Source organism: Methylomagnum ishizawai (genome assembly GCF_900155475.1).
Lineage (GTDB): Bacteria > Pseudomonadota > Gammaproteobacteria > Methylococcales > Methylococcaceae > Methylomagnum > Methylomagnum ishizawai_A.
Window position 1 is genome coordinate 411261 of the sequence record NZ_FXAM01000001.1, and the last position, 56151, is coordinate 467411.

The window sequence follows — 56151 nt, forward strand, 5'->3', positions numbered from 1 at the left end:
GTTTCGAGAACATCGCTGCCGGGGGCCGCACCCATCTGCTGGACCGCTTGCAAGGCTGTTTCGTGCTGTCCAATATCAACGAGCGCGGCTTGGTGATTGGGGTCAAGAATGAGGAAATCCACAACCTCATCGCCCAACTGGCGTTCCAGCGCATCTTCCTGATCGACAGCGCCGATGCCGGCCAATACCGCCCCCTGCGCGATGCCATCACCCTGGAAAACACCATCATCGACGACGAGGGCCAGACCACTGATCCCACCCAGAAGGTCCGCAGCACCCGCTTCCTGAGCTTCGGACTCAAGCGGCTGCTGGTGCCGGAGGAAGAAATCCGCGAGCATTTCGCCGCCAGTTTCGCCTCGCAGGCCGCTTTGCAGATGCTCTACAACCATTGGCCCGCCGAAACCGCCACCGCCTTCGTGGACGAGAAGAAAAAGATCGCCTTCAAACTGGACGTGCAGAAACAGGACAAACTGGCGGGCTGGAAACTCAGCGACGAGCAAATCACCCTGAGCAAAGGCATCCTCGCCACGGAAATTGCCAACCAGCGCTGGAAACCGATCCAGGAGACCTGGAACGATATCGCCCCCCATCTCAAGACCGATGCCTGGGAGGGTGGCAGTGGCAATGGTATCGATCCCCGCCTCGGCAAATTGGAGATCGCGTTCCAGGAATATTACAACGATAGTTTCCGGGGCATCGGGGTGGATAAGCTGTACGAGGCAGTGAGCCGCGATGTGGGCTTGCCCGACCGCCATGTCGCCGAAATCTGCGATACCGTCGAGCAATGGATGTTCGACCAATGGCAGGATGGCACCTATTCGGTGACGGAACTGGAGACCTTCCTCGATGATTTGATCGAGGATTTGGAGCGCCGCCTAGGGGCCATCCCCGCCCGCTTGGAAGCCATCAAGAAGAGCCTTTCCACCCTCAACGAGCGTATGGATGAGAATAGCTCCCGCTTCGCCAAGGTGGGGCTGCTGGGCAAGGCGATGGGACGGCCCGGCGATATCTTCAACGCCCAGGCCGATTTGCTGACCGAAGTCTATGAAAAGCGCACCTTGATCCAGGCCTGGACCTTCGCCGAGAAGTTGCTGCGCCGGGTTGTCGCCGAATTGCGCGACCGTTTGCGTCCCGGTTTGGCCGAATTCCGGGTCGGCTTGTCCCAGGTCAATGACTTTTTCCAACGCCGCCTCGGCCAGACTTGTCAGGATGATGCCGCCAGCAACGTCGAAACTGCCAATGTTGTGAAATTCTACGAACCCGCCGGGGTCCGGCGCTTCTGCCGCAGCTTGCTGGAACTGGAGCAGATGCAACGCAGTTGGGCTGGCGTCCTGCGGCGCAAGGCGGTCGATACCGCCGCCGAGAACAAGCAGCGCAAGAGCGGTCGGGAAAAAGGCTTCGCCATGATGGTCCAGCATTTCATCAAGGAAGCCGACGCCATGCGGGTGTTCGAGGACGTGGCGCGGCAGAACGCCGAACAGGCCCATGACGAGCGTACCGGACCCAACAACCGCCATTTCGGTGTCAACATCGTCACCAAGCTGGCCGAGCAATTCGCCGACCGGGAAAAGCTGCGCGATTACATCAAGACCTTGGTGCGTAGCTCCCTGACCTTCATGCAATGGCGTGGCGTGGAATTCGGCGGCGGGGTCGGTCCCAACTCCATGCTGGCGGTCAGCCTGCCGCGTTGCGACGAACGGGCATCGTTCCGCGAGGAACTCAAAGCCCTGTTCCGCGATAGTTTCGAGGGCAAGGTGGAAATCATCGACAGCGGTCGCCGCGGCAACGAAATCTGCCTGATCGCCTTCAAGTACGTGTTCCCCCTGCGCTATCTGGAGCCGGTGTGGCAGCTCAAAGAGCGCTATGACTACCGGCTTAATGTCGGTTCCCGCGAGCGGGCGCTGTTGGAAGTGCATATCGAGGACCATCAGCCCGCCTTGCCCGGTTTGTTCCGGCCCGCGCCGGGCGAGGCGGGTAAACGGGTGTTGCCCGCTTTGCAAATCGCCGCCGCGCTTGGGGTGTTTGAGCAAGCCTACAACGACGCCACCGGCCAGCAGGAACGCAAGCTCAAGCTGTTGGATGCCGATGGCCGTCCGCGCTTCTTCTATTACCCCGATGCCTTGCTGGGCTTGTTCGACGCGCCACCACGTCCCGCCACCGAAACCGCCGTCCTCAGCGCCTTGATCGAGCAACTGACCCAGGAGCAATCCGAGGCGGTGGAAAAACGGGTGAGGGATGCCTTGGCGGCGGAGCAATACCGCATCGCCACCGCCCGCGAGGAACTCAAGCAAAAGCTGCTGGCGCAATTGGAGAATGTCCAGCACAACCGCAACCACAATGAGCGCGACCCAATCTACCTCAAGATGGACGAAGCCTGCGGGGCGGCGATCCAGCGGGTGATGGCGCTGCGTTGAGCGGGGTGGGGCCATGGCGCTGAGGCAAGGCAGGTGCAGGAATTACGGGGTCTGCCATTTCGCCGACGACCGGCTGTTGCAGGCGGTGGAAGCGGGGGCCGAGTTCGTGTGCGGCAATCCCGAGTGCCGGTCGCCCCTGGCCGAAAGCACCGGCCAGGGTGGGCCACCGGACGGTGTCGTCCGGCGCAGACTGGTCCTGGGTGCGGGGCTGGTCTTGTTGGCCGGGCTGGGTAGCGGGTTGGGGTATTACCTGTCGCGTCCGGCGGCGGAGGGGATGGCCGCCGCCGGAGTATCCGGGTTCGCGGGTGGCGGCGGTACCGCGATGCGTAAGCCCATGGAGCAATGGATGAACGAATTCGCCGCCCCGCCCGCCCAAGCCCCCGAAACCCTGCCACCCGGCAAGCTGCGGCTGGCCTGGGGCGCGGTGGGCCGGATCAAGGCGCGGTCGCTCGATATTGATGCGCTCAAACAGGCCGGCCAGTTGGTTGGCAGCGAGTCCGGCCTGCTGAATCCCGTGGAGGGGGCCCGGCTGACTCCGGAGCAGCGGAGCTTGGTCGGCCAGGAAAACCAGGACCGGCGGACCTTGTTCGCTTTCGTGGCCGAGTATTCCAATCCCGCCACCGAGTACGAGCGGGTGGCGAACGAGTATGCGCGGAATCGCTGGCGGGAGTGGTCGCCGAAATAGCGGCGGATGCCGGTGTCCGCGTATATCGCATCTAATAACCGATAGCTCGGGGGAGTTATGGCTAAGAAGGCGGGGCGCTGTAAAAACTATGATGGCTGCGCCAAGGCCAAGCAACACACGGTCATCGACGCCGACGAATTCAATTTCGTCTGCCCGGAGTGCGGCTCTGGCCTATCAGATTATGTGCGTCCCAAATCTGCGGGACCGAACTGGCCGCTGCTGGGTTTGCTCGGGTTGGTTGCGGCCGGGGCGATCGGCGGTACGGGGTATTGGCTGCTGTCCGGCAAAGATAAGCCAGAAGCCGCGCCGGTGCCGACACCGATCATCGCCAAGCCCCCGCCTATAGCTCCCGCCCGTTGCGTGCCGCAACCCTTGCTCCTGCCCGGCAAGCGCAGCCTGTACGAGCGCATCCTGACCCGACCCGGCGCGGTCCTGACCACGCAACCGGGGAACGGGCAGGGCGAGGCCCAAGCGCCGCTGACCCGCTTCTATGTCTATCAACGGCAGTCGCTCGGCGGCGAGGAATGGTTGCAAGTCGGCGGTAGCGCCGAATGCAAGCCGGAGGGTTGGCTGCGCGGTGCTTCCGCCGTAGCTTGGAAGCAACAAATCACCGTGGTGTTCGACAACCCGGCGGGCCGCGAGCGGGTCTGGCTGTTCAAAGACGATACCGCTTTGGAAAGTATCGCCAAATCCACCGATCCGGCGGCGGACGTGGGTCAGCTACGGGTCGGCGACTCCCGGATCGTTTCCGCCGAACCCGAGAATTACATCGACTTTAATCAGAAGTTCTACCTGCTGCCGATCACCGATTCCAGGGAAATCCGCAACGGTGGCGGGAGGCCGATGCACTTGCTCAAAGTCCATGCTGTCACCCAGGCCGAGGGCGACGAAACACCTCCGCCACTGCCGGAAAAACCCAAGGCGGCGGTGGTGTTCGTGATCGATTCCACGATTTCGATGAAGCCCTACATCGACCGCACCAAGCAGGCGGTGAGGCAGATTTTCGACCAATTGCGCCATTCCCCCATGGGAGGCGAAATTCATTTCGGCTTGGTGGCGTTCCGTTCCAGCGTCAAGGCCGCGCCGGGTCTGGAATATGTCGATAAATTGGTGGTCGATCCCAACGCGCCCGATAACATCCGCACTTTCGAGGCCGGGATCGACAGCGTCGAAGAGGCCCACGTGTCCAGCGCGAAATTCGACGAGGACGCCTATGCCGGTATCGACCGGGCGCTCAAGTCCATCGATTGGCAGCCCTATCTCGCCAAATACGCCGTACTTATCACCGATGCCGGTGCCTTGGGTCCGGGCGACCGCGACGACAAGGGCCGACCCCTTTCGGCTACCGGCAAGACCGCCGAGGAAATCCGCGATAGCGCTTTGGACGACCGTGGCGTCACGCTCTACGCCATCCATCTCAAAACCTCACAGGGCAAGGAATATAACGACCACGCCAAGGCCGCCAACCAATACCGGCAATTGACCCGCAATGTGCAAACCGGGGAATCGCTGTACTACCCGGTCGAGAACGCCGGGGATATCGCCGATTTCGGGGCGTATATCGACTGTGTGGCGCGGTCGATGACTCACAATATCGATGCCGCCAGCCGACCAGGGCAGGGTGGGAAAGTCGATTGGGCCAAACTGTGCCCGCCGCTCCAAACCGGCAACACGGCTAGCAATCAACAACTCGACCGGATGCGCCGCCATGCCGAAGTGCTGGGCCATGCCTTGCGCCTGGAATATCTTGGCAAAGTAACCGCCGGAGGCGTGCCCGCCGACTTCGCCGGCTGGATGAACGACCGCGACCTCGTCGATCCGGTGCGGCCCAATGTCGAGGTCAAGGTCTTGTTGTCCCGCAACGAACTCAGCAACCTGGCCGATACCGTCAAGGCCATCCTCGACGCCGCCCGCGCCGGGCAGAAATCCTCCGGCGAGTTCTACAACAGCCTGCGTTCCTATATCGCCGCCCTGGGCCGCGATCCCACCCAGGCCCGCCACCAGGAAAAACTCAGCCTCGCCGAAATGGGCCTGTTGGGCGAATACCTGGATGGGCTTCCCTACCAGAGCCATGTGATGGGCATGACGCCGGAGCGCTGGGCCGGTCTCGGGCCGACTGAACAGGACGATTTCATCCGCGAGGTCGAGAACAAACTGGAGCGCTACCGCGAGTACGAGAGCGATAACCGTCGCTGGATTGCCTTGGGCGGGCCGGACTCTGCGGTGGAGGACGGCGATAAGGTCTATCCCGTGCCCTTGGACGCCTTGCCCTGAACCATGGTCATGGTCGCCGCGCCCCGCCTTGAATTCGAGTTGCGGCGCACCAGGGGCGTCGGCGACGAGGATTTCAGGGTAGGGACCGCCCGCGCCACGCTGGGCGCGGGGGAAATCCTGGCCCTGACCGGCCCCAGCGGCTGCGGCAAAAGCACGCTGTTGGAAATGCTCGGACTGGTGCTGGAACCCGGTCCCGGCAGCCATCTGGCATGGCGGGTGGACGCGGAACAGCCGCCGCTCGACATCCCCGCTTTATGGCGGCATGGGCGCGAAGACGCGCTCTGTGGGCTACGCGCCCACCGGCTCGGCTTCATCCTGCAAAGCGGCGGTTTGGTGCCATTCCTGGACGTGCGCGGCAATATCGGCCTGCCCCGGCGCTTGGTCGGCCTGTCGGAAGGTGGCCCGGAGGTGGACCGCCTGGTCGATACCCTCGATATCCGCCATCTACTGGCGAAGAAACCGGGCCAGCTTTCGGTGGGCGAACGCCAGCGGGTCGCCATCGCCCGCGCCCTGGCCCATGCTCCGCCCTTGCTGCTGGCTGACGAACCCACGGCCGCGCTGGACCCGGCCCGCGCCGAAGCCGTCCTGGGTTTGTTGGTGGGTTTGGTACGTGACGGGCGTGGCATGGCGGTCATCGTCACCCACGACCGCGATTTGATCCAGCGCTTGGGCCTGCGGGAAATGCGGGCCTGGGTCGATGCCGGAGGCCGGTTGGCGAGGTTCGACCATGCGGTCTGAGAGCGCCCCGGTCCATCCGAATCCCGCGCCGCAGTCGCGCAGGGGTTTGGCTTTGCGCTTGGGGTTCCAGGATTTGCGCCACGATTGGCGGGTGTCGGCGGCCCTGGCCTTGTCCATCGTCAGCGTGCTGGCCCCGCTGTTGTTGTTGCTGGGACTCAAGGCCGGGGTGCTGTACACCTTGCGCGAAATCCTGCTCAAAGACCCGCGCAACCTCGAAGTCCTGATTTTCGAGAACACCCGTTTATCCCCGGCTTGGTTCGAGCAACTCCGCGCCGATACCGAACAGGTCCGCTTCGTCATTCCCGGCACCCGTACCCTGAGCGCCGTGGTCGATCTGGAAAACCAGGACGGCCTGCAACTCCGGCAGGTGGATATCGTGCCCACGGCGGTGGGCGATCCCTTGTTGCCGCCGGGACTGGTCCCGCCCGACCGGATCGATTCCGTCCTGCTGACCCATCCCGCCGCCGCCCAACTGGCCGTGTCGCCCGGCGAGCGCATCAAAGTTTGGATCACGCGCACCCTGGACGGCATCGACCAGCGCGAAGCCCTGGCATTGACGGTCGCGGGCATCGTGCCGGAAGCATCGTTGGCCCGGCCCGCGTTGTTCACCCGCTTGGAATTCCTGGAAGCCGTCGAGGATTACAAGGAGGGCTATGCCGCGCCCGCCTTGCTATTCGGGCGGGAAGCGCTTCCCGAGGCGGGAGCGCCACCGTCCGCCGTTTGCGGCAGTGCTTGGGGCGGACCGCTACCGTCCTGGCTGCTCTGGCCCGATGCGCCCGATGACCTGTTCCCGACGGGTGCGGAGTTCACGCTGTTTCCTTTGGTCCAGCCCGCCACCGCTGCTCCGGCCCGCACCGCTTCTTCCTTGCTGGCGGGCAAACACCGTGCCGGCCCGCGCACCACCTATGCCAAGGCCCGGCTTTATGCCCACCGGCCCGAGGATGTGATTCCGCTGGCCGACCGCCTCCGGGCTTCCGGGCTGGAAACCCGCACCCGCATGGACGACCTCACCCGTCTGCAAGCCACCGACCGGCTGCTGGGCTGGGTCTTGGCCTGGATCGGCACGATAGCCTTGGTGGGGGGGGGCTGCGCCTTCGGCGGCGCCAGTTGGATCACCCTCGAACGCAAGCGCGGCAGTTTGGCTTTGCTGCGCTTGATGGGTCTCGCGGGCTGCGAAATCCTGGCTTTCTGCCTGTATCAAGCTTTGCTCCTGGGTGGCGCGGCCTTCGTCATCGCCGGGGCGCTGTACGCGGCGGGAGCCATGGCGCTCAACCACTACGGTGCGGGGGTGTTCGCCGAATTATTGGGTTACGGCGGCGTGGCCGGGGCGCTTTGCCGCCTGGAAGTCGGGGACGCGCTGACCGCCGCCGCCGGCACCTTGGGTTTTACCTTGTTGGCTTCGTTACTGGGGGTTTTCCATGCGCAATCGATCCAGCCGGCGGAATGCCTGCGTGAGAATGGCTGATTGGGGACTGGGCTTGCTGTTGTGGCTGGCCGGGGGGCTGGCGTTGGGGGCCGATGGGCTGGACGCCTTGAACGATCCGGCTAAACCCTTGCCGGACGATGTGGCCTTGCCCATGCCTTGCGGCGGCAAGATGGTGTTCCGACGGGTCGAAACCGCGGGCGGCGGTGCCTTGGGCGAGCAAAAGCTGCGGTTGGGCGAGGAAAACCCCGGCGCGGTACTCGGTCCCAAGGAAGGCGCGGTGGATGCCTATTTGGCGGGGGCCTTCCCCATCGCGGGCAATGCGGCCCGGCGCTATTTCCTATTGGGCAAATACGAGGTGACCCAGCGCCAATACGAGGCGGTCCGGCGCTCCCTCGCCCATAAGGACGGGCCGCTGGATTGCCAAGGCTTGCCCGAGGAGAACTTTCCCAAGGCCGGTCTGAGCTGGTTCGACGCGGTGGCTTTCGCCGATGGTTATACCCAATGGCTGCTGGCCAACGCCCAGGACCAAGTGCCCAAGGATGGCAAATCGCTGGGTTTCGTCCGCTTGCCGACCGAGGTGGAATGGGAATTCGCGGCGCGGGGTGGCAATGCCGTGAACGAGGCCGATTTCCGCGGTCCCAATTTCATCAAGGATGGCGAGTTATACCGCTATGTCCAGCACCAGGGCACGGAATCCGCCAATGGCAAGGTCCAGTACATCGGACTGCTGGGTCCGAATCCGTTGGGGCTGTACGATATTCTGGGCAATGTCGATGAAATGGCCTTCGACCTGTTTCATCTGACCAAGCATTCCCATTGGCATGGGCGGGCCGGGGGTTTCGTGGTGCGCGGCGGCAATTTCGACACCGCCGCCGGGGATATCCGTTCCTCCCTGCGCCGCGAAGAACCTTACTACACCGACAAGCAACCGCGCCGGGCCGAGACCACCGGCTTCCGCGTCGCCGTGGCCGGGCCGGTCATCAGCGAACAGAACCTCCGCGCCATCGAGGCCGAGTGGGCGAACCTCAAGGACGAAGCGGCTCCGTCGCGGGCGGCACAGCCGCAGCCACAACCGGCACCGCCAACCCCCACCCCGGACCCGCGTCTCGCCCAGCGGCTCGGGCAAGCGGAAGCGGCGCTCCAGCACTGCCAGGCGGCCCAGGCTGCGGTGGTGCCGATTGGTCCGGCTCCGGTCCAGTCTGGCGCGGTGGTGAGTGCTTGTCCCGATCCTCTGGGCAAGCTGTCTAATGAATCACGCAGCGACCTGCTGGCCGATATCAGCGATTTGGCGAGCCAAGCTAACCATCCGCTACTGCGTAGGCGTTTGAACCATGTTTGGGGTGAAACCGCCCGTGTGATCGAATTCCAAAACGAAGACCGCAGGCGTGCCGCCAGGGAAGCGCTACGCACTGCCGCGATGATCTGTCAAAAACTCCGCGACGATGAGTACAATGTCATCGAACCTTGGGAAAATCGGAAGAAAGCCCATTGCCTAAGGGATACCAAAGGGCAGGATTGCCTTAACGATGAAACAAGAATTCTCAAGCTCAAGGATCGGGTCGCCAATAATCTCGGCTTCTACGCCGATGCGGTGTTGGAACTGGCCCGGAGCTACCCCATGGACATCCTGACCGCCGAGAAAGACCTGCTCCTGACCCGGATCGAGCAGCGCAGATACCAGGATTTCATGCCCTTCGTGAAGCTGCTGTACGGACACGCCCAGCGCTACGCCGCCGATGGCAAGCAAAACCGGGAGGCTTGGTATCGGGATTGCGCGGCGGTCCGTTTGGAATGAACTACCTAAAAAGGGGGAAAACGATGAATCAACCCAGATCGACCATCAACACCCTGGCCGTCGCCCTGGCGACCTTGGCCCTGTCCGCCTGCGCCTCCGTGCCGCGTAGCCCATCCGAACAGCGCTTGGAGACGCAAAGCGAATGGTTCAGCAGTTCCCACCTCCAGGGCTGCCTGCTGGGTGCGGCGTTGGGGGGTGGCATCTGCGCCGCCGCTGGGGGCAGCACCGGAACCTGCGTGGCCTCGGCCCTGGCCGGGTGCGGCCTCGGCTTGACCGCCGCGGAATACATGGCCCAGAAGCGCCAGCAATACGCCAACCAAGAGCAATTCCTGCAATCGGTTATCACCGATGTACGCCAAGACAATCAGCGGGTATCTTCCTATGTCGCTACTCAACAGCAGGTCGTCAATGAAAACTTGGCGAAGCTCGCCCAGCTTGAACAGGACTACGCCCAGCACAAAATCAGCCTAGACGAAGCCAAGAAGCGCAAAGCCGCTCTGCGCAAAACCCAGGCGTTGCTGGAGAAGAAGCTGGACGATTTGCGGCATGTCGATAAGCAATGGCAGGACCGTTATGCCGTGGCGACCGACCCGCGCATCGGCCAGGAGGTGCAATCCCTGCAACAACAGGTGAACGCGGCGGATCAAGAGGTCCGGGGGTTCACGCAAAAACTCGATGTGTCCACCGTCAGTGGTTAAACCCATGCATTACCAATATTTAGCGGGCTTGATATTGGTGGCGGGCCTGTCCGGTTGCGCCACCACCCGTGATTGCGATCCGCGTTACGATCCTGGATTTTTCGGCAGTGTCAACTGCCATGCCAGCGATGCCTATCAAGGCCGGATCGACGAAGGCAAGAAAATATTGGCGAACGAGCAGGAGCTTAAACAACAATTGGCCCAACAATCCGCCGAGGTGGAACAGGCCAAGCAGGATACCGAAACCGCTCTGGCGCAAGCACAGGCCGATTTAGATGGCATGGAAAAGGAATTGGGTGATATCGGTGGGGCCTTGAAACAAGCAGGTAAGGCCAATGCCCGCCTAAACCGGCGAATAGGTCAATACCAAACAGATATTAAAGCGATGAAAGCCAAGGTTAAAAAAGGTAATCCGCAAATCGCCGAACGGGATAGGTTGAAGCGCGAGCTAGCGGCATTGCAGGCGGCGATACCCCGATAAATCGGAGTAGTAAGCTAAGCCCGGTCTGGCGGGGTTATGTCGAAAATTGCGAAAGGTGGGCTTATGACGCAGAAAACAGGGCGGTGCAAAAACTACGGCGTCTGCGCCAACGCGGATAGCCGCAAATTATTGCAGGCCGATGATACCAATTTCATCTGCCCGGAATGCGGAAAAACATTGGTGTTGGTCGCCGATCCCGGCAAAGCCGGGGACGGGCAGGGGTATTGGATCATCGGCGGCGTGGCGGTGGCGGTTTTGGCCATCGCCGTGGGTGTGGGGTATTTATTACTTTCTCCCGGTAGGCAAGAGCCGATTGTGCCGGCTCCGGTATCTACGCCAACGCCGGAAAAGCGGGTGGTGGAAGTGCGACCCGAGTCATCGCCGCGATTGGAACCGGACGCAAAGTTAGAGCCAGCTTCGGAGCGAGGCAATTCTATTTGGGAACCTAAGCCTGAGTCCGAGTGGAGGGAAGATTTTCCATCCGTTAAGCGCCGTTAAGGCTCATTGAAATAAATCTAGCTTGGAGATAGGCCATGCTGCGTTCGGTAATTTTCTTTGTTAGACCCATATCGCAATTCTTGGTATTCACTTTGTTGATTTTTCAGTACGCGGTTGTGGACTCTGCTTACGCTGTGGTGATACCTACCGATCCTGAAATTGCCAAGTTTAAGGCTGCATATGGGCGGCTAACTAAACCTGAGCATGTTTCTAGAATTAAAGCGCTGATTGAGTCTGGTGGCGTTCAATATGAGGGATATAGGCTTATTAGTAAATTGAAAGGTACTGATCAAAGTGAGGTGATTAAACAGGAAAATGAAGATATATTAGAATATATAGAATTTATAGCGAAGTATTCTAATCCACCCAGTGATGTGGCTGATGTAGCTAGGAATGTAATAAAGGCATGGGGGATGGAGGAACCATCCGGGACTGTGAAGAATCCAGATTTATTTGCTGTTATTGAAGTAGGTGGTAAAGGAGTCAAGGGGTTGCTTGTCAATTTCAATGAAATAGATAAGAGTGAGCAATGCCAGAGAAGTGAAGTCGATATGGTAGGCTGCTTGTTCAATCGGGATACTATGATAGAACCGTACAATGTCAATGCGATTGATAAGACAGCCTTCGATGAAGTCGCGCGGAGCGTCCGTGAAATGATCGAAGCCATGATTAGCGCTAAGGCGCGAGCGGTAGATATTAATAATATTTATATCGTGGGCAGCAGCAGTGTTGGAAAAATGCCTGAAGAAGATAAGGCTGATTTGAAAAAAAGAATAGAAAAAGAAATAGGTTGGGCAAGAAAAATGGAATTTATAAAATCTAATGATGAGGCTAGATTAAATGCTGAGGGTATATTGAATATTATTATACCAAATGGTGTTGGTGGTAGAAATAGGGCGGACAAAAAGAAAAAAGTGATAGTTCTGGATGTTGGCAGCGGAGGCATCGTTGGGTCTTATTACCTAGCTAGCGAACAGGATAGGATCGAGACATTTTCATATCCTTTGGGCGTTAAGCGATACGCTGAGTTCGTTGAAAACAGCCTTCAGCAAAGCAATGGTGATCCTAATGGCGGTTCGATGAAAAACGACGCTGATTTTCAGGTAAGATCAAATCAAATTATGGAGACGAAGCTGGAGCCGGAGTTTGCTGAGATTGCGGAGCGGAAGCCGGGAATGAAAAGCCGTAGTAGAGTTTATCTGATTGGGGGGATCAATTGGGCGCTCACGAATTTCATGCATTCGGGGGATAGGCGTCGATTCCCTGAGATAAATCCTATAAATATCAAGAAGCTAAGGAAGCTGGCTGTGGATGGTGAGATGGATATTATATGTAGAGACACCAGCAATCTCGAGATAAAAAAGAGTTGCGATACTTTCACAACAAGGCAAGTTATTGCAGGAATGGATATATTAAGGGCCTTTGCCAAGGTGATGGATTTTGAAAAGAAGGATAAAATATTTTTTATTCGGGATGCCTTATTGGTTTGGTCTTTAGGGTATCTTAAAGAAAAATGTATGATGGATGATAAGTGTTAGTTTGGTTTTTTATCTTATTAATTAGCATGATAAAACTAGGGGAGTTATGAAATGAAAAGGTTGGAATATAATAGATATTTATTAAGGCTGGCCTGCTTGTCATTATTTTTCACCAACGCCGGATGCAGTGGAATCGGACCTCAAACCGCCTCCGTGCAATCCAGCCAATGGATCGCCTGCTTCTCCACCGAAAAATTAAAAATCGAAAAACCACCGACCTGTGAACTATCAGCGGTGGCGAAAGCCGAAAAAACCCTGGTTTTTGCCAATGATAAAGCCATCCCCGACGGTTCGCCGGTATTCGCTATAGGATGGACCGATGGGAGCAGGATGGATAGTTCGCCGGATTACTTCAAAATCCCGGATGCCTATATCAAGTCCAGCAAATACGAAGGCATGGCCACCACCCCCGACAGGGCATGGGTGATCGCCACCACGGCTTTCGACCGTTTTGATCCAAACAAGCCGGACTGGAACGCTTATAACCGGATTTTGGCTTGGCCCTCGGATCATCACGATCAACCCCAAGTGCTGATTGGGAAGACGGAACAGGATATCGACCAATTCCGCGAGCAAATCGAAAAAACGGTGGCAGAGGACGGCAAGAAGCCGGGGTATTTCAAGATCGAAGGGATTGCCGCCATCCCGGCCAAGTCACCTCAGGATAATACCGGTCGCTTGTTATTCGGGATTCGCGAGTTGGGCGAGAGCTACGATAAATTTAACTATGCCAGAAAATTGGTGGAGGTGGGATATACCATCGCCAACAATCAGATAAGCTTGGGGAGCGACTATAAACTCAAATATCAATTCGATGTGTCGCCGGAAGATCAAGCAGCGGGTGTGCCGCAAGCGGTTGGACTTTCCAGCGTCGAGTACGACCCGGCCAATAAAAGACTTTATTTGTTGACTAGTTTCGAGCAAGGCGAAGAACCTTCCAAGAAACTGGGCGCTTACCTCTGGGTTTTGGATGAAAAAGCTTTGGAAAGCGAACCGGGGCAGCAGGCCCATCCAGTTTTGATTAAAGACGCGATTACCGGCAAACCGGTAAAGTTCGCCCATAAGGCCGAAGGTCTCGCGGTTTTGGGCGGTGACAGGATCGTGGTCATATTCGACGATGACCGTGTCACGAAATTCGATGGCGAGCCGGACCGGAAATTAAACGAATCCCTGTACCAAGTGATTCAATTGCAATGAGTTGACAGGCTTGCTGACACACTCCACAAGGATGTGGATCGATTCCCACCGGCCTGTGCCTATCTGATGTTAATCTGCTCACACCTTTCCGCCCCATGGCCTTCGCCAAACCTGCTCCATCCAAAACGCCTCCATTTTGTTTTGCCAGGCTTTCCGGTAATGTGAGCCGTTCCATCAACCTTTCCCGATGCTGCGCTGGTTATTGCCAGGAACGTCCGCCATAGCCCGCGTCGATGCGGAATTCTTTGCGCGAGTCCTCATGGCACCTCAATATCGATGTATCCGTTACGGAACCTGTGGTCTGGCCGACCAGCGGGTAGTAATTGCTTCCGATACCGGCGATCCTCCCATCTGCCCGGAATGCGGCGCTTCGCTCAAGCCGGAAACGGTCGAATTCCCCCGACATCCAGCTACCTGGCTGCCCTTGGGAGCCTGGGCCGTCCTACTGGTGGTGGTTTTGGGTGGATTGGTTTGGACCACTTGGGTACCAAAACCGGAACCGTCCATGGTGTATGGGCAAGGATTGTCCGCCACTGGAAGTGGGGTTTATGGTGGGAGTGGTCTGGGATATGTAAATGGAGCAGAGAAACCCGATAGTAACCGGAAATTCAATCCCGACCTGTCCGGTTTGATCGAGGTGGCCGGGCCGGAGGTCAGGGCATGGGTGGCCAATTTAGGTAAAGCTTGTTTGAATAGCCAAGCCGCGATAGGTGCCTGTTTTACCCAATTACCATCGGTGACAATGGGTGCCGCCCCAGACCGGGGGTTGCGGGAGGTTTTGATAGCGGTGGATACGTTACGGGATCGCTTGGGTACCGGATATTCGGTCGGACCGGAACAAATCCAGGTGGTAGGCCATGAAGGTCTAGGGGCTACGGAAGAAGGTGCTAGGTTGAAGGCCGGTTTGGAATCCGAATCTGGCGGAGCGGTGAAAATGGATTTCATCGACCGCCAAGAGGTGGCGGCTTTGGCGTTTGCGGCAGCTCTGGAGTTATTTCCTTTGCCCCATTATAAACCCGAAGATATTGTTTTTCTGGAGGTGGGTAAGAGTGCTTCGTTCGGTGCTTATCGGGCAGCGGGCGAATCCGAGCCTAGGACAACCACGTTCGATCTGGAATGGGGTTTTAAGAATTATGCCGACGAGGTGGCTTATCGGGGTTTTGTGGAGGGTTTCGCCCAGGCTTCCAAGCGGTTGGAAAACGATTTCCTAATGCCGATCGTCCGGGAAATGGTGGAGCGGAAACCCGGTATCATCCATCGCCGTGCCATGTATTTGGCGGGGCAGGGTGTTTGGGCTGCGGCGATGCTGCTCCATGCCACGCCGGAAATGGGCAAGATCGGTCCACGGGATTTGGAAAAAGCGCGGCGGCGTTTGGCCGAACCGGGGGTATGGCGGGAGGTTTGCGCCGACAGCCAATATCGTTTCGATGCTTACGCGCAAAGCCTTTGCCAAACCTTGAGCCAGGACGAGGTCTTGGCCGGGATCGATTTGCTGCGGGCTTTCGCCGAAGAAATGAAGTTCGGGAGCAAGGAAGTCTATGTGCTGCGCGATACCGCCTATCTCTGGCCCTTGGGCTATTTGAAAGCGAGGTATGGACTTGCGAAAACGGGCGGTGCCGATAATTTGACCCGGCATGATTAATCCGCCTGTTTTCCCGATGCGAACCCAACCCCCAATCTTCGCCTATCTCCTCCCCCTTTGGCTGATCCTTTTCACCTTGCTGCCGCTGCTGATGGTGGTCGCCGTCAGCTTGATGCGCCGCGACGAATCCGGCTTGATCGCGCCGGTTTTCACCCTCGCCAATTATGCCCGGTTGCTCAATCCGCTCTATCTCAAGGTGTTCGGCCATTCACTGGCGCTGGCGGCGGTGGCGACGACCTTGTGCTTGATTGTCGGTTATCCCTTCGCCTATCTGTTGTCGCGGGTGCGGGCGGGTTGGCGGCCCGTGCTGTTGACGTGGGTGATCGTACCATTCTGGACCAATTCGCTGGCGCGGGTCTATGCCATGCGTGGGATGCTCGCCGCCCAGGGGCCGGTGAATACCGGGCTATTGGCGCTGGGCTGGATCGATGAGCCTATCCGCCTGCTCTATACCGGCCCGGCGGTCGCCATCGGCCTCGTCTACGTCCTGCTGCCGTTCATGGTCCTGCCCTTGTATTCGAGCTTCGAGAAACTCGACCGCCGCCTGATCGAAGCGGCCCGCGACTTGGGCGCGGGTCGCTTCGCCACCTTTTGGCGGGTGATCGTGCCCTTGACCGCGCCGGGCATCGCGGCGGGGAGCCTTTTGGTGTTTCTGCCCGCGCTGGGGATGTTCTATGTCACCGATGTGCTGGGCGGGGCGCGGGGGTTGTTGGTCGGCAATTTCCTCAAGGACCAATTCCTCGACGCCCGCGATTGGCCGTTCGGGGCCGCCGCCAGCGTTTTGGTGATCGCGCTGTTGTTCGTGTTCTTGGCTTTGTATGGCCGGGTCCGGCGTGGGATCGGCCATGGCTAGGGCTTATCTGGCACTGGTCTATGGCTTTTTGTACCTGCCGATGGCTTTGCTGGTGGCGTATTCCTTCAATCCCTCCAAGTACGCCACCCGCTGGGAAGGTTGGACCTTGGATTGGTACCGCAACCTGGCGCTGGACGATGGCCTCAAGCAAGCCGCGCTGCATTCGCTGACCGTGGCCGGCTGGGCCGCGAGTCTGGGTACCGTGGTCGGCAGTTTGGGCGCGGTGGGCCTGTACCGCTACCGCTTCCGGGGGCGGGCGCTGGCCCAGGGTTTGTTGCTGGTGGGCATGATGTCGCCGGATATCGTGGTGGGGGTGTCGCTGCTGGTGTTGTTCATCGCTTTGCGGGTGGAACTGGGATTCTGGACCTTGTTGCTGGCTCATACCGGCTTTTGCCTGCCTTTCGTCGTGGTCACGGTGCTGTCGCGCTTGCAAGGCTTCGACCGGGGTTTGATCGAAGCGGCCCAGGATTTGGGCGCGGGCGAAACGGCGGCGCTGGCGCGGGTGGTCCTGCCCTTGTGCCTTCCGGCCATCGCGGCGGGGTGGCTGTTGAGTTTCACCTTGTCGCTGGACGATGTGGTGGTGAGCTTTTTCGTGACCGGGCCGGAGTTCGAGGTGTTGCCCTTGCGGATTTATTCCATGGTGCGGCTGGGTGTGAAGCCGGAGGTGAACGCGCTGGCGAGTTTGTTGTTCGCGCTGTCCTTGCTGTTGGTGTCCCTGTCCCAATGCTTGTTGCGCCGGGGGCCGCGATGAGGCTGTGGCTGGCGCTGTGGTTGGGTGGGTTCGCCGCCGCCGCGCGGGCCGAGGCGCCAGAACTGCGGGTTTTCAATTGGTCGGATTATCTGCCGGACGAGGTGGTCGAGCGCTTCACAGCGGAAACCGGCATCGCGGTCACGGTGTCCACCTACGACAGCAACGAGGCCATGTTCGCCAAGCTCAAGCTGCTGGACGGCAAGGGCTACGATCTGGCGGTGCCCTCGACCTATTTCGTGGACAAACTGCGGGCGGCGGGTTTGTTGCGGCCTTTGGAGCGGGTCAAGCTGCCGGGGTTCGTCCACCTCGATCCGCGCCATCTCAATCAAGCCTTCGATCCGGGCAATGCCTACAGCCTGCCGTATCTGTGGGGCACGACCGGGATCGCGGTCGATGCCCGCAAGATCGATCCGGCTTCGGTGGACGGCTGGGCCGACCTGTGGCATCCAAGGTTCAAAGGCGCGTTGTTGCTGCCCAACGATATGCGCGAGGTGTTCGGTTTGGCCTTGCGGACCTTGGGCCTGTCGGGCAATACCACCGAGCCGCGCCAGATCGAGGCGGCTTACACCGAACTCCGGGGTTTGATGCCGAATATCCGGCTGTTCAACTCGGACTCGCCCCTGGTGCTGCTGGTTACGGGCGAGATCGATATCGGCGTGGTGTGGAATGGCAACGCCTACCACGCCCGCCGGGAAAACCCCGATATCCGCTATATCTACCCGAAAGAAGGCTGCATCCTGTGGATGGACAATTGGGTGATCCCCAAGGGCGCGGAACATCCCGACAACGCCCACCGCCTGCTGGATTTCCTGCTCAGGCCCGAAATCGCGGCCCTCGTCACCGAGAAGATTGGTTATGCCTCGCCCAACGCCGAGGCCGTCCGGCGGCTCAAACCGGAACTGCGCGACGATCCGACCGTGTATCCTGGCGAGGCGGTCTTGCGGAAAGGCGAGTACCAGACCGATATCGGCGACGCGGTCACGCTGTATACCGATTATTGGGAGCGGCTGAAGGCGGGCGAATAGGGCCGGTCAACGGCTGCGGCGCAGGGCGGGGCTGTATTCCGGCACGGCGGATTGGAGTTGGTCGGGACCGGATTCGTTGAAGATATAGCGGTGGTGGATGCGCCCATCGGGACCGCGCCCGATATGCAGGACCGGGTTGCTCTTGGGCCGGGGCGCGGGGTCGGCAAGGTCCGCCGCCCTGGCTTGCTTGAGGGCGTCGAGCTTGCCCGGTTCCTGGAGCTTGCGTTCTTGTTGCCGCAACAGCAGCCAGCGCCTGAGTTCCTGGAGGCGCTTTTGTTCGTCCTCGCTGAATACCGGGCTGGCTTGGTCGGGCGCTTTGGGGGCCTGGATTTCCGGAGCCAGGTCGCCTGGGTCGCTATCGCCGGCCAAGGCCCGCCCCGCCAAGGCCAGCCACCACATCCCCACCCCTATGCCCCGCCGTTTGCTCACAATATCGATCCGGTCGCGCTGAAACCAAGCATGATTGTAGAACGGATGGCGGTCCGGGGCGCGTTAATTTTCCAGGCCGCGTTGTTTTTAGCCGGTTCCCCGCCGGTATCTCACGTCCCGGAGCCGGCGCTATCCCTGAACGGCAAATTTTGGGGCGGTGCTTGCAAAATTTGGCGCGACCTTCAAAATCTGGTGCATAAGAGCCGGTTCCGGGAGGTACTATGGTTTATTTCACCAGTATGCCCGGTAACCTGCTTTTATGTCCTAAATAATTGATTTAATTGAAGAGGCTGTGCCGTGCATATGATGAGAAAAATCTTGTGGGTAGGGGTTTCGATGGCCACTTTCGCGTTCAGTGGTGGGGCCATGGCGGCGGCCAAGGCCTCGAAATTGGGCGACACGACTTGGAATTTGACCGGTGCCTATAACGTGAGCTATGCCTTTTCTTGCAAGGTGGGCGGACAGGGGGCCGGTCGGAAGAAGGTCAAGCTGCCAGGCCAGGCCAATCTCGGCCTCAGTGTCCAGTTCAACCCGGACAAGACCTTCACCATTACCGGCGACACGTTGGGCTTGGGTGTTTTCGCCGGCGACTGGAAAGGCAAGGGCCGCAATTTGAGCTTCATGGTTGACGACCAGAACGATTCGTATATTTTCCAGCAATCCAAGGTGTTCCAGGATGAAACCAAGCAATTGAGTGGCAGCGGCTCGGCGGGAGGCGCGTCCTACAACTATAAGTTCAGCCCGGTCAAATACGCTTTTGTCGGCAGTCTCAATCCCAAGGGGAACACCCTGAAGCTCAGGGAATCCGCGACCTTCAAGGTGACCGCGTCGGCTTCCTACGCGGGACATAGCAATACCTGTTCATATCACTGGACCGTCGCACGGGAATACTCCGGCGGCCAAGCCCAATAACCCCAGGCGTTTTCCGGTCCATGCCACGCCCGTCTCCCGAGACGGGCGTTTTTGTGTGTGGCGGGCGCGGCGCGATGAGCGCTACACCTCGGCCAGATTGCCCTTGGCCTCCAGCCAGGCTTTGCGGTCCGGGGCGCGTTTTTTCGCCAGCAGCATGTCGAGGCGCTCGTCGGTGGTCTCCTGTTCCGCCAGTTCCTCCAAGGTGAGTTGCACCAGGCGGCGGGTATCGGGGTTCATGGTGGTTTCCCGCAGTTGCGAGGGGTTCATCTCGCCCAGGCCCTTGAAGCGCTGCACATTGATCTTGCCCTTGATCTTCTCGGCCTCGATGCGGTCGAGGACGCCCTTTTTCTCCGATTCGTCCAGGGCGTAATAGACCTGCTTGCCCACGTCGATGCGGTACAGGGGCGGCATCGCCACGAACACATGGCCTGCCGCCACCAAGGGCCGGAAATGCCGCACGAACAAGGCGCATAACAGCGTGGCGATATGGTTGCCGTCGGAATCGGCGTCGGCCAGGATGCAGACCTTGCCATAGCGCAGCCCGGTCAGGTCGGCGCAACCCGGCTCCACCCCGATGGCGACACTGATATCGTGGACTTCCTGCGAGGCCAGCACCGCGCCCGGCTCGACTTCCCAGGTGTTCAGGATTTTGCCGCGCAAGGGCATGATGGCTTGGTATTCCTTGTCGCGGGCTTGTTTGGCCGAACCCCCGGCGGAATCGCCTTCCACCAGGAACAACTCGGACAGGTTGATATCCTGCCCCGAACAATCGGCCAGTTTGCCGGGCAGGGCCGGTCCCGCCGTGACTTTCTTGCGGGTGACTTGGCGGCTGGCTTTCAGCCGCTTCTGGGCGCTTTCGATCACCAATTCGGCGATACGCTCGCCCACCGCCGGGTGTTGGTTCAACCACAGGCTGAAGGCGTCCTTGACCACGCCGGAAACGAAGGCGGCGCATTCCCTGGAACTCAGGCGCTCTTTGGTCTGCCCGGAAAACTGCGGTTCTTGCAACTTGACCGACAGCACGTAATGGCAGCGTTCCCACACATCTTCCGGGGCGATCTTCACCCCGCGCGGCAGCAGGTTGCGGAATTCACAGAACTCCCGCACGGCTTCGGTCAGGCCGGTGCGGAGGCCGTTGACATGGGTGCCGCCCTGCGGGGTGGGCACCAGGTTGACATAGCTTTCGGCCACGATGTCCCCGTCCACCGTCCAGGCCACGGCCCAATCCGCCGCTTCCTGGCGGCTTTCCAGGCTGCCGACGAAGGGCTCTTCCGGCACGCATTCCCTGGCCCCGATCCGGTCCAGCAGGTATTGGGGCAGGCCGTTTTGGTAGTGCCAGGTTTCGGTTTCCTGGGTGGCTTCGTCGCTGAGGCTGATTTTCAAGCCGGGGCAGAGTACGGCCTTGGCCCGCAGCAAGGCTTTGAGCCGGGGCGCGGCCACCTTGGGCGTGTCGAAATAATGGGCTTCCGGCCAAAACCTGACCGTGGTGCCGGTCTCCCGTTTGGGGGCGTCGCCGATGATGCGGAGGTCTTGGGTTTTTTCGCCGCGGGCGAAGGCCATGGCGGATACCTTGCCGCCCCGGCGGACTTCGACTTCCAGCTTGTCGGAGAGCGCGTTCACCACCGACACCCCGACGCCGTGCAGGCCGCCGGAGAAGCGGTAGTTCTTGTTGGAGAATTTGCCGCCCGCGTGCAGCTTGGTCAGGATGACCTCGACCCCGGACACGCCGAGTTCGGGATGGATATCGACCGGCATGCCGCGGCCATCGTCGCGGACTTCGATGCCACCGTCGGCCATGAGCCGCACGTCGATGGTCTTGGCGAAACCGGCCAGGGCTTCGTCGACGCTGTTATCGACGACTTCTTGGACCAGATGGTTGGGGCGGGCGGTGTCGGTGTACATGCCGGGGCGTTTCCGCACCGGGTCGAGGCCGGAAAGGACTTCGATGGAAGAGGCGTCGTAGTTGTCGTTCATGGTGTCAAGGATGGATCGACGGGCTGGGAAGTCCCGTCCGTAGCGCTCAATGCGGTGGCTGTGTAGAAAATCGGCCCGATGGGACCGGGGGCTTGTTTTTCCAGTGTACCGCAACTCATCGGCGGATGGTCCCGGAGCCCTTTTGACAATCCGCCCCGTGCGGGGCGGACTATGCTTGTGGAAGGTTTCAAGCCCCGCGCCGGGCCAGCACATCCACCTGGTGGACGATCAGGCCCAGCCTGCGGCGGTCGATTTCCTGGCGGCGGTCGCGGTGCCAGGCGTCGAGCGCGCGGGGTCCGATCCCGCCGGAGCGGTCCGCTTCGTCGCGGATGTGGGCGAGAACGGCGTCCAGGCAAAGATCGTCCTGGTCGCGGTAGGCGCGGCGTAGTGGGGTCAGGTTCCAATCGGAGGCCCCTTGGGCCAGGATGTCCAGTTGGCTTTCGAGCAGCGCCCCGTGTAGCCACCCCCCCGGTTTCGCAGCCTCGGCGGGTTGGTCCCGCATCCGCCGGGTCTCCATCGCGGAGTCGTAGGTCGCGAGGATGCGCTGTTCCAGGTCGGCGTCGCGGTAGGCCGGGAACACGGTGGTGCCGGTGTCGTAGTTGAGGGCGGCATAGAACACGCCCTGGGGCTTGAGCCAGGAGGCGATGCGATCGGCCATGGCCTGGGTCGGCAGCAGGTCCGTCACATGGTGGGCGACCACCACGTCGAATTGGCGGGTGGGTTCTTGGCGGTTGAAGTCCTCGGGACCGGCGGCCACGAACTCGATGCTGATCGAGCGTCCGCCGCGCCGGGCCTGGATGTGGTCCGGTCCGGGCGTCGCCACCTCGAAATCCCGCGCCCTGAGCAGGACCGCGAGGCGCCGGAGCGCTAGCTCCAGCAGGTCGCGGTCCGGGTCCACGGCGGTGATGGCGAGGTCGGCCTTGAGGTCGGCGTTGAGGAGCCGCCATAGCGACGCGCCCGCCCCCGCCCCGAGGTCGAGGCAGGACAGCCATTCCCGCCCGCGCAGGGCGTGCTGGAAGGCGGTGCGGACTTGGGGGTTGAGGCTGCGTTCGTCTAGTGCGGATTTGATATCGGGATAGTCACGGAATGAGATGCTCATGTTGGGCGTCGGATATCTGAATGGGCGGTATCGTGCCGTGCGGTGTCCGGGGACTCCGCGCGGCCCCATCGTTGTGCTTCCGTTAACTATGAATTGAACCGCGGGCGGTTTTCTTGTATGTTCCCGCGATTTACTTACATAAAAGAGGTTGTTATGCGTGTCGGCGATTTAATGCACACCAAGGTGTTCACCGTCGAAGAAGAAGCCTTGATCGAGCGGGTGTTTTTCCTGATGCACTACGAGAAGATCCGCCACGTCCCGGTCGTCAATAAAAAGAGCGAAGTCATCGGGATCGTCTCGGATCGCGACCTGTACAAGGCGCTCGGTCCCAAGAACAACTCGAATGTGATCGAGGAGAGCGGGGACAAGGCGGCGGCCCTGCATGTCGTCCCCCAGAAAGTGCGCCACATAATGCACCGCGCCGTGCTGACCATCAACCCGAACGAACAGATTTCCGACGCGGCGGCGATCATGGCGAAGCACCGTATCGGCGCCTTGCCGGTGGTGAAGGACAACAAACTGGTGGGCATCATCACCACCACCGACCTGTTGCGCTATTTCAGCAAGGTCAAGCTGCCGGACGCCGTCCCCGCCGCCGGGCCGGATGCCGCCTGAGGTCCGGGCATGAAAAAACCCCGTGCGCTCCGCTGGGAACGCACGGGGTTTTTTTGTGGGCGGGTTCAGCCGCGGTATTCGAACACCACCTGCAAGGCTCCGGCCAACTTGTCGCCGACCACCTCGAACGCCTGCTGGCATTCGGACAGGGGGAAGCGGTGGGTGATGAGGCGCTCGGGCTGGATGCGGTCCAGCCAGTCGAAGGCCAGCTTGAGCCGCCGGTCCTTGCTCCAGCGCCCGCTGAGCGCCGGGTTGAGCGTGCCGACCTGGCTCGCCACCAGGCGGATGCGGCGGCGGTGGAAATGCCCGCCCAAATCCACCGGCCCGGCGTGGCGCCCATACCAGGAGCCGACCACGATGCGGCCATCGAAGCCGGTCAGGGCGATGGCCTGGTTGAGCGCCTCGATATGGCCGGAGACCTCGATGGCGAGGTCCAGGCCGTTGTGGTCGCCGTGGAACAGGCATTCTTCCAATACCGCCAATTCGCGGCCCTTCGAGGGGTCGATGGCGAGGCCGGCCCCCAATTCCTTGGAACGCTCGCGCCGCAGCGGCAGGGGGTCCGCCGTGATGAGTTCGGACAGCGGGAATTGGCCGAGGAGGGCCGTGGTCAGCAGCCCCACCACGCCCTGACCGAACACCATGGCCCGTTCCCCGGCCAGGGGGCCGGCGTCCTGCACCAGGTTCAGGGCGGTTTCCAGGTTGGCGAGGAACAAGGCGCGTTCGGCGGGCATCCCTTCCGGCAGGCGCTGGCATTGGCCCTGGTCGATGGCGATGTAGTCCTGGTGGGGATGGAAGGCGAACACCCGCTTGCCCAGCCAATCGCGGTCCTCGCCCGCGCCTACCTCCACCACCTCGCCGACCAGGGCGTAGCCGTATTTGAAGGGGTAGCGGAATTCGCCGCCGGATTTGGATGGGGCGGCGTCCAGCCCCCAGCCCTCGGGCATCCCGCCCCGGAAGATCAGGGATTCGGTGCCGGGGCTGATGGCCGAGCAATGGGCCTTGATGAGCAGTTCGCCGGGCTTGGGGGCGGGGACCTCGGTGTCGCGGACGCTCACCGAATGGCGGGCGGTATGGAATACCGCCTGGGCCGGGGCCGCTCCGGGGGAACGGTTGTTTTTGCCATAGGGCGGGCGCGGGGCGCGGTAGGGATTGCGCGCCGACAGGGCGTGCGAGGGTTCGATGGGGTAAACCATGGTGTATTACCGGAATCCATTGAGGTTGAGGCGAATGGCTTGTTGTTTTACGTGTTGCGCGGGCTGTCGGGACCGGACCCGCCGGGCGGCGGCGCTACCCGTAGCCCACGGGGCCGTGGGCGATGATATCCGAACCTAGGGTCTGGTACTGGCAGTCCGTGATGCCCAGGGTGGGCGCTTCCCCCGCCGGGCCGGGGCCGCCGATGGCCTGGGGACCGCCGCCGAGCCTGGGGGTGATGGCGATGACGGCGTAGTCCACCAAGCGCTGCCGCAGGAAACGGCGGATGGTGGCGGCTCCGCCTTCCACCATCAGGGTATGGATGCCCCGCTCGCGCAGGGCGCGGAGGGCGAGCAGGAGGTCGATGCCACCCTCGGCATCGGTTCCGACCGCCACGACCTCGGCCCCGCGCTCGGTGAGCGAGGCCACGCGGGCCGGGTCGGGTGTGCCGGTGGTGAGGATGAGGGGCGGGTGGCCGCCCTGGACCAGCGCCTCCGGCGGCGTGCGAAGCTGGTCGTCGAGGAACACCGGCCTCGGATCGGTCCCCTGGCCTTGGCGCAGGCTGGGCGGAGCGGCCGGGAGGGAATCGATATCCACCAGCAGCGCGTCATGCTGGGCGCGGAGGTGGCGCGTCAGGGTCAGCGCCGGGCGGGAAGTCGGCGCGGCCTCCGCTGCGGTGCCGCCGTCCAGGTCCTGGGCATAGGCCAGGGTCACGAAGGGCCCGGCTTCGTTGGCGGCGGCGCGGGCCAGGGACAACTGGTCCAGCAGGGGTTCGATGAAGGCGAGGTCGCGGTGTTCCGGGGTTTCTTCGCGGAAGGTGAGCAGGTGGGCCATCTTCGCGGCCTTGGAGCGCAGGTAGTCCAGGTTGTCCTGGTGGTGGCCGACCTCGATGGGGATGCGCGCCTCGACCTGGATGCCATGGGCGGTGAGTTCGTCCACCTTGTGCGGGTTGTTGGTGATGAGGCGGATCGATTGCGGACCCAGATCGCGGAGGATGCGGGCGGCGATGCCGTAATCGCGTTCGTCGGGTTGGTGGCCGAGGTGGATATTGGCTTCCACCGTGTCCATGCCGGTGTCTTGGAGGTTGTAGGCTTCCAGCTTTTTGCGGAGGCCGATGCCGCGGCCTTCCTGGCGCAGATAGACTAGGATGCCACAGGGCAGGCGTCCCAGGTATTGCAGGGTATGCTTGAGCTGGTCGCCGCAATCGCAGCGCCTGGAACCGAACACGTCCCCGGTCAGGCATTCCGAATGGACCCGCACGGGCACCAAAGCCTGCCCGCTCACTTCGCCCTTGACCAGGGCCAGGTGTTCCTTGCCGTGTTCGTTATAAAGATAAAGGTTGAATTCCCCGTAGCCGGTGGGAATTCGGGTTTTGACGAGGTTCTTGACCACGGATGTTCTGCGGCTCAAATGTTGCGGAATGGTGTCGGATTGAAAATAGCGGACAGTATAAACAGAAAACCGCCCGAAGCGGTTTGTGTGGATTAACCGATTCCATTCGGGGTTCCGGCGGGGATCAGGCCCAACCGGCGGTCAAGGCCCGGATCGCGGCTTCCTGGCGCTCCACGCTTTCCGCCAAGCGGAATTGCGCCCGCGCCCGTTCCAGGTTCTGCCCCGGCGCATCGACCCGGAAATAAACATCCCCGTTCAAATGGTCGGTCAGGAACCGGAGCCCCAATTCCAAGGGCAACAGCCGGATGGCGTCGTACAGGTAGGCGTGGTCGGCGGGACTCAGGAGGGCGCGGGCCTCGGCCCCGTAGCCTTCGAGGATGGCGCGGCAGAGGTCGAGGTCGAAGCGGGCCGATCCGCCGCGTTCGCATTCGCCCTGCCGGTTGCAGCAGGAACGCAGGCAATCGCCCAGGTCGTAATGGATCAGGCCCGGCTTCACCGTATCGAGGTCCACCAGGCCGACCGCGTGCCGACCTTCCGGGTCGAACAGCACATTATCCAGTTTGGGATCGCCATGGACCACGCGCGGAATCAACTCGCCGCGTCGCTTGGCTTGTTCCAGCACGTCCAGGCCATCGCGCCGCGCCGCCACGAAATCCAGGGCCGCCCGTAGCGCCGCCCCGTCCGCCGGGCGGGGCCGGGCGGCGATGGCGTCGAAGCGGGCCAGATATTGGGGCGCGATATGGAAGCCGGGCAGGGTATCGCGCATCGAAGCGGGATCGATGCCGCCCGCGAGGACGTGGAAGCGGCCCAAGGCCCGGCCCACGGCCTCGGCCTGGGCGGGATGGTCCAGCCGGGCCAGGGTGCGGGAATCCTCGATGTAATCCAGCGCCCGCCAGTATTCCCCGGTCCCGTCGCGGTGGAAATCCGCGCCGTCCACCGTGGCGAGGAGTCCGGGCAGGCGCAGGGGGTGGGCGGGCGTGTTGGCCCCGGTGCCACGGAGATGATCGGTCAGGATGCGGAGGTTGGCCATGATCGCCACGGGATCGGGGAACACCCTGGCGTTGATGCGTTGCAGGACGAAGCGGCGACGGGCGGTCGCGACCAGGAAGGTGGCGTTGATGAGCCCCCGGCCCAGGGGTTCCACCGTGGCGATGGGTTCGGGCGCGAACCGCGCGGCGGCTTGGAAGGGCGGGGAACCCAGGTCGGGTGGGGTGGTCGCGGGGCCGCAGGGGGAGGGGGTCATGGTTCGGGTTTGCCGGAGACGAGTCCGAGTTTTTCGCGGGTCTTGTGTTTTTGCCGTTCGCTCTTGCGCAGCAGCAGGTAGAGCGCCCCGGCCCCGCCGTGATAGCGCTGGGCGCTGTGGAAGGCCATGACTTCCGGGAACATCGGCAGCCAGCGGGCCAGGAAGCTCTTGAGGACCGGGCGTTGTTCCTTGTTGTTGCGGCCCTTGCCATGGCTGATGAGGGCCAGCCGCACATCGTGGCGCAGGCAATCCTGGATGAAGCGGTGGACTTCGTGGCGGGCTTGCTCCACGTTCAAGCCGTGCAGGTCGAGCATGGCCTCGATATCGTAGCCGCCGCGTTGCAAGCGCCGGAACACGCCGTTCTGGATGCCGCCGCGCTTGAAACTGAGGATGGCTTCCGGGTGCAGCGGCTCGACGAACACGGTGGGCAATTGGTTCTCGTCGAACAGCCCGGCTTCGCGCTGGGCCGCTTCGCGCCGGTAGTCCTGGCCGGGCGTGGGCGCGGTGCGCGGCTTGGACAGGGCGAGGCCGGGGGTGGACAAGGGCTCGACATCGGCCATTTCCTGGCGGAACAGTTCAAAGTCCTCGGGGGGCATGGGCGGTTTGGGCATGGGCGCCGATGGGTTCGCGGGAAGATATTGTCCAGAGGATAACAAAATTCGGTGGTGGCGGGAGCGTGGTCCGCGCCGCCGGGCCGGTCGGACGGGGTCGGCTCAAACCCTGCTGGCCCGGCAGCAGGACATCAGCAAACCCTGTCCCATTCCTTCCAAGCCGGGCCGTATCGATTGTCTACGCTGTGGCGCTCGGCGGTGGTTCCTGGCGCGGAACCACCGCCTTTTTTATGCCCGTGGCGGATGGGCCGGGGTGCCGCGCCGGGCGGTTTTCCCAAGGCTCCACAGCAAGGCTGGACCGAACAGCCAGAATGTCGCCGGTTCCGGTACCGCGACCGGATCGGGCAGGCTGCCCGCGAACAGGAAATTATGGAACTCGATGTTGCCGTTGAAGGATTCGGCCAGCAGTTGCCCGTACATTTGCCCGTAACCGCCGGACACGCTGGCCCAGGGAGCCAGGATGGAGCCGTTCGGGTTCTTGCTGCCGGCCAGGTTCAGCGAGCGGGAATCGAAGAAGTTGTAGATGACGTGGGTCGGGTCGATGCCGTGCAAGGTGACTTGGCCGTTCTGGAAGGTCTGCCCGGTGCCGCTGACGTTGATGAGGACGGTGGAACCGGCGGGGGCGTAGATATCGACGGAGTTGGTATTGGTGATGGTGCTGCCGCCGAGGTCGAACACGTTCAGCACGGTGTCGCTGCCGGTGAGGGTGAGGCTGCCGTAATTGTTGGTCGCGCTGCCGTTGGCCGCGAGCGAATCCCAATAAGTGGACAGGGTTTGGTATTGCGTGCGGGCGGCGGCGAAATCGATCAGGGTTTGCGAGAACACGCCGCCGGTGGCGGTGAAACTGCTGAGCGAGGCGTGTGCGGCGTAGATCGCGCCGTTCTGGCCGCTGCCGACGCCGCCGTTGCTGGCGGTCAGGTTCCCGGCCACCAAGCGGGCCGGGTTGGGGGACGTGGCGGGATTGCCGGTGATCCTCGAAGCCACCGAGTAATTGCTGACGTTGACGGCCCCGCCTGCTGCCAGATTGCCCTCGGTATCGGAGTTGGCGCTGGTGAAGTCGCCGAACAAGAAGGCGTTGTAGCTGGCGGCGGGACCGGCGAGGGCGGCGGCCTGGGCGGTCGAGAAGCCCAGCCAGAGGAGGGGCAAGGCGAAGGCGATACGCATAAGGGGACTCCTGTGGGGTTTCCTGTGGTGGCGATGTTTTTTATATCTATATGAATCCGATGGCGTTTTGGGTCCGCCATGGGAGGATGGTAGACAATTTCCCGTCCGATAGCCAAGGCGATTGTGACAGGTTGGATTGACGGGCGGGTCCTTGGCCCGTGGGCGGCGGGCCTGGGCGCGGTTCGATGGATTGAGCCCGGCTAACCCGCCCTGGCACAGGTCCAAATCTCCACCTTTTCCACCCCCGCCCGCCGTAGGGTCCGCGCCAATTCGGTCGCGGTGGTGCCGGTGGTCAAGACATCGTCGATCACCGCTACATGCCGGTAGGCGAGGTCCGGCGCGGTCTGGAACGCCTGGTGGAGGTTCAGCCGCCGCTTCCTGGCCGAGTCGAGCGAGGATTGCGCGGTGGTATCGCGCACCCGGCGGCAGGCGTCCGGCGCGAGCGGAATCTCCAGGCGGGCCGAGACGAAGCGGGCGATTTCCAGCGCTTGGTTGAAGCCGCGTTTCCGCAAGCGCCGGGGATGCAAGGGCACGGGAATCAAGGCTTCGGGCGGATCGGCCCGGCCTGCGAGGCTGTCCGCCAGCAGCGTCCCGAGCAAGCGGGCGCAGGCTTGCCGCCGGGCGAATTTCAGCCCCTTGACCAGGAAACCGGCCGCGTTATGGCCGTGATAAAGCAGGGGCGCATGGGCGGCGCTGTAGACCGGCGGGTGGATTTGACAGCGTCCGCACCAATGCGGCGCGTCCGCGGCCAGGGGCAAGGCGCAGCGCGGACAGGCCACGGCGATGCGGGGCAGGTCGGCGGCGCAAGCCGGGCACAGGTCCAAGCCCATCTCGCCCGGATCGCCGCATAACAGGCAAGTGGGTGGATACAGCCATTCTTGTATAATACGCGGCCAGTTGTCCGCGCCGACCCCCTGGCCGAGTTGACGGACCCGCGCCCAAGCCGCCCGAACGATCATTCCCGGAGTCCCCATGCGAGAAAATTCCACCTCAAACTTCAAAGGCTGGCACGACCACCCGGTCGCCGAAATCCGCCATGATTGGCGCGTGGAAGAAGTCGAGGCCCTGTTCGCCCTGCCGTTCAACGATTTGGTCTACCGGGCGCAGACGGTACACCGCCAGCATTTCGATCCCAACCAGGTGCAAATCAGCAGCCTGCTCAGCATCAAGACCGGGTCGTGCGCCGAGGATTGCGCCTATTGCCCGCAAAGCGCCCGCTACGACACCGGCTTGCCCCGCGAAGAATTGATGCCGGTGGAACAGGTCTTGGCCGCCGCCCGGACGGCCAAGGCGCAAGGGGCCAGCCGTTTCTGCATGGGGGCGGCATGGCGTAGTCCCAAGGACCGCGATATTGAGCGGGTCTGCGCCATGATCGATGGCGTCAAGGCGCTGGGTTTGGAAACTTGCGTCACCCTGGGGATGCTGAGCGATGGCCAGACCCAAAGGCTCAAGGACGCCGGTTTGGATTTCTACAACCATAACCTCGACACTTCCGAGGAATATTACTCGGAAATCATCAGCACCCGCACCTACCAGGACCGGCTGGACACTTTGGACCGGGTGCGGCAGGCGGGTATCGGCGTATGTTGCGGCGGTATCGTCGGCATGGGCGAGGGCGACCGCGACCGTGCCGGACTCCTGGTCCAACTCGCCAACCTGCCCAAGCACCCCGAGAGCGTGCCGATCAATATGCTGGTCCAGGTCGAGGGCACGCCCTTGGCTGGAACGGAAAAGCTCGATCCCTTCGTGTTCATCCGTACCATCGCCGCCGCCCGCATCATGATGCCCGCAGCGCGGGTGCGGCTGTCGGCGGGCCGCAGCGATATGAGCGATGAAATGCAAGCCTTGTGCTTCCTGGCCGGGGCCAACTCCATTTTCTACGGCGAACGGTTGTTGACCACCGGCAATCCGGTGGCCGAAAGCGATCAGCGCTTGTTCCGGCGCTTGGGGCTGCGGATGTCGGGTCTCGGCGTCCAGTGAGGATGGATTTGCGCGGGGAATTACGCGCCCGGTTGGCCGCCCTCGAACGGGATGGCTTGTACCGCCGCCGCCGGGTGCTGGAAGGTCCGCAGGGCGTGGACGTGGTGGTCGAGGGGCGGCAGCGGGTGAATTTTTCCGGCAACGATTATTTGGGGCTGGCGAATCATCCCGAGGTGGTCGCGGCCTTGCGGCGCGGTGCGGAGGACTACGGCGCAGGGGCTGGCGCGGCGCATCTGGTGTCCGGCCACGGTCGGGCGCATCACGCCCTGGAAGAGGAACTGGCCGAATTCACCGGGCGCGAGCGGGCCTTGCTGTTTTCCACCGGCTATATGGCCAATCTCGGGGCCATCACCGCCTTGGCCGGGCGCGGCGACACCGTGTTCGAGGACCGGCTGAACCATGCCTCGCTGCTGGATGGCGCGTTATTGTCCGGGGCGCGGCTCAAACGCTATCCCCATGCCGATGCGGCGGCGTTGCGGCAATCCTTATCGGCGGGATCGGCGGGCGATGCGTCCACCCGGTTGATCGTCAGCGATGGGCTGTTCAGCATGGATGGCGATGTGGCCCCGGTCGCGGAACTGGCCGCCGTGGCCCGCGAGTTGGACGCGGTGCTGATGATCGACGATGCCCATGGCCTGGGCGTGCTGGGCGGGCGGGGCGGCGGCGTGTTGGAACTGGCGGACCTGGGACAGGACGCGGTGCCGGTCTTGGTCGGCACCTTGGGCAAGGCGTTCGGGACGTTCGGGGCGTTCGTCGCGGGCTGCGCGGAGTTGATCGAATATCTTATCCAGCGCGCCCGTACTTATCTCTATACCACGGCCTTGCCGCCCGCTATGGCGGAAGCGAGCCGTGCCGCCCTGCGCTTGGCCCGCGAGGAATCCTGGCGGCGCGGGCATCTACACCGTTTGATCCAGCGCTTCCGGGCCGGAGCCGGACAATTGGGGCTCGTCTTGATGCCCAGCACCAGCCCGATCCAACCCGTGGTCTTGGGCGCTAACGCCAGCGTGGTCCGGGCCGGGACCGCGTTGTTCGAGGCCGGTTTCCTGGTCGGTGCCATCCGCCCGCCCACGGTGCCGGTCGGTACGGCGCGGCTCAGGATCACCTTGAGCGCGGCCCATACCGAAACACAGGTGGATAGCTTGTTGGCGGCGCTGGCCGATCTGGCCGCAAGGCCGGAATTTCGGGTCGGAGCCATGCCATGAGCGGACGGACGCCGGGCTTGCATACCGAAACCTTCGGCACCGGGCCGAATTTGGTGATGGTCCATGGTTGGGCCATGCACAGCGGCGTGTGGCGGGACTTCGCCGAACGGCTGGCGGAGCGGGTCCGCGTCATCTTGATCGATTTGCCCGGCCATGGCCGTAGTGGCAGTCTGGCCGACTTCTCGCTGGACACCGTCGCCGGGGCTTTGATCGCGGCCGCGCCGGAGCGGGCCTATTGGCTGGGCTGGTCTTTGGGCGCCCTGTTGTCGGTGGCTTGCGCCGAACGCCATCCTGGACGGGTGCGCGGCTTGGTGCTGATGGCCGGGAGCCCCAGGTTCATCGCCGCGCCGGATTGGCCCGGCGTCGCGCCGAATGCTTTGGAACGGGTCGCCCAGGAATTGGAAGCCAATTATGGTCTGACGCTCAAGCGCTTCATCGGTCTGCAAACCTTCGGCCAGGACAACGCCCGCCAGTTGGTCAAACAGATCGGCGCGGCCTTGGACGAATGCGATCCGCCGGACATCGAGGCTTTGCGCGGGGGCTTGAATCTCCTGCGGGAGGCCGATGTGCGGGCGGCGCTGGCTCGTGCGGCGGGTCCGGCCTTGGCGGTGTTGGGGGCGCACGACCGCTTGGTGCCCAAAGAGGCCGGGGCCGCGCTCCGGGCGCTGGTGCCGGAGTTGGAGGTTTGCCTTTTACCCGGTGCCGCCCATTTGCCGTTCGCCACCCATCCCGACCCAACTGCCGCCGCCATCCTGGATTTCATCGCCCGCCATGAACGCCCATCCCGATAAGCGCTGGGTGGGCCGTTCGTTCGGCGCGGCGGCGGCGGGTTACGATGGCGTGGCCGGCTTGCAACGCGGGATCGCCGAGCGCTTGCTATCCCGCTTGGCAGCGGATGGCGCACCGCCCGCCGTGATTTTGGACGTGGGCGCGGGCACGGGCTACGGTTCCACCCGGCTGCGGGAGCTTTATCCAGGGTCCCGGATCATCCTGCTGGATATCGCGGACGCAATGTTGCGGACGGCGCGGGAGCGGGTCGGACCCGGAGCCTGTTATTTGCGCGGGGATGCCGAGGCTTTGCCCTTGGCGGCGGCTTCGGTCGATCTGGTGTTTTCCAATCTGGCGATCCAATGGTGCGCCGATTTGGCCGGTGTGTTCCGCGAATTCCGGCGCGTGCTGAAGCCGGGGGGTCGCGTGTTGTTCAGCACCTTCGGCGCGGACACCTTGGCGGAACTGCGCCGCGCCTGGGCCGTGGCCGATCCGGGGCATACCCATGTCAACGAGTTCGCCGACGCGGCGGAGGTGTGGGAGGCCTTGGCCGGGGCCGGATTCGTCCGGGCCGGGGTCGAGCGCGAAACCTGTCGGCTCCACTACGCCGATGTCCACGCCCTCATGCGCGAACTTAAAGGGTTGGGAGCGCACAACATCACCGCCGACCGGCCCCGCCACCTCACCGGTAAGCGTACCCTGCGGCGGATGCTCGACGCTTATGCCGCGCCGGGGGGGGAGGGCGGTATCCAGGCGGGTTTCGAGGCGGTATATGGCCGTGCCTGGAAGCCTTGATACCGCCCCGGCCAACCCTCACCGCGGCTTGGTGCCGAAGTTCCATAGCCGCTGGCTGCCGACCCGGACGGAAAGCGTGGCATCGCCGGGCTGGCGGTCGTAGTCGCTGGCGGAGAAGGTCGCCACGACCGAATGGCCATCGACACTCCGCCGCACATAAAGGGACCGCGCCTGGCCCAGCGTGGCTTGCGGTAGGCTGTCGGTGATCGGGAAGGGGTGGTCGCTGTTGAGAGTGAGATCGACCCAGCCGCCCTGGGCTGGGCGGGATGCCGTCGAGGGAGCGGTTCCGGCCTCGCGGCGGGCCACGCCCACGACCCGGTTCCCGTCTTGGATGGTCGCGGCGGGGCCGGGGAGCGCCGGGGCGCTGATGGTGACGCCCGCGGCCAAGGGGACCGCCGGTTGCGCCAAGAGCGTGGGCGGTGCCGGTAGGTCGAGCGGGTCGTTTTGCGCGGTGATGGCGTCCAAGAGCAGGCGGCCACCGCGGCTGCGGTCGAAGTTGAACCGGAAGGTGGTGATTTTGGTCAGGTCGATCCCTTGCAGGCCGGCCAGGGGCAAATAGGCGTGTTGGAAGAGGCTGTGTAGCCCCGCGCCCGGAAACGGCGGCGAGTACCCAGGAAAACCGAAATCCGTGCCCACGGGCCTGCGCAGGTCGATGACATCCTTGAGGGCGATGCGGTTGGACTCGTTGCCGTCCGCGTCCAGCAGGCTCAGGCTGGCGTCCAATTGGGGCGCGTCCAGCCAGTCCGGGCCGCAAGAGCCGAGATGGCAGGCGGTGGTCAGGCGCAGGCCGAGATAGCGGAAGGCGCTGATATCGATGCCGAAGCCGGGGTCGGCCAAGGTGATATCGACTTGGGGGATATCGGAACCGGCCCCGAAAGGCCAATCGATACGTGCCATCCTGAGGCGCTGGTCATGTTCGGGCGGCGCGGCTTGGTGGGTGATTTTCGCGCCTTGGGCGAAATGCGGAATGCCCGCCGTGCTGATCGGCTTCCGGGCGTCGAAGTCCTCCAGTATCCAGCGGTCGGCGTAGGTGGTCGAGTGGGCGAAGCCGCGCTCCAGGCCGCCGAGGGTGGACAGGGGGCCGGTGAACGGGACGCGCGGGTCGAATACGGCCAGGCGGGTGGCATCGGGCTTTTTGCCCAGGGTGCCGCGGAAGAATGGGATGAGCGTGTTGAGCGCGGCCAGGCGTTGGGCGGGCGAACCCTTGATGTCCGGAAACAGGGCCGGGTGGCCGGCGCAGCCGGATGAATCCGATTGCTGCCACTCGGTGTTGTAGAAATTATGGTTGCCGCCGAGGACGTTGAAGGTGCCCCTGGGGTGGGGCCGGGCCGGGCCTATGAAACTGTCGGCCAAGCCCAGCAGGGCACGGTCGAACACATGCACCCCTTCCAGATCGAACACATCGCCGTCGCAGGCCGAGAGCAGCACCATACTGGACACGTCCTCGGCATCGAGTTCGCGGAAGGTTTGCCCGTCCACCGGGGCGATCTCGAAGATGGCCCGGACCGTCAAGGGGCTGTGGATTTCCACCCGGAACGGGCTGCCATCGTCGCGGTACAGCCGCCAAGCGGCCCGCATCCCTTCGCCGCCCCGGCTGTGTCCCATCAGGCCGACCTCGGAGAAATCCATGGTCTTTTCCAGTGGGAACGGCAGGCTGGACGGGGTGGGCTGCTCGCCCTTGTTCCATTGGGACAGCAGGGCCAGATGGCGCAGCACCATCCGTCCGCGCCTCAGGTTAAGGCCCGGGTCCTCGGAGGGGCCGAAATCCGCGGTGATGCCCCGGTTGGCGTTGATCGACACGACCACGTACCCCCAGGAGGCCAAGTTTTGCGCGAGGTAGTCATAGCCGCGGTGGTTGGGGGTGACGACATAGCCGGGCGGGCAATCGCCCTCGACGGTGTAGGTGGTGTCGTCGTCGATGCGGATGCCCAGCGTATCGTCGAAACGCCCGCAGGTGCCGTGGTTGCCGTGCAGGAACACCACCAGCGGCCAGGGTTTTTTGGGGGCGTTGGCGGGGCGGAACACCGCCGCCCAGACTTCGGTGATGCGTTCGGAAGTGACCAAGGGGTCCAGGGCCGCCGGGAGCCGGTATTCGCCACCGACCACCGCCATCGGGCCGGGTTTGCCGTAATCGGGCAGGCCCGCTTGGGCCAGGCAGGGCAGGGCACCGAGCGCCAACGCGAGCAGTTGATGTCTTGAAAACACGATTTTCTCCAAAAGGCGTGACTGGAAGTTGTGGATACTACTCAAATTTTGAACAGGATTCTAAGTTCAGAGACGTATCGACGCGAGTTCCGGGCGGGTTGACCGCCCCCGTCTGGAGCGCGGGCTTCCGGCATGGGGGCGGGTGGTTAACGGCCCGTTCCAGCGCCGGGAAAGATTCCTTTTATTAAGGTGGTTTTTTCACGGGGCGGATGGGAGTCACCTATGCGGCAAACAGGCTTTTTCATCACGGGAACCGATACCGGTATCGGCAAGACCTGGGCGACCTTGTCCCTGATGCGGGCCTTGCGGGCGCGGGGGTTATGTGTGCTGGGGATGAAGCCGGTCGCGACCGGCGGTGTTTGGCGGGAAGGACGCTGGGTCAACAAGGATGCTCTGGCCTTGCAAGCCGCCGCGTCGATGGCCGTGCCGTATGAACAGGTCAATCCCTATGTTTATGAACCTCCGGTCTCGCCGCATATCGCCGCCGCCGAGGCCGGGAGGCCGGTCGATATCGAGTATATCGTCAAGATTTTCAAGGGGTTGCCCGCCGCCGACCACGTGTTGGTCGAGGGGGTGGGCGGCTGGGCCGTGCCTTTGGATGGGCGCAAACGGGTGGCCGATCTCGCCTTGGCCTTGGATTTGCCGGTGATCCTGGTGGTGGGTTTGCGCCTGGGTTGTCTCAACCACGCCTTATTGACCCAGGCCGCGATGGTGTCTTCCGGGGCTGAATTCGCGGGCTGGGTCGCCAACCGGATCGAACCGGATTTTGCTTCCGCCGGGCAAAACATCGATACCTTGACCCGCGAATTCGCCGCTCCTCCGCTCGCGGTCCTGCCTTGCGGAGGATTGGAACCGCCGCTGGTTCCATGGCGTGTTTCCTGTCCGGGGCCGGGATGAAACCTTGCACCTGCCGGGTTCATAAGTTACATTCTCCACCCTTCCAGCCGGTCGAAACCCAATCGCTTATTTAGCGAAAAATCACACACGCCTTTTGGGTGTATTCGGTTTTCCGTGCCCAATCGGCGGAGGGCGAAAAAATAATCCCGGTTTCCTGATGCGCGTCAAATTCGGGCATGGCCATGGTCGAATCAGAACAGGACGATAGCGGCGGCGGCAGGCGTCTTATCCTGCGGCCCAATGCCTCGCTCGACCGCCGCGATGCCCGGCGCTTGCTGTGCGCCGTCGCCTTGGTCATGGCGGGCATCGCCATCGGGTTCGCCAGTTTGGGGCTGTGGCCGGTCTTGCCATTCTCGGGGGCCGAATGGCTGTTGCTGGTTTATTGCTTCAGGCTCAGCTTCAAAGCCTCCACGCTGCAAGAGGTGATTACCGTCACGGAAGCCACGGTCCTGTTGGAGAAGGGCCGGAACCAGCCGGAGCAGACTTACCGGTTCCAACGCGCCTGGGTCGCGTTGGACTGGGTCAAATCACCCATCCCAGGCCATCCCAGCAGCTTGTTCCTCCGTTTGCATGGAAAAGCAATCGAGATCGGGCGGTTCCTGGCGGAATCCGAGCGCGAGCGGCTTGCTCATGAATTGCGGCAGATTTTGCGCGATGGCAAATAATTCGAAATTTGGCTTTTCTTTTTAGACTTTAGGAGAGGGCTCCGTGAAGAATTTACGACGACTGTTTGCGGGTTTGGGCGCGCTGGCCGCGGGCCAGGCCCGGGCCGATTACGCGCTCAACCTGCCGCAGGGGGTGACCGAGCTGAGCCGCGACGTGTACGACCTGCACATGCTCATCCTGTGGATTTGCGTGGGGATCGGCGTCGTGGTGTATGGTGTGTTGATCTACTCCTTGATCTATCACCGCAAGTCCAAGGGCGTGGTGCCGGCCACTTTCCACGAGAACACCAAGCTGGAAATCGTCTGGACCATCATTCCCTTCCTGATCCTATTGGCGATGGCGATTCCCGCCACCAAGGTCATGCTGAATATGTACGACCTCGACAATAGCCGCGAGCCGGTCGATATGACGGTCAAGGTGACGGGCTACCAGTGGAAATGGCGCTACGAATACCTCGACGAAGGTATCGATTTCTTCAGCACCCTGGATCAGAAGAGCAACGAGGCCCGCCAATTGGGGGCCAAATCCGATCTGGGCAAGGTCGAACATTATCTCTTGAACGTGGATCATCCCTTGGTGATCCCGGTCAATAAGAAGGTCCGTTTCGTCTTCACCGGGGCCGACGTGATCCACTCCTGGTGGGTGCCCGAGTTCGGCTGGAAGAAGGACGCCATCCCCGGTTTCATCACCGATGGCTGGGTCAAGGTGGATAAAGTGGGCACCTACCGTGGCCAATGCACCGAACTCTGCGGCCGCGACCATGGCTTCATGCCCATCGTGGTCGAAGTGAAGTCGCAGGAGGATTATCAGAAGTGGGTCGCCGCGCAGAAGGGCGTTGCCTACGAACCGTCCGCCGCCGCGCCGGCTCCGGTCAAAGAGGAGGCGAAAGCCGCCGCGCCGGTTCCCGCACCCAAGGCCGATGACGCCGCGGTCCGCGCCGAACTGATGGCGAAGGGCAAAGAGGTGTATGAAGCGAATTGCATGAGCTGCCACCAAGCCAATGGCGAAGGCATCCCCGGCACCTTCCCGGCGATCACCCACAGCCCGGTGGCTACGGGGCCTATCATGGCCCATGTCACCACCGTAATGGATGGCAAGGGTAAGCTGATGCCCGCCTTCGAGAACATCCTGAAGCCCGCCGAAATCGCCGCCGTAGTGACCTATCAGCGCAACGCGCTGGGCAACGGCGTGGGCGACATGGTCCAGCCGTCCGAGATTCCGGTAGAGTAATCAGATCGATCAACCCATTCCCAACGAGGTGAAATGCTATGTCAGCAGTCACGGCATCCCATGACGATGAACACCACGACCATCACGGTCCCGCCAAGGGGTTGCTGAGGTGGGTGTTCACCACCAACCATAAGGACATCGGTACCCTTTATCTCCTGACCTCGCTGGTCATGTTCATGGTCGGCGGCGCGATGGCCCTGGTGATCCGGGCCGAATTGTTCGAACCGGGGATGCAGTTCGTAGACCCCACTTTCTTCAACTCCATGACCACCATGCACGCGCTGATCATGGTGTTCGGCGCGGTGATGCCGGCCTTCGCCGGCTTGGCCAACTGGCTGATCCCGATGATGATCGGTGCGCCGGATATGGCTTTGCCCCGCATGAACAACTGGAGCTTCTGGTTGCTGCCGTTCGCGGTGGTGATGTTGGCCAGCACCCTGTTCATGGAGGGCGGTGCCGCCGCCGCGGGCTGGACCCTGTATCCGCCGCTGGTGCTCCAGACCGGCGCGGCCCTGCCGTTCACCATCTTCACGATCCACTTACTGGGTGTTTCGTCGATCATGGCGGCGATCAACATCATCGTGACCATCCTCAACATGCGGGCGCCGGGCATGACCCTGATGAAAATGCCCCTGTTCGTGTGGACTTGGTTGATTACCGCGTTCCTGTTGATCGCCATCATGCCGGTGTTCGCCGGCGCGGTGACCATGCTGCTGACCGACAAGTTCTTCGATACCAGCTTCTTCAACGCGGCCGGTGGCGGCGACCCGGTGCTGTACCAGCATCTGTTCTGGTTCTTCGGCCATCCCGAAGTGTACGTGCTGATCTTGCCATCCTTCGGCGTGGTGTCGCAGATCATCCCGACCTTCGCCCGCAAGCCTTTGTTCGGTTATAGCTCGATGGTCTACGCCACCGCGTCCATCGGCTTTTTGTCCTTCATCGTCTGGGCGCACCATCAGTACACCGTGGGCATGCCCATCGAAGGCGAGCTTTATTTCACCTACGCCACCATGTTGATCGCGGTGCCGACCGGCGTGAAGGTCTTCAACTGGCTGTCCACCATGTGGCAGGGTGCGATGACCTTCGAGACCCCGATGTTGTTCGCCATCGCTTTCGTGGTGTTGTTCACCATGGGCGGTTTCACCGGCTTGATGATGTCGATCTCGCCCGCCGACCTCCAGTATCACGATACCTATTTCATCGTGGCCCACTTCCATTATGTGCTGGTGAGCGGCGCAGTGTTCTCCTTGCTGGGGGCCGCTTATTTCTGGATGCCGAAATTCACGGGCCGCATGTACGACGAACGCTTGGGCAAGCTGCATTTCTGGCTGACCACGATTTCGGTCAACGTCACCTTTTTCCCGCAGCACTTCCTGGGTCTGGCCGGTATGCCGCGCCGTATCCCGGACTACGCCCTGCAATTCGCCGAGTTCAACGCCTGGTCCAGCGTGGGCGCGTTCGTGTTCGGCTTCGCCCAATTGATCTTCGTCTATATCGTCTACAAGGCGTGCCGCCACGAAGGCGACAAAGCCACCGACGAAGTCTGGGAAGGCGCGAGCGAGCATGGGTTGGAATGGCAGTTGCCGTCCCCGCCGCCCTACCACACTTGGGAAACCGCGCCGGAAATCAAGTAACGATTAGGAGCTTTCCCCGCCCGTTCCTGGGCGGGGGTTATCCCAAGATATGGATACCCGGAAAAAAAATCTGCTGCTGGCGGGACTGATCGCCGCTATCGCCATCGCGCTCTATGTGTCCGCGATCTTCATGGTCATCGCTTCCAAAAGCCAATGAGCCAGCATAAAAAATCCACCAAGGGCTTGATCGCCGCCATGGGCTTGGTCGTGGTCGGCATGTTCGGTTTCGGATTCGCCCTGGTGCCGCTATACGACGTGTTCTGCGAACTCACCGGGCTGAACGGCAAGGTCAAGACCGAAGCCGCAGCCCCGGTCGATTACAAGGTGGACGAGACGCGGCAATTGACCATCGAATTCGTCACCTCGGTCAATGGCAATACGCCGCTGGCGTTCCGGGTGGAGAAGGCGAAGATGGATATCCATCCGGGGCAGGCCTATACGGTCAATTTCTACGCCAAGAACCTGACCGATAGGAAGCTGGTGGGGCAGGCCATCCCCAGCATCGCCCCCGGTGTCGCGACACCGCACTTGAAGAAGTCCGAGTGTTTTTGCTTCACCGAGCAACCTTTCGAGCCGCATGAGGAGCGCAAGCTCCCGGTCCGCTTCACCATAGACCCGGCCCTGCCCGATACGATCATCAATATGACGCTGTCCTATACCTTCTTCGATATCACCAACAAGCAGCCGGATTAACGCATCTCCATACCTTTTACGAACCAGGGGCAAACCATGGCAACCAAAACCTCATACTACCTACCGCATCACGCCCATTGGCCCATCATGGGGTCCATCGGCCTCTTCACGCTGCTGGCGGGCTTCTCCAACCTGATGAACGGGCACGGCTCCGGCAGCACGTTCATGATCATCGGCGCATTGATCGTGGTCGCCATGATGTTTTTCTGGTTCGGCGAGGTCGTCAAGGAAAGCATCGCCGGGGTTTATAGCCACCAGGTGGATGTCTCGTTCCGCATGGGCATGATCTGGTTCATCATGTCGGAAGTCTTCTTCTTCGCGGCCTTCTTCGGCGCCTTGTTCTACGCCCGCCAGTATTCGATCCCCTGGCTGGGTGGCGAGGGTGCCCTGGGCGAATCCCAGGAATTGCTGTGGAAGAGTTTCGAGGCCATCTGGCCGACCAACGGCCCGGACACCCTGGGCGGCAAGGAAGGTGGCCATTTCGAACCGATGGCGGCTTGGGGCATCCCCGCCATCAATACCTTGATCCTGTTGAGCAGCGGCGGCACCGTGACCTGGGCGCACTGGGGCTTGCTGGCGAACAACCGCGGCCAGCTCATCAAGGGTTTGATCGCCACCGTGGCCCTGGGCTTTTTGTTCGTGGTGCTGCAAGGTTTCGAGTATCACGAGGCCTACAGCGAGATGGGCCTGACCCTGGGCACCGGCATCTACGGCTCCACCTTCTTCATGCTCACCGGCTTCCACGGCCTGCACGTCACCATCGGGGCCATCATGCTGACCGTGGTGTTGCTGCGTAGCGCCAAGGGCCATTTCAGCCCGGAAAACCATTTCGCCTTTGAGGCCGCCGCGTGGTACTGGCACTTCGTTGACGTGGTCTGGCTCGGTCTGTTCATCTTCGTGTACTGGCTGTAGGCACGCCGTCCACGGCGGCATTGGAACCGCGAAGGCACCACTCCCCTGGGGGTGGTGCCTTTTTTCATTGGCGGGTGGTGCTGGAGGGCGGTTTGATCTGTGGCGAATACATCAGGCTGACGTCGATGGGGTCGAAACTGTAGTGGCGGTTGCAGAATTCGCAATCGACCTCGATCAAGCCCCGCTCGTGGGCGATGGATTCGATGGCGTCCTGGGCGAGGTGGGCGAGCAAGCCTTCGATGCGCTCCCTGGAACAGCCGCAGCGGAACGCGACCGGCTCCGACTCGAACACCCGTACCCGCTCCTCGTTGAACAGCCGGTACAATAATTCCTGGCGCGGCAGTTTGAGCAACTCCGCCTCGGTGACGGTATCGGCGAGATAGGCGATCCGGTCCCAATCCTCCTGGCTACGGCGTTGCGCGGGCAGTTCCTGGATGAACAGGCCGGTGGCCCGCTGCCCGTCCGCCGCCAGCCACAGCCGGGTCGGCAATTGTTCCGACAGCGCGAAATAGCTTTGGAGGGCGGCCGCCAGATTGGCACCTTCCAGTGGGACGATGCCTTGATAAGGCTCGTTGCCTTCGTTCTGGATGGTCAGCACCAGCCGGCCTTCGCCGAACAGTTCGGCCAAACTTTGGCCCGCCACCTCGCCCTGCCACCGCGCCAAGCCCCGGAGGCCGCGGCTATGGGTGGCCTGGGCGACCAAGGTTTGGATGGGTCCGCCGCTTTGGGCTTGCAGGATCAAGGAACCTTGGAATTTAATGGTGGCGGACAGCAGCAGGGTCGCGGCCAGGGCTTGGCCCAGTTGCTCGGCCACTTTGGGAGGATAGGGATGCCGTTCTTGTACGCTGCGCCAACTGGCGTCCAGCCGGACCAGTTCGCCGCGTATTCCCAAATCCTCGAACAGGAAACGCTGTAGGCTATCGTATTCGCTCATCGTCTTAACCCATTGAAAGGCGAAGCGATATTATAAGGCCCAGCCGATGCGGGCAGGAGACAACACGATGTTTGGAATGAAAAAAGCCGTTATGCCGGAGCCGCGCCAAGCATTGCCGGGGCGGGTGGCCGCGCTGGCCGTGCCGGAATCGCACCATGTGAATGGCCACCGGATCGCGCCGCCCTTTCCCGAAGGCATGGAAATCGCCGAGTTCGGGCTGGGCTGTTTCTGGGGGGCGGAGCGGAAATTCTGGTCTATTCCCGGTGTCTATTCCACGGCGGTGGGCTATGCCGGGGGGTTCACGCCCAATCCGACCTACGAGGAGGTCTGTAGCGGACTGACCGGACACACCGAAGTGGTGCGGGTGGTGTTCGATCCGGCGCGGGTGGGCTATGGAACGCTGCTGAAGGTGTTTTGGGAATCGCATAATCCCACCCAGGGCATGCGCCAGGGCAACGATATCGGCACCCAATACCGTTCGGCGATCTATGCCCATGGCGATGCGCAACTGGCCCTGGCCGAACAATCGCGGCGGATTTATCAGGCGGCCTTGGCCCAGGCCGGGAAACCCGCCGCCATCACCACCGAGATCGGCCCCGCGCCGGTTTTCTATTATGCCGAGACCTACCACCAGCAATACCTTGCCAAAAACCCCGATGGCTATTGCGGCTTGGGAGGGACCGGGGTGGGCTGCCCGGTGGACGCGCCATGAGGGCGGGGTTTGTCGAGGCCAACAAAAAAGGCAGAAGTAAGCAACTTCTGCCCCTGAGGAAAATTATCGAGTGCTTGCGGCCTATTCCTCCCGGCACTGGAAAGCACGGGCCGGAATATCTATTTCCCAATATTATCAATCACCGGAGTCCTGGGGAATGTGTCAAATTGCCGCATTGGCGGCCCGAACCCCCGGAATCCTGGAATCCGCCGTGATGAATTCAAGCCCCTTGACCAGTATCCCCACGCCCGCCGCGCTGGCGGCGGACGCCCGGCAAAACCTGCGCTGGTTGTTCGTGTTGCGGAACCTCATGATCCTGGGCGAATGCCTGATCGTGTGGATCAGCATCTATGGCTTGGATTTCCCGCTGCGGGAAGCGCCCCTGTGGGGCATCGTGACCCTGTTGTGCGCTTTCAACTGGTGGACTTGGCTCCGGCTGGGTTCCGAAGACCCCATCGCCGAGTTCGAGCTGTTCATCCAATTGTCGGTGGATGTACTGGCGATCACGGCCATCCTGTATTTCACCGGCGGCGCGACCAACCCGGTCGCTTGGTTTTTCCTGTTGCCGCTCATCATCACCGCCACCGTGCTGCCGCAATCCTATACCTGGTACATGGTGATTTTCGCTTCCGGCTGTTATACGGTGCTGATGGGGTTTTACGAACCCTTGCCGGAAATCCACGCCGTGACCTTGCAGAACGACGCCGGCCATATGATGCACGCGCTGTCGGAGAACCATGGGTTGGAATTGCACGCCTTCGGGATGTGGTTCGGCTTTGTGTTCAGCGCGGTGCTGGTGGCCTATTTCGTGGTGGAGATGGCGAATACCCTGCGCGAACGTGACCGCCGTCTCGCCGAGGTGCGCGAGCAAAGCCTCCGCAACGAGCGGGTGGTGGCCTTGGGCACGCTGGCGGCGGGGGCCGCGCACGAGATGGGCACGCCGCTCGGCATCATGGCGATCCTGATCCACGAGATCGAGGGCGACTGCGATTGCGAGGGCGGGGCCGACCTCATGGCCAAGATGAAAATCCTGCGCGAGCAGGTGGACCGCTGCAAAAAGGCGCTGTCGGTGATGTCGGCCAGCGCCGGGGAAATCCGCGCCGAGGCGGGGCATGTCATGCCCTTGACCGCGTACCTGGACCAAACCGTCGAGGGTTGGCGCCACCAGTCGCCCGGCACCCGGCTGGACTACCAAAGTGCCGGTCCCGTGCCCGCTCCCGGCATCCTGGCCGAACTGACCCTGACCCACGCCCTCATCAACATCCTCAATAACGCGGCGGAGGTTTCGCCCGCCGGGATAGAATTGGAGGCCCGTTGGGACCGGGAACACGCGACCTTGAGGATCATGGACCACGGTCCCGGCATCGCGCCCGCCGTGGCCGAACGCTTGGGCAAGGCGCCGGTTTCGACCAAGGAGCAGGGCTTGGGCGTGGGCTTGTTCCTGGCTTTTTCCACCATCGAGCGCTTGGGGGGGCATATCGAGATGGTGGCCCGCTCCGGTGGGGGCACTTGCACGATAATCATCTTGCCCTTGGTTCCTGGCTAGCCGAAGAGGATTGGGTATGGAAGAGCAGATCGAAGAGGAATTGGAAGCCGCGCTGGACGAGGTCGGCAACCACCTGCCCACGCTGCTATTGGTCGATGACGATCCGACCTTTTGCGGGGTCTTACAATCGGCTTTGGCGAAGCGGGGTTTCGAGGTCCACACCGCCAACGATGTGGAAGGCGGCACGGCCCTGGCCGAGCGGGTCGATCCCGAGTACGCGGTGATCGATCTCAGGATCGGCTACGAGTCCGGGCTGGTGTTGGTGCGGCGGCTGCACGAACTCGACGCCAATACCCGGATCGTGATGCTCACGGGCTTCGCCAGCATCGCCACGGCGGTCGAGGCCATCAAGCTGGGTGCGGTGCATTACCTGACCAAGCCCGCCGACGCCGACGAGATCGTCGCCGCCCTGCACAAGGAAGGGGGCGACGAAACCGTCGAAATCAAGGAAAAACCCTTGTCGGTGCGGCGCTTGGAATGGGAGCATTTGCAGAAGGTGCTGGTCGAGCATGGCGGCAATATTTCCGCCGCCGCCCGCGCCCTGGGGATGCACCGCCGGACCTTGCAGCGCAAGCTGGAAAAGCGGCCCGTGAAGGAGTGACAGGCGGGTGACGGATTGCGTCACTTCATGACCGCAGGCACCGCCGTTTCTTGCCAGCCCCGGCGTCTGTCGGCTCCCAAGCCCCTTGATTCCGTGGTCCCTAAGGTTGGCACCGTTCGTGCTTTTTGTAAGCCCGAGGGCCGGATGGCCTAATGATCGACGGTTTCCCGGTTTGTTTTATTTTCAAAATCCAAAGGAGTTCGTATGAACATCAAAGCTCAGGTGCAAAAGGGTTTCACCCTAATCGAATTGATGATCGTGGTCGCGATCATCGGTATTTTGGCGGCGATTGCGCTGCCGGCTTATCAGGATTACACCGTCCGAACCCAGGTGTCTGAGGGTTTGAATTTGGCTGGTGGCCTAGAATCCACTATTAGCGATATTTGGAGCGCTCAAGGGACTCTCGTAAACGCTGCGGATAACAGCTTGGGGCTTCCGGCAGCTGCGACCGATACTAGCGGCAAATATGTGCTGTCGGTGGGTGTGGCTGGGGGTGGACTCACCATTACTTATGGCAACTCCGCAAACGCTGCCATCAATGGACAAACTTTGGGCTTGACTCCATGGGTTAACAATGCCGGTGGTTTGATCTGGCAGTGTGGTAATGCAACCGCGCCAGCCGCTACCACTGCGCCAGCCGGTCAAGGCGTGCCCACCACCAACATCTTGGACAGATATTTGCCTTCTTCTTGCCGCACTGGTGCGTAATACGCCATCTGCATAGGTTCTGGGGTATTCGTACCTCGCCTGCAAAGCCCCTCTTTGGAGGGGCTTTGCATTTGCCTTTGAGTATTGGTGTAGCTTATGTCCCGCTGGAAAGCCTGTGCCATACATTTGGGTATCAGCTTATTGGTTATCTCGGTCCTAGTCGGGATCATGGCATTGACTTGGTATCCGCCCATTTATGCTTGGGCGATGGGTGGATTGGGACTCATCATGATATTGGCGAGTGTCGATGCTTGTCTGGGGCCACTGTTGACGCTCATAGTCTGGAATGTAGATAAACCAAGCCTCCGATTTGATATGGCGGTTATTGTTTGTTTGCAGGTGATGGGGTTGTGGTATGGAGTATATACCGCGTTTTTAGCGCGACCTATATATCAGGTATTTGCTGTTAATCAATTCGACTTGGTTGCTGCTGTCGATGTTCCAGAGGGGGAATTGGAAAATGCCATACGCCAAGAATTTAAATCCTTGCCACTGACTGGTCCTGAGATCATAGCCGTACAGATGCCAACTGACCCTGCCGAACGTAGAAAACTGTTATTTTCCAGTGTTCAAGGTGGAGCCGATCTTGCGCAACTCCCCCATTACTACGTCCCCTACGCCGAATTAGCCCCCGAAGCCGCCCGCAAAGCCAAGCCACTGGATGCCTTAACCCAGCGCGACGCCGCCACCCGCGATAAGCTGTCCGCCTATCTTTCCAGCCACGACCTCGACCCGGCCAAGGTCAAATTCCTCCCCATGCGCGCCAAGGCTCACGACCAGACGGTATTGGTCGATGCCGATACCGGCGCGGTGCTGGGCATCGTCAATATCGATCCTTGGGTCCAATAAGCCCAAGCGAGGCTATTCCTCCCCGCGTCCGCCGCCCGCCTGCTAAAATGGCCGACCTCGTATTCCATCCGGCCTTACCCATGAACCACCGTACCGCGGAAGTAGAACGCAACACCTCCGAAACCCAAATCCGCATCCGCCTCGACCTCGACGGCGGCGGCAAGGGCGTCTTCGAGACCGGCGTGCCGTTCCTCGACCATATGCTCGACCAAGTCGCCCGCCATGGCCTGATCGACCTCGATATCCGGGCGCGGGGCGATTTGCATATCGACGCCCATCATACGGTCGAGGATATCGGCATCACCCTGGGACAGGCCATCGACCGCGCGGTCGGGGATAAGCAAGGTATCCGCCGCTACGGCCATGCCTACGTGCCTTTGGACGAGGCGCTGTCCCGTGTGGTCGTTGATTTTTCGGGGCGTCCAGGGTTATCTTACGATGTCACTTTTCCCCGCGCCCGGATCGGCGATTTCGATGTCGACCTGTTCGGCGAATTCTTCCGGGGCTTCGTGAACCACGCCAAGCTGACGTTGCACATCGACAATCTGAAAGGCCAGAATGCACACCATGTCGCCGAAACGATCTTCAAGGCGTTTGGCCGCGCCCTGAGAATGGCTTTGGAAGCCGATCCGCGTATGCAAGGCACCATTCCCTCCACCAAAGGCACCCTCTGACCAACCCCCGCCTATGTCTTCCGTCGCCATCATCGATTATGGAATGGGGAATCTGCACTCCATCGCCAAGGCCGTCCAGCACGCCGATCCCTCCGCTTCCGTCATCGTGACCGACCAGCACAGAGCCATATTGGAAGCCGACCGGGTGGTGTTTCCCGGCGTCGGGGCCATCCGCGATTGCATGGCGGCGCTGGAATCACGTGGTCTCGCACCAGTGTTGCGCGAAGCCGCCGCCACCAAGCCTTTGCTGGGTATCTGCCTGGGGATGCAGGCTTTGCTGGACGAAAGCGAAGAGAACAACGGCACCGCCTGCCTGGGCCTGATTGCGGGCCGCGTCCTGCGCTTTGCCGATACCCTGCGCGACCCGGCCGGGCACGCCCTGAAAATCCCCCACATGGGTTGGAACGAAGTCTTCCCGCAGGGCGATCATCCGCTATGGGCAGGCATCGCGCCGGGCAGCCGCTTCTATTTCGTCCATAGTTATTACGCCCGGCCCAGCCAGGAGGCCGATATCGCCGCCACGGCGAACTATCCCGAGCCTTTCGCGGCGGCGCTGGCCCATGGCAATATCTTCGCCGTGCAATTCCACCCGGAAAAAAGCCAAACCGCCGGATTGCGCCTGCTCGCCAATTTCCTGCGCTGGCATCCCGAACCCTAAGCCTTTCCATTCGCTAACCATCCCCTGTTGAGGATTTCCCCATGCTCTTGATACCTGCTATCGACCTGAAAGATGGCAAGTGCGTCCGTCTGCGGCAAGGCCGCATGGACGAGGATACGGTGTTCTCCGACGATCCGGTCGCGGTGGCCGGGAAATGGGTGTCGGAAGGCGCGGAGCGCCTGCACTTGGTGGATTTGGACGGTGCCTTCGCCGGGGTGCCGCGCAACGCCGAGGTGATCCATGCCATCCGCGCCACCTATCCCGAGGTCAGGATACAAGTCGGCGGTGGCATCCGCGACGAGGAGACCATCCAGGGATATCTCAACGCCGGGGTGGATTACGTCATCATCGGCACCAAGGCGGTGAGCGCCCCGCATTTCATCCGCGAGGTGGCGGCGGAATTCCCCGGCCATATCATCGTCGGGTTGGACGCCAAGGAGGGCAAGGTCGCCATCGATGGCTGGTCCAAGCTGTCCCACCACGATGTGATCGATCTGGCGCAGAAATTCGAGGACGATGGCGTCGAGGCCATCATCTACACCGACATCAGCCGCGATGGCATGATGGGCGGGGTCAACGTCGAGGCCACGGCCCGGCTGGCCCGCTCGATCCGCATCCCGGTCATCGCTTCGGGTGGCATCCACACCATCGCCGATATCCACGCCCTGGGTAAAGTGGTCGGCGATGGCATCATGGGGGCCATCACGGGCCGGGCCATCTATGAAGGCACCTTGGAGTTCGCCTCCGCCCGCAAAATCGCCGAGCAATACTGACATGCTAGCCAAGCGCATCATCCCCTGTCTCGACGTGGACAATGGCCGGGTGGTCAAGGGCGTCCGCTTCGTGGAAATCAAGGACGCCGGCGACCCGGTGGAAATCGCCCGCCGCTACGACCGGGAAGGCGCGGATGAAATCACCTTCCTCGATATCACCGCCAGTTCCGATAACCGCGAAACCATGGTGCATGTGGTGGAGCAGGTCGCGGGCGAGGTGTTCATCCCGCTGACCGTGGGCGGCGGCATCCGCACCCTGGAAGATATCCGCCGCATGTTGAACGCCGGGGCCGACAAGGTCGGCATCAACACCGCCGCCGTGTTCCGGCCCGAATTCGTGCGCGAGGCGGCGGAGCGCTTCGGTTCGCAGTGCATCGTGGTCGCCATCGACGCCAAGCAGGTCTCCGACGATCCCAAGCGCTGGGAAATCTTCACTCACGGCGGACGCAAAGCCACCGGCCTCGACGCCGTCGAATGGGCGCGGCGCATGGTGGAATACGGCGCGGGGGAAATCCTTTTGACCAGCATGGACCGCGACGGCACCAAGCAGGGTTTCGACCTAGACCTGACCCGTGCCATCAGCGCGGCGGTGCCGGTGCCGGTGATCGCCTCGGGCGGGGTGGGCAATCTCCAACATCTGGCCGATGGCATCACCCAGGGCAAGGCCGACGCGGTGCTGGCCGCCAGCATCTTCCATTTCGCCGAATACAGCATCCGCGAAGCCAAGGAACACATGGCTTCCCAAGGCATCGAGGTGCGGTTATGAGCGCTTGGCTGGACGAGGTGCGCTGGAACGGCGACGGCCTGATTCCCGCCATCGCCCAGGAAGCCGCCACCGGGCAAATCCTGATGGTGGCTTGGATGAACCGCGAAGCCTTGGAACTCACCGCCCAGGAAGGTCACGCGGTCTATTGGTCGCGTTCCCGCAAGAGGCTGTGGCGTAAGGGCGAGGAATCCGGCCATCGGCAGAAGGTGCTGGAAATCCGCCTGGACTGCGACGAGGATGTGATCCTGCTCAAGGTCGAGCAAATCGGCGGCATCGCCTGTCATACCGGCCGCCACCATTGTTTTTTCCGGGTGCTGCGCGGGGACCGCTGGGAAACGGTGGAGCCGGTGCTGAAATCCCCCGAATCGATCTACACGGCGTGAAGCGATGGACGTATTGACCGAATTGGCCGCTGTGCTGGAACAGCGCAAAACCCAAGACCCCAAATCCTCCTACGTGGCCGGGCTTTACGCCAAGGGCTTGGACGCCATCCTCAAAAAGATCGGCGAGGAGGCCACCGAAACTGTGATGGCCGCGAAGGACGGCGTGCCCGAGAAGATCGTCTACGAAGTGGCCGATCTCTGGTTCCATAGCTTGGTGTTGCTGGCCCAGCAGGGCTTGCATCCCGATCAGGTGCTGGCCGAGTTGCAGCGCCGTTTCGGCCTTTCGGGGCTGGACGAAAAAGCCGCCCGTTCCCCCCGATAAAGCCGCCGCCCCTCCCGTAGCATTTCCCACCGGCATCGGCCTATACCGTGTTTTTCCTGCATGGTTCACAGTCCGCGTCCGGCTGAAATCCGATTACACTTGGATTAAAGTAAACATATTACCTCCTATAACTCAAAGGTCGGTCTCCCTCTCGACGGCAAGGACGCCTTTAACGGGTCATCATCCATGAAAGCAAGCACATATTTCAGTCCCATGGGCGGGCAACAATTAGGCGTCATGGTCCCAGAACCCACCCTCTCGGCGGTTTCCGTCTGGCTCGCGGAGCTGCCCCTCGCCAATGCGCGCTATTGCTTCGATGCGATCGAGGCGGCCCTGGAATCCTTCAACCATAGACCGGAGTTGCCGATATGGGTCCGGGTGGAACTGGCCGAATTGCTCAGGCCCACGGTGCTGATGCTGGCACGGCAGGCCGAAGCCCGTTTCCTGGACGCGGCCTTGCCCTATGCCGCCGAAGCCGAACGCTATATCCACCAGGGAATTGGCCTGCATCGGGAACTGGGCATGGGCTATGTGCTGGCGGCGTTCGACGCGGTGGGGGTGTCCCGCCGTGGCCGGGCCGAAAACGCCCAGGCGCTTGCCCTGTACCGCGCCCTGACGCATTGGGGACAGGTGTTGCTGTGGACTTCGCGGCTTTACCGCCCGGTGGACGAGGCTTATTGGTTGATCCTTTACCGTTTGTTCCGGGTCGCCGAGGCGCGGCGGACGCTCGACTTGGTGTTCGACGAAATGGACGAGCCCGCGCCCTGCCGCACCGCGGGAGGCGTGTTCGTCAGGAACGTGCTGTTCGCGGCGGCGAATACCCGGCGCTTGCGGCAACGCGATATGGGGCTGGTGTTCAGGCTGCTGGGCCAATGGGTGGACCGGGTGGGGTTCGGCACGGAAGTCGTCCGCGACGGGCAACTCGCCGAAATCTATGTCGATGTGGGCGGGGCGCTGCCGCCCGCCCGCACCCGGCTCCCGAACGGCTTCGAGGTCAGCGAGCCGCGGTTCCTCCATACCCAGCCGTTGGCCAACACCTTGTTGGAACCCGAGGTGGTGCTGGGCAAATCCCCGCACGAGCGGGCGGTGTTGATCCGGGTGGCGCGTAGCCTGGCCGGATTGGAAAAGCGCCGCTATGCCCGCCGCGCCGAGTCCGATAGGTGCGGGTGCGTGGTGGGCTTGTCGCCCTTGGTGGCCGCTTTGGGCGGCCGCCCGGACTCGGGGCGGGACGATTCCGCCTCGCCCAGGGCGGCACTCGAATTGATCCGGGAGGCGTGGTCGCCGCGGGTGGGTGGCGAGGCCGAGGCGCGGCTGTCACGCAGCGAAGTGGGGTTGGGCAAGTTGTTGGCGAAGCGGCGGAAGGGCGTGGCGGCGATCAGCGCTGCGGATATCTGGTCGGTCGATCAAGAACCCACCGCGACCCCGGAGGCCGCCCCGGCGATGGTCGAGGGCCGGATCGTCAATTCCAGCGCCCAGGGCTGTTGCATCTTCTGGCCGGCGCAAGCGGCGGCGCGGACCAAGGTGGGCGAATTGATCGGCCTCTGGCTGGGCACGCCCGAGCGGCACCTGCGTTTCATCGCGGTGATCCGCTGGCTGGAATGCGGCAAGCAGGGCTTGACCTTCGGGGTGGAACTGTTCGCGCCTTCCGCCGAAGTGGTGGAGATTTACGACAGCGCTTCCAAACCCAGGGGCAAGGCTTTGTTGCTCGCCGCCGACGGGGTGTTGCGCAAAACCCCGGAATTGCTGGCCTTGCCGGGTGTGGCACGGCAGGGCGGGACCGTCCGGGTGCGGGCGGGTGGGGAATTGACCCGCTATTGGGTGAGCGAGGAAATGGAGGCCACGCTCTCTTTCGTGCGCTCCGGCTTAGTGGAATTGGATTCCGAGGACGAAAACGCCTGAACGCCGGGGGGGCGGCTTTGCGCTATCATGTCCGGGGATCGCAACGATCCCAACCGCATGGGTAGCCGCAAGGGGGATACAATGGCAGTCCAGAGTTTTCACGGCACCGAACCCAAACTGGGCGCGGGGGTTTATATCGCCGAGAGCGCCGTGGTCATCGGGGATGTGGGCTTGGGCAAGGACGTGTCGATCTGGCCGACGAGCGTGGTCCGGGGCGATGTGAACTTGATCGAGATCGGCGACGAAACCAATATCCAGGATGGTTCCGTGCTGCATGTCACCCATCGTAGCGCATCCAATCCCGAGGGCCATCCGCTCGTCATCGGCAACGGGGTCACGGTGGGGCACCGGGTGGTGTTGCACGGTTGCCGGATCGGCGACTTGTGCCTGATCGGCATCGGGGCCATCATCATGGATGGCGCGGTGGTGGAAGAACGGGTGATCGTCGGGGCGGGTACCCTGGTGCCGCCCGGCAAGCGCCTGGAAAGCGGTTTCCTGTACGTGGGTGCTCCCGCCAAGCAGGTCCGCACGCTCAAGGACGAGGAACTCGAATATCTCAGCTATTCCAAGGATGGCTATGTGTTGCTGAAGAACCAATACCTGCGCGATGCCGGGTTGGCGCTGTCCTAGGCCGCCAAGCCCCGTCCGGCGTTCAGCGCCGCGATGACTGAGCGGGTCGCGGGGCGCACTCCGCGCCATAGCTCGAAGGCCGCAGCGGCCTGTTCCACCAACATCCCGATGCCGTCCATGCTGAGCGCCGCGCCCGCCGCTTTTCCCCAGCGCACGAAGGACGTCGGTTCCTTGCCATAGGCTAGGTCGTAGCAACTTCCCCCCGCCGCCAGGAGGCCGCCGGGCAGGTCCGGCACTTCGCCGCCCAGGCTGGCGGCGGTGGCGTTCAGGATCAGATCGAAGCTTTCCCCCGCCAAGTCCGCGAAACCGCAGCCCACGACCGGGCCGAGGTCGCCGAATTCCCCGGCCAGGATTTCCGCTTTCGCCACCGTGCGGTTGGCGATGACCAGCCGTTCCGGTGCCAGCGCCAGCAAGGGGGCCAAGACGCCCCGACCGGCCCCGCCCGCGCCCAATAGCAGGATGCGGCGGCCTTCGATGCCCAGTCCCAGGTTTCCGGTCAAATCGCGGACCAAGCCTTCGCCGTCGGTGTTATCGCCGAACACCGCGCCGTCGGGCCTGAGCGCCAAGGTGTTGACCGCCTTGGCCTGCACCGCCCGTTCGCTGAGTTGATCGGTCCAGGCGAAGGCCAATTCCTTGAGCGGCACGGTGCAATTCAAGCCCTTGCCGCCCGTGACGAAAAACTCCCGCGCGGCGGTCTCGAAATCCTCGGCGGGTACGTCCTGGGCGGCGTAGGTCAGGACTTGTCCGGTTTGCGCCGCGAACAAGGTGTGGATGCGTGGCGATTGGCTATGGCCGATGGGATGGCCGAAGACGGCGTAGCGGTCGATTTGGGGCATGGCGGCGTTTTCAGGGGGAGGCAGGCATTATCGACTGGAAGCTTCGCGCAGCCACTGCGCCACATCCTTGGCGTAATAGCTGAGGATGGCGTCGGCCCCGGCCCGCTTGAGCGAGAGCAGGGCTTCCAGGACGGTCTTGCGCTCGTCCAGCCAGCCGTTCTGGGCGGCGGCTTTGAGCATGGCGTATTCGCCGCTGACTTGGTAGGCCAAGGTGGGCACGCCGAATTCGTCCTTGATGCGGCGGATGATATCGAGATAGGGCAGGCCCGGTTTCACCATCACCATATCCGCGCCTTCGGCGAGGTCCAGCGCCACTTCGCGCAGGGCTTCGTCGGAATTGGCCGGGTCCATTTGATAGCTGTATTTGTCGCCCCCGGCCAGATGGGCGGCGGAACCCACCGCGTCGCGGAAGGGACCGTAAAAAGCCGAGGCGTATTTGGCGGAATAGGCCAGGATGCGGGTATTGACATAGCCTTCGGCTTCCAAGGCGGCGCGGATCGCCCCGATGCGGCCATCCATCATATCGGAAGGCGCCACGATATCCGCGCCCGCCGCCGCATGGGATAGCGCTTGCTTCACCAGCACCTCGACCGTGGCGTCGTTGACCACATAGCCTTGATCGTCGATCAAGCCGTCCTGGCCGTGGGTGGTGAACGGGTCCAACGCCACGTCGGTCATCACCCCCAGTCCCGGCACGGCCTGCTTGAGGGCGCGGATAGCGCGTTGGGCCAGCCCGTCCGGGTTGTGGGCCTCGGCGGCGTCCAGGGATTTGAGCTCCGGCGGCGTCACCGGGAACAGCGCCACCGCCGGGATGCCCAGCGCGTGGGCCGCTGTGCATTCCTCGACCAGGAGGTCGATGCTGAGGCGCTCGACGCCGGGCATGGAGGCTACGGCTTCGCGGCGGTTCCCGCCTTCCAGCACGAACAAGGGATAGATGAGGTCGTCCGGGGCGAGCCGGGTTTCGCGCATCAGGCGGCGGCTGAACTCATCGCGCCGCATCCGGCGTAATCGGGTTCGGGGGTAGAAAATGCTATGATTCGATGGCATATCGGTCCGGGCGGTCGACCGGGGCGGGGACTCGGTAGTGTATCCCGGCCTCTCGGGTTATGATAAAAAAGATCAAAGGTTTAGAGTTTCAGGAGTTTATAAATGAAATTTACCAAATCTTCCTTCGGCTTGGCGAGTTGGGCCGGTGTGCTTGGGCTGTTGCTGGGTCTGTGCGCCGCGACGGTACGGGCAGAGGAAGGCTTGCTCCCGCCGCAAGTGGTGATCCAAAAAACCGCCGACCAATTGCAGGTCTCCTTGCAAAAGCCGGAATACAAATCCGATTTCCGCAAAGCCACCGCCCTGGTCGACCAGATCATCGAGCCGCAAATCGACTTCGACCGGGTATCGGTGTTGATCCTCGGCAAGCTCTGGAAAACCGCCACCCCGGAACAAAAGGACCGCTTCAAGAAGGAATTCCGCCTGTTGCTGGTGCGCACCTATACCACCGCCTTCACCGAATACGCCGATTGGAAAATCCGCTATTTGCCGCTGGAAATGAACCCTGCCGATAAAAAGGTGATGGTCCGCACCGAAATCCTCCAATCCGGTGCCCAGCCTGTGGGCGTGAACTACCGCATGATCCTGGAGGGCAGCCAATGGAAGGTCTATGACGTGCTGATCGAGGGCGTCAGCCTGTTGCAGAACTACCGCTCCAGCTTCACCGATGAAGTCGCCCGCACCGGCTCCCTCGACCAACTCATCACCCACCTCACCGAGCGCAACGCCGCCGCGCTGAAAGAGCCGGTCGGCAAGAAAGGCTCATAGCCACTCCCTGGGCCGCAGGAAGTCCCGGTACAAGGCTTCCTCGGGGCCGCCCGCCTCGGGTTTCCAATCATAACGCCAATGCGCCACCGGCGGCAGCGACATCAGGATGGATTCGGTCCTGCCGCCCGACTGTAGCCCGAACAAGGTGCCCCGGTCGTACACCAAGTTGAATTCCACGTAGCGCCCGCGCCGGTAAAGCTGGAATTCCCGTTCCCGCGCACCGTAGGGCGTGGTTTTGCGCTCCCGCACGATGGGCAGGTAGGCCGGAAGATAATGGTCGCCCACGCTGCGCAGGAAGGCGAAGCTGCGCTCGAAGCCCCCTGCGTTCACATCGTCGAAGAACAGCCCGCCCACGCCCCGCGTTTCGTTGCGGTGCTTCAGGAAAAAATACTCGTCGCACCAGCGCTTGAAGCGGGGATAG

At 62.2% G+C, this 56151-nt stretch carries 55 protein-coding genes and 1 pseudogene (2 of these 56 running past the window's edge); 42 read left to right on the forward strand and 14 right to left on the reverse strand.

Annotated elements, in window-relative coordinates; genetic code table 11:
• The 15 genes from B9N93_RS01700 to B9N93_RS01770 form a co-directional block, all read left to right on the forward strand.
• Nucleotides 1-2414: the 3' portion of a tubulin-like doman-containing protein gene (locus tag B9N93_RS01700; RefSeq protein WP_085210317.1), read on the forward strand. It extends 796 nt beyond the left edge of the window; the window shows 2414 of its 3210 coding nt (coding positions 797-3210); its start codon lies beyond the left edge, outside the window; it ends in the stop codon at nt 2412-2414.
• A gap of 13 nt (nt 2415-2427) precedes the next feature.
• Nucleotides 2428-3099 carry a YdbL family probable chaperone protein gene (locus B9N93_RS01705; RefSeq protein WP_085210319.1) on the forward strand — a complete coding sequence of 224 codons (672 nt, stop codon included), beginning with the start codon at nt 2428-2430 and terminating at the stop codon, nt 3097-3099.
• A gap of 57 nt (nt 3100-3156) precedes the next feature.
• Entirely contained in the window at nt 3157-5373 is a 2217-nt protein-coding gene (locus tag B9N93_RS01710) for a vWA domain-containing protein (protein ID WP_085210321.1), read from the forward strand.
• Nucleotides 5374-5382: 9 nt separating this feature from the next.
• Complete coding sequence (locus B9N93_RS01715) at nt 5383-6111, forward strand: ABC transporter ATP-binding protein (protein WP_217807249.1); 729 nt, start codon at nt 5383-5385, stop codon at nt 6109-6111.
• On the forward strand, nt 6101-7576 hold the full coding sequence (locus B9N93_RS24375) for an ABC transporter permease (RefSeq protein ID WP_125468791.1): 1476 nt from the start codon (nt 6101-6103) through the stop codon (nt 7574-7576). Before B9N93_RS01715 ends, B9N93_RS24375 begins: the two co-directional genes overlap by 11 nt.
• Entirely contained in the window at nt 7569-9332 is a 1764-nt protein-coding gene (locus B9N93_RS01730) for a formylglycine-generating enzyme family protein (protein WP_176225091.1), read from the forward strand. The genes B9N93_RS24375 and B9N93_RS01730 overlap by 8 nt, the downstream gene beginning before the upstream one ends.
• Nucleotides 9333-9355: 23 nt before the next feature.
• Complete coding sequence (locus B9N93_RS01735) at nt 9356-10030, forward strand: hypothetical protein (RefSeq protein WP_085210332.1); 675 nt, start codon at nt 9356-9358, stop codon at nt 10028-10030.
• A 4-nt stretch (nt 10031-10034) separates the two neighbouring features.
• Complete coding sequence (locus B9N93_RS01740; protein ID WP_085210334.1) at nt 10035-10511, forward strand: hypothetical protein; 477 nt, start codon at nt 10035-10037, stop codon at nt 10509-10511.
• Nucleotides 10512-10574: 63 nt separating this feature from the next.
• On the forward strand, nt 10575-11009 hold the full coding sequence (locus tag B9N93_RS24380) for a hypothetical protein (RefSeq protein ID WP_125468792.1): 435 nt from the start codon (nt 10575-10577) through the stop codon (nt 11007-11009).
• 35 nt (nt 11010-11044) lie between these two features.
• Nucleotides 11045-12547 carry a hypothetical protein gene (locus B9N93_RS01745; RefSeq protein ID WP_085210336.1) on the forward strand — a complete coding sequence of 501 codons (1503 nt, stop codon included), beginning with the start codon at nt 11045-11047 and terminating at the stop codon, nt 12545-12547.
• A 51-nt stretch (nt 12548-12598) separates the two neighbouring features.
• On the forward strand, nt 12599-13744 hold the full coding sequence (locus tag B9N93_RS01750; protein ID WP_125468793.1) for a hypothetical protein: 1146 nt from the start codon (nt 12599-12601) through the stop codon (nt 13742-13744).
• A 934-nt stretch (nt 13745-14678) separates the two neighbouring features.
• Nucleotides 14679-15386, forward strand: a complete 708-nt coding sequence (locus B9N93_RS01755; protein WP_125468794.1) for a hypothetical protein — start codon at nt 14679-14681, stop codon at nt 15384-15386.
• Between the two features lie 16 nt (nt 15387-15402).
• Complete coding sequence (potB, locus tag B9N93_RS01760; protein WP_085210341.1) at nt 15403-16239, forward strand: spermidine/putrescine ABC transporter permease PotB; 837 nt, start codon at nt 15403-15405, stop codon at nt 16237-16239.
• Nucleotides 16232-16990: a spermidine/putrescine ABC transporter permease PotC gene (gene potC, locus B9N93_RS01765; protein WP_176225092.1), complete on the forward strand. Its 759-nt coding sequence runs from the start codon at nt 16232-16234 to the stop codon at nt 16988-16990. Before potB ends, potC begins: the two co-directional genes overlap by 8 nt.
• A complete protein-coding gene (locus tag B9N93_RS01770; RefSeq protein ID WP_254899319.1) occupies nt 16987-18015 on the forward strand; it encodes an extracellular solute-binding protein in 1029 nt (342 codons plus the stop codon). The genes potC and B9N93_RS01770 overlap by 4 nt, the downstream gene beginning before the upstream one ends.
• Before the next feature lie 6 nt (nt 18016-18021).
• On the opposite strand, the gene B9N93_RS01775 is transcribed toward B9N93_RS01770, so the two are convergent.
• A complete protein-coding gene (locus tag B9N93_RS01775) occupies nt 18022-18444 on the reverse strand; it encodes a hypothetical protein (protein WP_125468795.1) in 423 nt (140 codons plus the stop codon).
• Nucleotides 18445-18780: 336 nt separating this feature from the next.
• Between B9N93_RS01775 and B9N93_RS01780 the strand changes: the two genes are divergently transcribed.
• On the forward strand, nt 18781-19356 hold the full coding sequence (locus B9N93_RS01780) for a hypothetical protein (RefSeq protein WP_085210349.1): 576 nt from the start codon (nt 18781-18783) through the stop codon (nt 19354-19356).
• An 81-nt stretch (nt 19357-19437) separates the two neighbouring features.
• Here the strand turns inward: B9N93_RS01780 and parE are convergent, their stop codons facing one another.
• Together parE and B9N93_RS01790 are read right to left on the reverse strand one after the other, a co-directional pair.
• Nucleotides 19438-21330 carry a DNA topoisomerase IV subunit B gene (gene parE / locus B9N93_RS01785; protein ID WP_085210351.1) on the reverse strand — a complete coding sequence of 631 codons (1893 nt, stop codon included), beginning with the start codon at nt 21328-21330 and terminating at the stop codon, nt 19438-19440.
• Between the two features lie 187 nt (nt 21331-21517).
• On the reverse strand, nt 21518-22429 hold the full coding sequence (locus B9N93_RS01790) for a class I SAM-dependent methyltransferase (RefSeq protein WP_176225093.1): 912 nt from the start codon (nt 22427-22429) through the stop codon (nt 21518-21520).
• A 153-nt stretch (nt 22430-22582) separates the two neighbouring features.
• Between B9N93_RS01790 and B9N93_RS01795 the strand changes: the two genes are divergently transcribed.
• Nucleotides 22583-23044 carry a CBS domain-containing protein gene (locus B9N93_RS01795; RefSeq protein ID WP_085210355.1) on the forward strand — a complete coding sequence of 154 codons (462 nt, stop codon included), beginning with the start codon at nt 22583-22585 and terminating at the stop codon, nt 23042-23044.
• 65 nt (nt 23045-23109) lie between these two features.
• Here B9N93_RS01795 and B9N93_RS01800 read toward each other — a convergent pair whose 3' ends face one another.
• The 6 genes from B9N93_RS01800 to B9N93_RS01825 all read right to left on the reverse strand — a co-directional run bounded on the left by B9N93_RS01800 (nt 23110) and on the right by B9N93_RS01825 (nt 29604).
• Entirely contained in the window at nt 23110-24237 is a 1128-nt protein-coding gene (locus B9N93_RS01800; protein ID WP_085210357.1) for a zinc-binding dehydrogenase, read from the reverse strand.
• Nucleotides 24238-24331: 94 nt separating this feature from the next.
• Entirely contained in the window at nt 24332-25627 is a 1296-nt protein-coding gene (gene ribA / locus B9N93_RS26785; RefSeq protein WP_368655802.1) for a GTP cyclohydrolase II, read from the reverse strand.
• A gap of 124 nt (nt 25628-25751) precedes the next feature.
• Nucleotides 25752-26870, reverse strand: coding sequence for a phosphotransferase enzyme family protein (locus B9N93_RS01810; RefSeq protein WP_085210361.1), 1119 nt, complete (start codon nt 26868-26870; stop codon nt 25752-25754).
• On the reverse strand, nt 26867-27466 hold the full coding sequence (gene smrA, locus B9N93_RS01815) for a DNA endonuclease SmrA (RefSeq protein ID WP_085216136.1): 600 nt from the start codon (nt 27464-27466) through the stop codon (nt 26867-26869). Before smrA ends, B9N93_RS01810 begins: the two co-directional genes overlap by 4 nt.
• A 243-nt stretch (nt 27467-27709) precedes the next feature.
• On the reverse strand, nt 27710-28645 hold the full coding sequence (locus B9N93_RS01820) for a choice-of-anchor A family protein (protein ID WP_085210363.1): 936 nt from the start codon (nt 28643-28645) through the stop codon (nt 27710-27712).
• A gap of 200 nt (nt 28646-28845) precedes the next feature.
• Nucleotides 28846-29604 carry a ComF family protein gene (locus B9N93_RS01825; RefSeq protein ID WP_085210364.1) on the reverse strand — a complete coding sequence of 253 codons (759 nt, stop codon included), beginning with the start codon at nt 29602-29604 and terminating at the stop codon, nt 28846-28848.
• Between the two features lie 13 nt (nt 29605-29617).
• Here B9N93_RS01825 and bioB point away from each other — a divergent pair, with 13 nt between their 5' ends.
• Genes bioB through bioC form a run of 4 tightly spaced genes read left to right on the forward strand, consistent with a single transcriptional unit; the run spans nt 29618 to nt 33390 of the window.
• Complete coding sequence (bioB, locus tag B9N93_RS01830; protein WP_085210366.1) at nt 29618-30625, forward strand: biotin synthase BioB; 1008 nt, start codon at nt 29618-29620, stop codon at nt 30623-30625.
• A 2-nt stretch (nt 30626-30627) separates the two neighbouring features.
• The gene (bioF, locus tag B9N93_RS01835) at nt 30628-31827 is read left to right on the forward strand and encodes an 8-amino-7-oxononanoate synthase (protein WP_085210368.1); all 1200 of its coding nucleotides are present in this window, start codon (nt 30628-30630) and stop codon (nt 31825-31827) included.
• Nucleotides 31824-32618: a pimeloyl-ACP methyl ester esterase BioH gene (gene bioH / locus B9N93_RS01840; RefSeq protein ID WP_085210370.1), complete on the forward strand. Its 795-nt coding sequence runs from the start codon at nt 31824-31826 to the stop codon at nt 32616-32618. Before bioF ends, bioH begins: the two co-directional genes overlap by 4 nt.
• Nucleotides 32599-33390 carry a malonyl-ACP O-methyltransferase BioC gene (gene bioC, locus B9N93_RS01845; RefSeq protein WP_085210372.1) on the forward strand — a complete coding sequence of 264 codons (792 nt, stop codon included), beginning with the start codon at nt 32599-32601 and terminating at the stop codon, nt 33388-33390. The genes bioH and bioC overlap by 20 nt, the downstream gene beginning before the upstream one ends.
• Nucleotides 33391-33408: 18 nt before the next feature.
• On the opposite strand, the gene B9N93_RS01850 is transcribed toward bioC, so the two are convergent.
• On the reverse strand, nt 33409-35595 hold the full coding sequence (locus B9N93_RS01850; protein ID WP_125468796.1) for an alpha/beta hydrolase: 2187 nt from the start codon (nt 35593-35595) through the stop codon (nt 33409-33411).
• Between the two features lie 222 nt (nt 35596-35817).
• Between B9N93_RS01850 and bioD the strand changes: the two genes are divergently transcribed.
• The 6 genes from bioD to B9N93_RS01880 all read left to right on the forward strand — a co-directional run bounded on the left by bioD (nt 35818) and on the right by B9N93_RS01880 (nt 41627).
• Complete coding sequence (bioD, locus tag B9N93_RS01855; RefSeq protein WP_085210375.1) at nt 35818-36492, forward strand: dethiobiotin synthase; 675 nt, start codon at nt 35818-35820, stop codon at nt 36490-36492.
• 182 nt (nt 36493-36674) lie between these two features.
• Nucleotides 36675-37157 (forward strand): DUF2244 domain-containing protein, encoded by a 483-nt coding sequence (locus B9N93_RS01860; RefSeq protein WP_085216137.1) that lies wholly within the window; start codon nt 36675-36677, stop codon nt 37155-37157.
• 43 nt (nt 37158-37200) lie between these two features.
• On the forward strand, nt 37201-38388 hold the full coding sequence (gene coxB / locus B9N93_RS01865) for a cytochrome c oxidase subunit II (protein ID WP_085210377.1): 1188 nt from the start codon (nt 37201-37203) through the stop codon (nt 38386-38388).
• 38 nt (nt 38389-38426) lie between these two features.
• On the forward strand, nt 38427-40022 hold the full coding sequence (ctaD, locus tag B9N93_RS01870) for a cytochrome c oxidase subunit I (protein ID WP_085210379.1): 1596 nt from the start codon (nt 38427-38429) through the stop codon (nt 40020-40022).
• Nucleotides 40023-40175: 153 nt separating this feature from the next.
• Nucleotides 40176-40715, forward strand: coding sequence for a cytochrome c oxidase assembly protein (locus tag B9N93_RS01875; RefSeq protein ID WP_085210381.1), 540 nt, complete (start codon nt 40176-40178; stop codon nt 40713-40715).
• Nucleotides 40716-40751: 36 nt separating this feature from the next.
• Nucleotides 40752-41627, forward strand: a complete 876-nt coding sequence (locus tag B9N93_RS01880; protein ID WP_085210383.1) for a cytochrome c oxidase subunit 3 — start codon at nt 40752-40754, stop codon at nt 41625-41627.
• Nucleotides 41628-41691: 64 nt separating this feature from the next.
• Here B9N93_RS01880 and hslO read toward each other — a convergent pair whose 3' ends face one another.
• Nucleotides 41692-42561, reverse strand: coding sequence for an Hsp33 family molecular chaperone HslO (gene hslO / locus B9N93_RS01885; protein WP_085210384.1), 870 nt, complete (start codon nt 42559-42561; stop codon nt 41692-41694).
• Between the two features lie 76 nt (nt 42562-42637).
• Between hslO and msrA the strand changes: the two genes are divergently transcribed.
• The 14 genes and pseudogenes from msrA to B9N93_RS01950 all read left to right on the forward strand — a co-directional run bounded on the left by msrA (nt 42638) and on the right by B9N93_RS01950 (nt 53082).
• On the forward strand, nt 42638-43273 hold the full coding sequence (msrA, locus tag B9N93_RS01890; protein WP_439897112.1) for a peptide-methionine (S)-S-oxide reductase MsrA: 636 nt from the start codon (nt 42638-42640) through the stop codon (nt 43271-43273).
• A 214-nt stretch (nt 43274-43487) separates the two neighbouring features.
• Nucleotides 43488-44819, forward strand: a complete 1332-nt coding sequence (locus tag B9N93_RS01895; RefSeq protein WP_125469098.1) for an ATP-binding protein — start codon at nt 43488-43490, stop codon at nt 44817-44819.
• Nucleotides 44820-44835: 16 nt separating this feature from the next.
• Nucleotides 44836-45420, forward strand: coding sequence for a response regulator transcription factor (locus tag B9N93_RS01900; RefSeq protein ID WP_085210387.1), 585 nt, complete (start codon nt 44836-44838; stop codon nt 45418-45420).
• Between the two features lie 204 nt (nt 45421-45624).
• A pseudogene (locus tag B9N93_RS26970) lies at nt 45625-45739 on the forward strand (prepilin-type N-terminal cleavage/methylation domain-containing protein); the annotation flags it as partial.
• Nucleotides 45740-45750: 11 nt separating this feature from the next.
• The gene (locus tag B9N93_RS01905) at nt 45751-46128 is read left to right on the forward strand and encodes a pilin (RefSeq protein WP_254899455.1); all 378 of its coding nucleotides are present in this window, start codon (nt 45751-45753) and stop codon (nt 46126-46128) included.
• A gap of 96 nt (nt 46129-46224) precedes the next feature.
• Nucleotides 46225-46977 carry a TfpX/TfpZ family type IV pilin accessory protein gene (tfpZ, locus tag B9N93_RS24385; RefSeq protein WP_125468797.1) on the forward strand — a complete coding sequence of 251 codons (753 nt, stop codon included), beginning with the start codon at nt 46225-46227 and terminating at the stop codon, nt 46975-46977.
• An 80-nt stretch (nt 46978-47057) separates the two neighbouring features.
• Nucleotides 47058-47651: an imidazoleglycerol-phosphate dehydratase HisB gene (gene hisB, locus B9N93_RS01915; RefSeq protein ID WP_085216139.1), complete on the forward strand. Its 594-nt coding sequence runs from the start codon at nt 47058-47060 to the stop codon at nt 47649-47651.
• Nucleotides 47652-47664: 13 nt separating this feature from the next.
• Nucleotides 47665-48309 (forward strand): imidazole glycerol phosphate synthase subunit HisH, encoded by a 645-nt coding sequence (hisH, locus tag B9N93_RS01920; protein ID WP_085210393.1) that lies wholly within the window; start codon nt 47665-47667, stop codon nt 48307-48309.
• A gap of 41 nt (nt 48310-48350) precedes the next feature.
• Nucleotides 48351-49082, forward strand: a complete 732-nt coding sequence (hisA, locus tag B9N93_RS01925; protein WP_085210394.1) for a 1-(5-phosphoribosyl)-5-[(5-phosphoribosylamino)methylideneamino]imidazole-4-carboxamide isomerase — start codon at nt 48351-48353, stop codon at nt 49080-49082.
• A 1-nt stretch (nt 49083) separates the two neighbouring features.
• Nucleotides 49084-49848, forward strand: a complete 765-nt coding sequence (gene hisF / locus B9N93_RS01930) for an imidazole glycerol phosphate synthase subunit HisF (protein ID WP_085210396.1) — start codon at nt 49084-49086, stop codon at nt 49846-49848.
• A complete protein-coding gene (gene hisI, locus B9N93_RS01935) occupies nt 49845-50231 on the forward strand; it encodes a phosphoribosyl-AMP cyclohydrolase (protein ID WP_085210398.1) in 387 nt (128 codons plus the stop codon). Before hisF ends, hisI begins: the two co-directional genes overlap by 4 nt.
• 4 nt (nt 50232-50235) lie before the next feature.
• Nucleotides 50236-50553 carry a phosphoribosyl-ATP diphosphatase gene (locus tag B9N93_RS01940; RefSeq protein WP_085210400.1) on the forward strand — a complete coding sequence of 106 codons (318 nt, stop codon included), beginning with the start codon at nt 50236-50238 and terminating at the stop codon, nt 50551-50553.
• Nucleotides 50554-50739: 186 nt separating this feature from the next.
• Nucleotides 50740-52452 (forward strand): hypothetical protein, encoded by a 1713-nt coding sequence (locus tag B9N93_RS01945; RefSeq protein ID WP_125468798.1) that lies wholly within the window; start codon nt 50740-50742, stop codon nt 52450-52452.
• Between the two features lie 81 nt (nt 52453-52533).
• Complete coding sequence (locus B9N93_RS01950) at nt 52534-53082, forward strand: gamma carbonic anhydrase family protein (protein WP_085216140.1); 549 nt, start codon at nt 52534-52536, stop codon at nt 53080-53082.
• On the opposite strand, the gene aroE is transcribed toward B9N93_RS01950, so the two are convergent.
• Both aroE and hemB read right to left on the reverse strand, forming a co-directional pair.
• Nucleotides 53079-53918 (reverse strand): shikimate dehydrogenase, encoded by an 840-nt coding sequence (gene aroE / locus B9N93_RS01955; RefSeq protein ID WP_085210403.1) that lies wholly within the window; start codon nt 53916-53918, stop codon nt 53079-53081. The two genes, B9N93_RS01950 and aroE, sit on opposite strands and share 4 nt — an antisense overlap.
• 27 nt (nt 53919-53945) lie before the next feature.
• Nucleotides 53946-54965 carry a porphobilinogen synthase gene (gene hemB, locus B9N93_RS01960; RefSeq protein WP_085210405.1) on the reverse strand — a complete coding sequence of 340 codons (1020 nt, stop codon included), beginning with the start codon at nt 54963-54965 and terminating at the stop codon, nt 53946-53948.
• 102 nt (nt 54966-55067) lie between these two features.
• On the opposite strand from hemB, the gene B9N93_RS01965 reads away from it, so the two are divergent.
• Entirely contained in the window at nt 55068-55730 is a 663-nt protein-coding gene (locus B9N93_RS01965; protein WP_085210407.1) for an MlaC/ttg2D family ABC transporter substrate-binding protein, read from the forward strand.
• Here the strand turns inward: B9N93_RS01965 and hemF are convergent.
• Nucleotides 55725-56151, reverse strand: partial view of an oxygen-dependent coproporphyrinogen oxidase gene (hemF, locus tag B9N93_RS01970; RefSeq protein ID WP_085210408.1) — the 3' end only. Its footprint extends 485 nt past the window's final position; 427 of the gene's 912 nt are visible here — the last part of the coding sequence; the start codon falls outside the window, past its right edge — the gene reads right to left on this strand; it ends in the stop codon at nt 55725-55727. The two genes, B9N93_RS01965 and hemF, sit on opposite strands and share 6 nt — an antisense overlap.

What these genes read in the sequence shown, in the direction of transcription:
- B9N93_RS24380 (WP_125468792.1), top strand. Translation starts at nt 10,575, where the DNA reads ATGACGCAGAAAACAGGGCGGTGCAAAAACTACGGCGTCTGCGCCAAC.
- msrA (WP_439897112.1), top strand. Translation starts at nt 42,638, where the DNA reads ATGAAAAAAGCCGTTATGCCGGAGCCGCGCCAAGCATTGCCGGGGCGG.
- B9N93_RS01755 (WP_125468794.1), top strand. Translation starts at nt 14,679, where the DNA reads ATGGATTTCATCGACCGCCAAGAGGTGGCGGCTTTGGCGTTTGCGGCA.
- B9N93_RS01790 (WP_176225093.1), bottom strand. Translation starts at nt 22,429, where the DNA reads ATGAGCATCTCATTCCGTGACTATCCCGATATCAAATCCGCACTAGAC.
- parE (WP_085210351.1), bottom strand. Translation starts at nt 21,330, where the DNA reads ATGAACGACAACTACGACGCCTCTTCCATCGAAGTCCTTTCCGGCCTC.
- bioB (WP_085210366.1), top strand. Translation starts at nt 29,618, where the DNA reads ATGCGAGAAAATTCCACCTCAAACTTCAAAGGCTGGCACGACCACCCG.
- B9N93_RS01780 (WP_085210349.1), top strand. Translation starts at nt 18,781, where the DNA reads ATGGCCACTTTCGCGTTCAGTGGTGGGGCCATGGCGGCGGCCAAGGCC.
- B9N93_RS01950 (WP_085216140.1), top strand. Translation starts at nt 52,534, where the DNA reads ATGGCAGTCCAGAGTTTTCACGGCACCGAACCCAAACTGGGCGCGGGG.
- hslO (WP_085210384.1), bottom strand. Translation starts at nt 42,561, where the DNA reads ATGAGCGAATACGATAGCCTACAGCGTTTCCTGTTCGAGGATTTGGGA.
- B9N93_RS01710 (WP_085210321.1), top strand. Translation starts at nt 3,157, where the DNA reads ATGGCTAAGAAGGCGGGGCGCTGTAAAAACTATGATGGCTGCGCCAAG.
- hisI (WP_085210398.1), top strand. Translation starts at nt 49,845, where the DNA reads ATGAGCGCTTGGCTGGACGAGGTGCGCTGGAACGGCGACGGCCTGATT.
- bioD (WP_085210375.1), top strand. Translation starts at nt 35,818, where the DNA reads ATGCGGCAAACAGGCTTTTTCATCACGGGAACCGATACCGGTATCGGC.
- bioF (WP_085210368.1), top strand. Translation starts at nt 30,628, where the DNA reads ATGGATTTGCGCGGGGAATTACGCGCCCGGTTGGCCGCCCTCGAACGG.
- B9N93_RS01895 (WP_125469098.1), top strand. Translation starts at nt 43,488, where the DNA reads ATGAATTCAAGCCCCTTGACCAGTATCCCCACGCCCGCCGCGCTGGCG.
- ctaD (WP_085210379.1), top strand. Translation starts at nt 38,427, where the DNA reads ATGTCAGCAGTCACGGCATCCCATGACGATGAACACCACGACCATCAC.
- B9N93_RS24375 (WP_125468791.1), top strand. Translation starts at nt 6,101, where the DNA reads ATGCGGTCTGAGAGCGCCCCGGTCCATCCGAATCCCGCGCCGCAGTCG.
- hisB (WP_085216139.1), top strand. Translation starts at nt 47,058, where the DNA reads ATGAACCACCGTACCGCGGAAGTAGAACGCAACACCTCCGAAACCCAA.
- B9N93_RS01880 (WP_085210383.1), top strand. Translation starts at nt 40,752, where the DNA reads ATGGCAACCAAAACCTCATACTACCTACCGCATCACGCCCATTGGCCC.
- B9N93_RS01825 (WP_085210364.1), bottom strand. Translation starts at nt 29,604, where the DNA reads ATGATCGTTCGGGCGGCTTGGGCGCGGGTCCGTCAACTCGGCCAGGGG.
- B9N93_RS01750 (WP_125468793.1), top strand. Translation starts at nt 12,599, where the DNA reads ATGAAAAGGTTGGAATATAATAGATATTTATTAAGGCTGGCCTGCTTG.
- potB (WP_085210341.1), top strand. Translation starts at nt 15,403, where the DNA reads ATGCGAACCCAACCCCCAATCTTCGCCTATCTCCTCCCCCTTTGGCTG.
- B9N93_RS01940 (WP_085210400.1), top strand. Translation starts at nt 50,236, where the DNA reads ATGGACGTATTGACCGAATTGGCCGCTGTGCTGGAACAGCGCAAAACC.
- B9N93_RS01945 (WP_125468798.1), top strand. Translation starts at nt 50,740, where the DNA reads ATGAAAGCAAGCACATATTTCAGTCCCATGGGCGGGCAACAATTAGGC.
- B9N93_RS01740 (WP_085210334.1), top strand. Translation starts at nt 10,035, where the DNA reads ATGCATTACCAATATTTAGCGGGCTTGATATTGGTGGCGGGCCTGTCC.
- B9N93_RS01800 (WP_085210357.1), bottom strand. Translation starts at nt 24,237, where the DNA reads ATGGTTTACCCCATCGAACCCTCGCACGCCCTGTCGGCGCGCAATCCC.
- B9N93_RS01770 (WP_254899319.1), top strand. Translation starts at nt 16,987, where the DNA reads ATGAGGCTGTGGCTGGCGCTGTGGTTGGGTGGGTTCGCCGCCGCCGCG.
- hisA (WP_085210394.1), top strand. Translation starts at nt 48,351, where the DNA reads ATGCTCTTGATACCTGCTATCGACCTGAAAGATGGCAAGTGCGTCCGT.
- bioH (WP_085210370.1), top strand. Translation starts at nt 31,824, where the DNA reads ATGAGCGGACGGACGCCGGGCTTGCATACCGAAACCTTCGGCACCGGG.
- potC (WP_176225092.1), top strand. Translation starts at nt 16,232, where the DNA reads ATGGCTAGGGCTTATCTGGCACTGGTCTATGGCTTTTTGTACCTGCCG.
- B9N93_RS01900 (WP_085210387.1), top strand. Translation starts at nt 44,836, where the DNA reads ATGGAAGAGCAGATCGAAGAGGAATTGGAAGCCGCGCTGGACGAGGTC.
- B9N93_RS01730 (WP_176225091.1), top strand. Translation starts at nt 7,569, where the DNA reads ATGGCTGATTGGGGACTGGGCTTGCTGTTGTGGCTGGCCGGGGGGCTG.
- B9N93_RS01810 (WP_085210361.1), bottom strand. Translation starts at nt 26,870, where the DNA reads ATGACCCCCTCCCCCTGCGGCCCCGCGACCACCCCACCCGACCTGGGT.
- B9N93_RS01745 (WP_085210336.1), top strand. Translation starts at nt 11,045, where the DNA reads ATGCTGCGTTCGGTAATTTTCTTTGTTAGACCCATATCGCAATTCTTG.
- B9N93_RS01965 (WP_085210407.1), top strand. Translation starts at nt 55,068, where the DNA reads ATGAAATTTACCAAATCTTCCTTCGGCTTGGCGAGTTGGGCCGGTGTG.
- B9N93_RS01795 (WP_085210355.1), top strand. Translation starts at nt 22,583, where the DNA reads ATGCGTGTCGGCGATTTAATGCACACCAAGGTGTTCACCGTCGAAGAA.
- hisH (WP_085210393.1), top strand. Translation starts at nt 47,665, where the DNA reads ATGTCTTCCGTCGCCATCATCGATTATGGAATGGGGAATCTGCACTCC.
- smrA (WP_085216136.1), bottom strand. Translation starts at nt 27,466, where the DNA reads ATGCCCCCCGAGGACTTTGAACTGTTCCGCCAGGAAATGGCCGATGTC.
- bioC (WP_085210372.1), top strand. Translation starts at nt 32,599, where the DNA reads ATGAACGCCCATCCCGATAAGCGCTGGGTGGGCCGTTCGTTCGGCGCG.
- B9N93_RS01820 (WP_085210363.1), bottom strand. Translation starts at nt 28,645, where the DNA reads ATGCGTATCGCCTTCGCCTTGCCCCTCCTCTGGCTGGGCTTCTCGACC.
- aroE (WP_085210403.1), bottom strand. Translation starts at nt 53,918, where the DNA reads ATGCCCCAAATCGACCGCTACGCCGTCTTCGGCCATCCCATCGGCCAT.
- hemB (WP_085210405.1), bottom strand. Translation starts at nt 54,965, where the DNA reads ATGCCATCGAATCATAGCATTTTCTACCCCCGAACCCGATTACGCCGG.
- hisF (WP_085210396.1), top strand. Translation starts at nt 49,084, where the DNA reads ATGCTAGCCAAGCGCATCATCCCCTGTCTCGACGTGGACAATGGCCGG.
- B9N93_RS01860 (WP_085216137.1), top strand. Translation starts at nt 36,675, where the DNA reads ATGGTCGAATCAGAACAGGACGATAGCGGCGGCGGCAGGCGTCTTATC.
- tfpZ (WP_125468797.1), top strand. Translation starts at nt 46,225, where the DNA reads ATGTCCCGCTGGAAAGCCTGTGCCATACATTTGGGTATCAGCTTATTG.
- B9N93_RS01735 (WP_085210332.1), top strand. Translation starts at nt 9,356, where the DNA reads ATGAATCAACCCAGATCGACCATCAACACCCTGGCCGTCGCCCTGGCG.
- B9N93_RS01715 (WP_217807249.1), top strand. Translation starts at nt 5,383, where the DNA reads ATGGTCGCCGCGCCCCGCCTTGAATTCGAGTTGCGGCGCACCAGGGGC.
- B9N93_RS01705 (WP_085210319.1), top strand. Translation starts at nt 2,428, where the DNA reads ATGGCGCTGAGGCAAGGCAGGTGCAGGAATTACGGGGTCTGCCATTTC.
- B9N93_RS01875 (WP_085210381.1), top strand. Translation starts at nt 40,176, where the DNA reads ATGAGCCAGCATAAAAAATCCACCAAGGGCTTGATCGCCGCCATGGGC.